The 55,280-nt window shown below is 65.2% G+C and carries 56 protein-coding genes and 1 tRNA gene (1 of these 57 running past the window's edge); 16 read left to right on the top strand and 41 right to left on the bottom strand.

Translation table 11 applies throughout. The features are described from left to right. Positions 1 to 263, bottom strand: partial view of a TetR/AcrR family transcriptional regulator gene (locus Q376_RS0113000; RefSeq protein WP_027350665.1) — the beginning only. 397 nt of this gene lie to the left of the window's left edge; only the first 263 of its 660 coding nucleotides appear in the window; its start codon is at positions 261 to 263; the stop codon falls past the left edge of the window. Continuing rightward, the gene (locus Q376_RS0112995; protein ID WP_027350664.1) at positions 250 to 1,176 is read right to left on the bottom strand and encodes a DUF6963 family protein; all 927 of its coding nucleotides are present in this window, start codon (positions 1,174 to 1,176) and stop codon (positions 250 to 252) included. Before Q376_RS0112995 ends, Q376_RS0113000 begins: the two co-directional genes overlap by 14 nt. 441 nt (positions 1,177 to 1,617) lie before the next feature. On the opposite strand from Q376_RS0112995, the gene Q376_RS22640 reads away from it, so the two are divergent. The 3 genes from Q376_RS22640 (at position 1,618) to Q376_RS0112980 (ending at position 5,595) form a co-directional block, all read left to right on the top strand. Beyond that, positions 1,618 to 3,270, top strand: coding sequence for a methyl-accepting chemotaxis protein (locus Q376_RS22640; protein ID WP_162177907.1), 1,653 nt, complete (start codon positions 1,618 to 1,620; stop codon positions 3,268 to 3,270). Positions 3,271 to 3,448: 178 nt separating this feature from the next. Further along, positions 3,449 to 4,432: an aldo/keto reductase gene (locus Q376_RS0112985; protein WP_027350663.1), complete on the top strand. Its 984-nt coding sequence runs from the start codon at positions 3,449 to 3,451 to the stop codon at positions 4,430 to 4,432. 155 nt (positions 4,433 to 4,587) lie between these two features. Further along, entirely contained in the window at positions 4,588 to 5,595 is a 1,008-nt protein-coding gene (locus Q376_RS0112980; RefSeq protein ID WP_027350662.1) for a zinc-dependent alcohol dehydrogenase family protein, read from the top strand. Between the two features lie 65 nt (positions 5,596 to 5,660). On the opposite strand, the gene Q376_RS0112975 is transcribed toward Q376_RS0112980, so the two are convergent. Continuing rightward, positions 5,661 to 6,269 carry a TetR/AcrR family transcriptional regulator gene (locus Q376_RS0112975; protein ID WP_211266669.1) on the bottom strand — a complete coding sequence of 203 codons (609 nt, stop codon included), beginning with the start codon at positions 6,267 to 6,269 and terminating at the stop codon, positions 5,661 to 5,663. A 255-nt stretch (positions 6,270 to 6,524) separates the two neighbouring features. Here Q376_RS0112975 and Q376_RS22635 point away from each other — a divergent pair, with 255 nt between their 5' ends. From Q376_RS22635 to Q376_RS0112960, 3 genes are all read left to right on the top strand, one after another. Continuing rightward, entirely contained in the window at positions 6,525 to 6,785 is a 261-nt protein-coding gene (locus Q376_RS22635; RefSeq protein WP_052365242.1) for a hypothetical protein, read from the top strand. A gap of 77 nt (positions 6,786 to 6,862) precedes the next feature. Next, positions 6,863 to 7,276: an ester cyclase gene (locus Q376_RS0112965; protein ID WP_027350660.1), complete on the top strand. Its 414-nt coding sequence runs from the start codon at positions 6,863 to 6,865 to the stop codon at positions 7,274 to 7,276. Positions 7,277 to 7,783: 507 nt separating this feature from the next. Beyond that, positions 7,784 to 8,770, top strand: a complete 987-nt coding sequence (locus Q376_RS0112960; RefSeq protein ID WP_027350659.1) for a TIR domain-containing protein — start codon at positions 7,784 to 7,786, stop codon at positions 8,768 to 8,770. A gap of 169 nt (positions 8,771 to 8,939) precedes the next feature. On the opposite strand, the gene Q376_RS24445 is transcribed toward Q376_RS0112960, so the two are convergent. From Q376_RS24445 to guaB, 10 genes are all read right to left on the bottom strand, one after another. Beyond that, the gene (locus Q376_RS24445) at positions 8,940 to 9,176 is read right to left on the bottom strand and encodes a DUF2274 domain-containing protein (RefSeq protein WP_425402435.1); all 237 of its coding nucleotides are present in this window, start codon (positions 9,174 to 9,176) and stop codon (positions 8,940 to 8,942) included. A gap of 31 nt (positions 9,177 to 9,207) precedes the next feature. After that, complete coding sequence (locus Q376_RS0112955; protein ID WP_027350658.1) at positions 9,208 to 9,732, bottom strand: helix-turn-helix transcriptional regulator; 525 nt, start codon at positions 9,730 to 9,732, stop codon at positions 9,208 to 9,210. A 139-nt stretch (positions 9,733 to 9,871) separates the two neighbouring features. After that, on the bottom strand, positions 9,872 to 10,012 hold the full coding sequence (locus Q376_RS25410) for a hypothetical protein (protein WP_245598952.1): 141 nt from the start codon (positions 10,010 to 10,012) through the stop codon (positions 9,872 to 9,874). Between the two features lie 60 nt (positions 10,013 to 10,072). Continuing rightward, positions 10,073 to 10,342: a hypothetical protein gene (locus Q376_RS25200; RefSeq protein ID WP_211266668.1), complete on the bottom strand. Its 270-nt coding sequence runs from the start codon at positions 10,340 to 10,342 to the stop codon at positions 10,073 to 10,075. A 33-nt stretch (positions 10,343 to 10,375) separates the two neighbouring features. Then, positions 10,376 to 10,660: an AbiEi antitoxin N-terminal domain-containing protein gene (locus Q376_RS25650; RefSeq protein ID WP_425402434.1), complete on the bottom strand. Its 285-nt coding sequence runs from the start codon at positions 10,658 to 10,660 to the stop codon at positions 10,376 to 10,378. A 26-nt stretch (positions 10,661 to 10,686) separates the two neighbouring features. Then, a complete protein-coding gene (fic, locus tag Q376_RS0112945; protein ID WP_027350656.1) occupies positions 10,687 to 11,805 on the bottom strand; it encodes a protein adenylyltransferase Fic in 1,119 nt (372 codons plus the stop codon). Positions 11,806 to 11,963: 158 nt separating this feature from the next. After that, positions 11,964 to 12,494, bottom strand: a complete 531-nt coding sequence (locus Q376_RS22630) for a phage integrase central domain-containing protein (protein WP_052365241.1) — start codon at positions 12,492 to 12,494, stop codon at positions 11,964 to 11,966. Then, entirely contained in the window at positions 12,437 to 12,697 is a 261-nt protein-coding gene (locus Q376_RS25645; protein ID WP_245598951.1) for an Arm DNA-binding domain-containing protein, read from the bottom strand. Before Q376_RS25645 ends, Q376_RS22630 begins: the two co-directional genes overlap by 58 nt. A 302-nt stretch (positions 12,698 to 12,999) precedes the next feature. After that, complete coding sequence (gene guaA / locus Q376_RS0112935; RefSeq protein WP_027350655.1) at positions 13,000 to 14,574, bottom strand: glutamine-hydrolyzing GMP synthase; 1,575 nt, start codon at positions 14,572 to 14,574, stop codon at positions 13,000 to 13,002. A 93-nt stretch (positions 14,575 to 14,667) separates the two neighbouring features. Beyond that, entirely contained in the window at positions 14,668 to 16,134 is a 1,467-nt protein-coding gene (guaB, locus tag Q376_RS0112930) for an IMP dehydrogenase (RefSeq protein ID WP_027350654.1), read from the bottom strand. Positions 16,135 to 16,524: 390 nt separating this feature from the next. Between guaB and xseA the strand changes: the two genes are divergently transcribed. Next, on the top strand, positions 16,525 to 17,907 hold the full coding sequence (gene xseA, locus Q376_RS0112925) for an exodeoxyribonuclease VII large subunit (protein WP_081803545.1): 1,383 nt from the start codon (positions 16,525 to 16,527) through the stop codon (positions 17,905 to 17,907). A 78-nt stretch (positions 17,908 to 17,985) separates the two neighbouring features. Here xseA and Q376_RS0112920 read toward each other — a convergent pair whose 3' ends face one another. The 5 genes from Q376_RS0112920 to Q376_RS0112900 form a co-directional block, all read right to left on the bottom strand. Then, positions 17,986 to 18,582 (bottom strand): hypothetical protein, encoded by a 597-nt coding sequence (locus tag Q376_RS0112920; RefSeq protein ID WP_027350652.1) that lies wholly within the window; start codon positions 18,580 to 18,582, stop codon positions 17,986 to 17,988. An 8-nt stretch (positions 18,583 to 18,590) separates the two neighbouring features. Next, entirely contained in the window at positions 18,591 to 20,126 is a 1,536-nt protein-coding gene (locus Q376_RS22625; protein WP_052365240.1) for a sensor histidine kinase, read from the bottom strand. 28 nt (positions 20,127 to 20,154) lie between these two features. Continuing rightward, positions 20,155 to 21,468 carry an amino-acid N-acetyltransferase gene (argA, locus tag Q376_RS0112910; protein WP_027350651.1) on the bottom strand — a complete coding sequence of 438 codons (1,314 nt, stop codon included), beginning with the start codon at positions 21,466 to 21,468 and terminating at the stop codon, positions 20,155 to 20,157. 91 nt (positions 21,469 to 21,559) lie between these two features. Beyond that, positions 21,560 to 22,822, bottom strand: a complete 1,263-nt coding sequence (locus tag Q376_RS0112905; protein ID WP_027350650.1) for an inorganic phosphate transporter — start codon at positions 22,820 to 22,822, stop codon at positions 21,560 to 21,562. Between the two features lie 86 nt (positions 22,823 to 22,908). Continuing rightward, a complete protein-coding gene (locus Q376_RS0112900; RefSeq protein WP_027350649.1) occupies positions 22,909 to 23,589 on the bottom strand; it encodes a TIGR00153 family protein in 681 nt (226 codons plus the stop codon). An 86-nt stretch (positions 23,590 to 23,675) separates the two neighbouring features. On the opposite strand from Q376_RS0112900, the gene Q376_RS0112895 reads away from it, so the two are divergent. Beyond that, positions 23,676 to 24,581, top strand: a complete 906-nt coding sequence (locus tag Q376_RS0112895) for a CYTH domain-containing protein (RefSeq protein ID WP_052365239.1) — start codon at positions 23,676 to 23,678, stop codon at positions 24,579 to 24,581. Positions 24,582 to 24,593: 12 nt separating this feature from the next. On the opposite strand, the gene Q376_RS0112890 is transcribed toward Q376_RS0112895, so the two are convergent. Both Q376_RS0112890 and Q376_RS22620 read right to left on the bottom strand, forming a co-directional pair. Continuing rightward, positions 24,594 to 25,214 carry an L-threonylcarbamoyladenylate synthase gene (locus Q376_RS0112890; RefSeq protein ID WP_027350647.1) on the bottom strand — a complete coding sequence of 207 codons (621 nt, stop codon included), beginning with the start codon at positions 25,212 to 25,214 and terminating at the stop codon, positions 24,594 to 24,596. Next, complete coding sequence (locus Q376_RS22620) at positions 25,211 to 26,176, bottom strand: PHP domain-containing protein (RefSeq protein ID WP_052365236.1); 966 nt, start codon at positions 26,174 to 26,176, stop codon at positions 25,211 to 25,213. Before Q376_RS22620 ends, Q376_RS0112890 begins: the two co-directional genes overlap by 4 nt. A 254-nt stretch (positions 26,177 to 26,430) precedes the next feature. Between Q376_RS22620 and Q376_RS0112880 the strand changes: the two genes are divergently transcribed. The 3 genes from Q376_RS0112880 (at position 26,431) to mnmC (ending at position 29,647) form a co-directional block, all read left to right on the top strand. After that, on the top strand, positions 26,431 to 27,009 hold the full coding sequence (locus tag Q376_RS0112880; RefSeq protein ID WP_027350646.1) for a septation protein A: 579 nt from the start codon (positions 26,431 to 26,433) through the stop codon (positions 27,007 to 27,009). After that, complete coding sequence (locus Q376_RS0112875) at positions 27,009 to 27,308, top strand: YciI family protein (RefSeq protein ID WP_027350645.1); 300 nt, start codon at positions 27,009 to 27,011, stop codon at positions 27,306 to 27,308. The genes Q376_RS0112880 and Q376_RS0112875 overlap by 1 nt, the downstream gene beginning before the upstream one ends. A 326-nt stretch (positions 27,309 to 27,634) precedes the next feature. Next, positions 27,635 to 29,647, top strand: a complete 2,013-nt coding sequence (mnmC, locus tag Q376_RS0112870) for a bifunctional tRNA (5-methylaminomethyl-2-thiouridine)(34)-methyltransferase MnmC2/FAD-dependent 5-carboxymethylaminomethyl-2-thiouridine(34) oxidoreductase MnmC1 (RefSeq protein WP_027350644.1) — start codon at positions 27,635 to 27,637, stop codon at positions 29,645 to 29,647. 296 nt (positions 29,648 to 29,943) lie between these two features. Here the strand turns inward: mnmC and Q376_RS0112865 are convergent, their stop codons facing one another. The 16 genes from Q376_RS0112865 to ccmA form a co-directional block, all read right to left on the bottom strand. After that, a complete protein-coding gene (locus Q376_RS0112865; RefSeq protein WP_027350643.1) occupies positions 29,944 to 30,675 on the bottom strand; it encodes a response regulator in 732 nt (243 codons plus the stop codon). Positions 30,676 to 30,708: 33 nt separating this feature from the next. Then, positions 30,709 to 32,409 (bottom strand): ATP-binding protein, encoded by a 1,701-nt coding sequence (locus Q376_RS0112860; protein ID WP_052365234.1) that lies wholly within the window; start codon positions 32,407 to 32,409, stop codon positions 30,709 to 30,711. Next, a complete protein-coding gene (locus Q376_RS0112855) occupies positions 32,393 to 32,677 on the bottom strand; it encodes a YheU family protein (RefSeq protein ID WP_027350641.1) in 285 nt (94 codons plus the stop codon). Before Q376_RS0112855 ends, Q376_RS0112860 begins: the two co-directional genes overlap by 17 nt. After that, positions 32,674 to 34,689, bottom strand: coding sequence for an NAD-dependent DNA ligase LigA (ligA, locus tag Q376_RS0112850; protein ID WP_245598950.1), 2,016 nt, complete (start codon positions 34,687 to 34,689; stop codon positions 32,674 to 32,676). Before ligA ends, Q376_RS0112855 begins: the two co-directional genes overlap by 4 nt. A 201-nt stretch (positions 34,690 to 34,890) precedes the next feature. Continuing rightward, a complete protein-coding gene (locus tag Q376_RS24060) occupies positions 34,891 to 36,672 on the bottom strand; it encodes a cell division protein ZipA (protein ID WP_027350639.1) in 1,782 nt (593 codons plus the stop codon). Between the two features lie 148 nt (positions 36,673 to 36,820). Continuing rightward, positions 36,821 to 37,261, bottom strand: a complete 441-nt coding sequence (locus Q376_RS24870) for a hypothetical protein (protein ID WP_155834348.1) — start codon at positions 37,259 to 37,261, stop codon at positions 36,821 to 36,823. Then, a complete protein-coding gene (smc, locus tag Q376_RS0112840) occupies positions 37,258 to 40,758 on the bottom strand; it encodes a chromosome segregation protein SMC (protein ID WP_027350638.1) in 3,501 nt (1,166 codons plus the stop codon). Before smc ends, Q376_RS24870 begins: the two co-directional genes overlap by 4 nt. A gap of 67 nt (positions 40,759 to 40,825) precedes the next feature. Next, positions 40,826 to 41,731 carry a c-type cytochrome biogenesis protein CcmI gene (gene ccmI / locus Q376_RS22610; protein ID WP_052365229.1) on the bottom strand — a complete coding sequence of 302 codons (906 nt, stop codon included), beginning with the start codon at positions 41,729 to 41,731 and terminating at the stop codon, positions 40,826 to 40,828. Continuing rightward, positions 41,728 to 42,261: a cytochrome c-type biogenesis protein gene (locus Q376_RS22605; protein WP_155834347.1), complete on the bottom strand. Its 534-nt coding sequence runs from the start codon at positions 42,259 to 42,261 to the stop codon at positions 41,728 to 41,730. The genes ccmI and Q376_RS22605 overlap by 4 nt, the downstream gene beginning before the upstream one ends. Then, the gene (locus tag Q376_RS0112825) at positions 42,258 to 42,788 is read right to left on the bottom strand and encodes a DsbE family thiol:disulfide interchange protein (RefSeq protein ID WP_027350637.1); all 531 of its coding nucleotides are present in this window, start codon (positions 42,786 to 42,788) and stop codon (positions 42,258 to 42,260) included. The genes Q376_RS22605 and Q376_RS0112825 overlap by 4 nt, the downstream gene beginning before the upstream one ends. Further along, positions 42,785 to 44,776, bottom strand: coding sequence for a heme lyase CcmF/NrfE family subunit (locus tag Q376_RS22600; protein ID WP_052365228.1), 1,992 nt, complete (start codon positions 44,774 to 44,776; stop codon positions 42,785 to 42,787). The genes Q376_RS0112825 and Q376_RS22600 overlap by 4 nt, the downstream gene beginning before the upstream one ends. 49 nt (positions 44,777 to 44,825) lie before the next feature. After that, entirely contained in the window at positions 44,826 to 45,353 is a 528-nt protein-coding gene (gene ccmE / locus Q376_RS0112815; RefSeq protein WP_027350636.1) for a cytochrome c maturation protein CcmE, read from the bottom strand. After that, on the bottom strand, positions 45,350 to 45,592 hold the full coding sequence (gene ccmD / locus Q376_RS22595) for a heme exporter protein CcmD (RefSeq protein ID WP_081803544.1): 243 nt from the start codon (positions 45,590 to 45,592) through the stop codon (positions 45,350 to 45,352). Before ccmD ends, ccmE begins: the two co-directional genes overlap by 4 nt. Beyond that, positions 45,589 to 46,344: a heme ABC transporter permease CcmC gene (ccmC, locus tag Q376_RS0112805; protein WP_027350635.1), complete on the bottom strand. Its 756-nt coding sequence runs from the start codon at positions 46,342 to 46,344 to the stop codon at positions 45,589 to 45,591. Before ccmC ends, ccmD begins: the two co-directional genes overlap by 4 nt. Before the next feature lie 89 nt (positions 46,345 to 46,433). Next, on the bottom strand, positions 46,434 to 47,138 hold the full coding sequence (gene ccmB / locus Q376_RS0112800) for a heme exporter protein CcmB (RefSeq protein WP_052365226.1): 705 nt from the start codon (positions 47,136 to 47,138) through the stop codon (positions 46,434 to 46,436). Beyond that, positions 47,122 to 47,778: a cytochrome c biogenesis heme-transporting ATPase CcmA gene (gene ccmA, locus Q376_RS22590; protein WP_043447917.1), complete on the bottom strand. Its 657-nt coding sequence runs from the start codon at positions 47,776 to 47,778 to the stop codon at positions 47,122 to 47,124. Before ccmA ends, ccmB begins: the two co-directional genes overlap by 17 nt. Before the next feature lie 326 nt (positions 47,779 to 48,104). Here ccmA and Q376_RS0112790 point away from each other — a divergent pair, with 326 nt between their 5' ends. Both Q376_RS0112790 and Q376_RS22585 read left to right on the top strand, forming a co-directional pair. Then, positions 48,105 to 48,581 (top strand): LexA family protein, encoded by a 477-nt coding sequence (locus Q376_RS0112790; RefSeq protein WP_027350633.1) that lies wholly within the window; start codon positions 48,105 to 48,107, stop codon positions 48,579 to 48,581. Further along, entirely contained in the window at positions 48,581 to 49,210 is a 630-nt protein-coding gene (locus Q376_RS22585) for an IMPACT family protein (protein WP_052365225.1), read from the top strand. The genes Q376_RS0112790 and Q376_RS22585 overlap by 1 nt, the downstream gene beginning before the upstream one ends. Before the next feature lie 61 nt (positions 49,211 to 49,271). On the opposite strand, the gene Q376_RS0112780 is transcribed toward Q376_RS22585, so the two are convergent. Beyond that, on the bottom strand, positions 49,272 to 49,577 hold the full coding sequence (locus Q376_RS0112780) for a chaperone modulator CbpM (RefSeq protein ID WP_027350632.1): 306 nt from the start codon (positions 49,575 to 49,577) through the stop codon (positions 49,272 to 49,274). Between the two features lie 5 nt (positions 49,578 to 49,582). After that, positions 49,583 to 50,560, bottom strand: coding sequence for a DnaJ C-terminal domain-containing protein (locus tag Q376_RS0112775; RefSeq protein ID WP_027350631.1), 978 nt, complete (start codon positions 50,558 to 50,560; stop codon positions 49,583 to 49,585). A gap of 129 nt (positions 50,561 to 50,689) precedes the next feature. On the opposite strand from Q376_RS0112775, the gene Q376_RS0112770 reads away from it, so the two are divergent. Then, on the top strand, positions 50,690 to 51,712 hold the full coding sequence (locus Q376_RS0112770; RefSeq protein WP_245598949.1) for a tRNA dihydrouridine synthase: 1,023 nt from the start codon (positions 50,690 to 50,692) through the stop codon (positions 51,710 to 51,712). Between the two features lie 256 nt (positions 51,713 to 51,968). Here the strand turns inward: Q376_RS0112770 and Q376_RS0112760 are convergent. Both Q376_RS0112760 and Q376_RS0112755 read right to left on the bottom strand, forming a co-directional pair. Next, positions 51,969 to 52,045, bottom strand: a tRNA-Arg gene (locus Q376_RS0112760). Positions 52,046 to 52,339: 294 nt separating this feature from the next. After that, entirely contained in the window at positions 52,340 to 53,395 is a 1,056-nt protein-coding gene (locus tag Q376_RS0112755) for a 2,3-butanediol dehydrogenase (RefSeq protein ID WP_027350629.1), read from the bottom strand. A 152-nt stretch (positions 53,396 to 53,547) separates the two neighbouring features. Here Q376_RS0112755 and Q376_RS24865 point away from each other — a divergent pair, with 152 nt between their 5' ends. Together Q376_RS24865 and Q376_RS22580 are read left to right on the top strand one after the other, a co-directional pair. Beyond that, positions 53,548 to 53,976: a hypothetical protein gene (locus tag Q376_RS24865; protein ID WP_155834346.1), complete on the top strand. Its 429-nt coding sequence runs from the start codon at positions 53,548 to 53,550 to the stop codon at positions 53,974 to 53,976. A 215-nt stretch (positions 53,977 to 54,191) separates the two neighbouring features. Beyond that, positions 54,192 to 55,043, top strand: a complete 852-nt coding sequence (locus Q376_RS22580) for a Crp/Fnr family transcriptional regulator (protein WP_081803543.1) — start codon at positions 54,192 to 54,194, stop codon at positions 55,041 to 55,043. A 99-nt stretch (positions 55,044 to 55,142) separates the two neighbouring features. On the opposite strand, the gene Q376_RS24430 is transcribed toward Q376_RS22580, so the two are convergent. After that, positions 55,143 to 55,280: 2-oxo acid dehydrogenase subunit E2 (locus Q376_RS24430; protein WP_211266680.1), on the bottom strand; the 138-nt coding region annotated here is incomplete at its 5' end.

Raw genomic sequence — 55,280 nt, 5'->3', positions numbered from 1 at the left:
ATGGAGAGGATCAGCGCTGCCGGCGTTCGCGCACTGGACTCATCGCTGCCGAGCAGGTCGCCACGGCTGGTCCAGAAATCCTGCTCGCGCATCCAGGCCAGGAGCAGCCCCGGCATACCGTCGAAGTAGCGATAGATCAGCTCCTTGCTCACCCCGGCGCGCTTGGCTACCGCATTGATACCGACGCCGTTCATCCCGCAGTCGCGGATCTGCGCCTCGAGCGCCTCGAGGATCTGGCGCTCGGTACGTTCACGTGACGACATCGGCGACACTCATCAACAAGGTGGATGGCACACTGCCCGGCAGCGGCGTCGCGATACCCTCGGCGAGTTCGGCGACCAGCTCGGTCTCGACCCGCCCGATCGGCCGTCCGTGGTACAGCACTTGGCTGCCGAGGTAGATAGCCGTGCCCCGGCGCCGCGCCTGCGAAAGCTCCGGGTTGGCGCTATCGATCAGCTCGACCCGCCCCTGCGAATCGATATGGACCGCATCGCGCGAGCCTAGCCGCACCGGTACCGCAGCGTTCAGACGCAGCGCACGCAGCCGCCCTTCCACGCCGTGGAGCGCAGCCCAGGCAAACTCGCCCAGCGCCTCGGCCAGCGGCTGCGAAGAGAAGATAGAGTTGTGCGCCAGCGCCAGCCGGCACGTCCCGTCGTCGCGTTGAAAGCTTCCCCGGTCGCCGCGCCGCCGCACCCGCGCGCTGTCGCCCCAGCCCAACCGGCCATCAGCGCCGATCGCGATCAGCCCCGCGTCCAGCTCAGCGTTCGCCGCGAGCACTTGGTCCACCGCCGACTGTGGCGCCTCCCCCGAGGCGATAAGCTCGAGTACCGCCTGATTCAACGCCACGCCGTCGTCGCCAAGGCTATTCGGTATCCGATGACCAGTGACCAGGCCCACCCCCGCCGCACCGGCGAGGAACTGGGTCAAAGGCTCCGGTCGGTCCGGACCACTGGATATCACCGCCGCTGTCTGCGCCGTCATCCACGCATCCGGCAGCGCCAGCGCCCCGATGCCCCCGCGCTGGGTGACGCGATAATCCAGCCTCCCCGCCTCATCCAGCACCGCGAACACGGCGAATCCTCCTATCGCACCGCGCCCGAAAAGCTCAGCGCCGAGCACCGCGGCCCGCACAGCGGCACCTGCGCAGGCACCGCGGGCGGCGACTCCGATCGTCATAGCGAGATCTCTGGAAAATAGCGGCAAGACCGACCAGGAAAGGCATGGAAGGCGCCGTGTGACCGGCTGGTCACATGGCAATTACGCCCCTGGGTGGAGGGGTTGTCAATGGTAGCGGGCAGACCGCTCCCCAGGAGTGAGAAAAACGAGCACCTTCTTCCAATGCCCATCCACCAAACAACACGGACTTTAGGGTCTTTTCTTTCGAATCAACGATGCCCTGGATTGGGATAATTGGAAAATAGACGGAATTATAAAAACCGCTTTCCCGCTTCGCACAGCAGCGAGGAGCCGAATCCAACCCGTCACGCCCCAACATTAGGCGATTGCCGCCACCAAGGCCGCTCCCGCGGCCAGCCCCGCCGTCAGGCACCGACGGTGCAAGGTTCGATGGCCGCTACCAGCCGTCATCCAGCCAATCAGTATCTTCAAGAGAAACCGATGAAATTCGAAGGACTCACCGTACGCAGCAAACTCATGGCGGCGTTCGGCCTACTCGTCTTGATCGTCTTCCTGCTCGCGACGGTCTCGCTCGTCGCGCTCAGCTCCAGCAATGATCGCTTCGCCCAGTACGTCGACGGGATAGACGCCAGGGCCAGCCTCGCGGAGCAGGTGCGCGCAGCCGTCTACCGGCGAGCGATCGCCGCACGCAACCTGGTCCTGGTCACCACCGGCGAGGACCTGGAGGAAGAACGAATCGCCGTGGAGCGAGCGCATACCGATGTCCAGGCACTGCTGGCCCAGCTCAAGCAGATGACCGAGCACGCGGTGGATTCGAGCCCCAAAGCGAGGGAGCTGGTGGCGCAAATCGATCAGGTGGAAACCCGCTACGGTCCAGTGGCGATGAACATCGTCGAGACGGCACTCGCCCGCCGCTACGAGGAGGCCATCAGGATGATGAACGAACAGTGCCGCCCTCTGCTCGCCGAGCTGATCTCAGCGACCGATGCCTATGCGCAGTACACCAGTGACCGAGCGCAAACGCTGGTCGCCGAGGCCCGCGAGCGCTATACGAACCAGCGAAACCTGGTCTTCTCCATCTGCTTGGCGGCGCTGGCGGCCGCCCTGGCCATAGCGCTCGTCATCACCCGCAGCCTGACCCGCGCGCTCGGCGCCGAACCCGGGGCACTGGGCCAGGTCGCCCAGCGCATCGCCCAAGGCGATCTCAGCCCGCTGCCGAACGCAGGCCGCGTCGCCAAGGGCAGCGTGCTGTTCCACATGGCCGACATGCAGAACAACCTGATCCGGCTGATCGGCCATATCAGAAGCTCCGCCGACAGCATCGCCGCCAGTTCCAGCCAGATCGCCCAGGGCAACATGGATCTTTCGACACGCACGGAACAGCAGGCCAGCGCCCTGGAGCAAACGGCCTCGGCGATGGAGCAGCTGGCCTCCACGGTCAGCAACACAGCGGAGAACTCCCGCCATGCCGACAACCTAGTCACCGAGGGCGGCGCCATCGTGCGTCAGAACGAAGAGATGATGCAGGCGGTCAGCCGGCAGATGCAGCACATCAGCGACGCATCGAAGAGAATGTCGGACATCACCGGGGTGATCGAGTCGATCGCCTTCCAGACCAACATACTGGCCTTGAATGCCGCCGTCGAAGCGGCCCGCGCGGGAGAACAGGGCCGTGGCTTCGCGGTGGTCGCCGAGGAGGTCCGCACCCTGGCCCAGAAGAGCGCCACCGCCGCCGGGGAGATCAGGGAGCTGATCCTAGACTCGGTGAGCCAGATCGAGGAAGGCCACGCGCTCGCGGGACGCGCTGAGAGCCTGATGCAGAAGATGGTGCACAACACCGGCGGCGTCGCCGAAGTGATCAATCAAATCGCACAGGCCAGCCGGGAACAGAGCGATGGTATCGGCCAGATCAATCAGGCGATCGGGCAGATCGACTCGGCCACCCAGCAAAATGCTGCGCTGGTCGAGGAGTCCGCCTCGGCGGCCGTCGCCCTGCAGGACCAAGCCAGCGAGCAGGCCCGCATGGTCGCTTTCTTCAGGTTCGATCAGCCGGCGAGCACCGAACCACCCGCCCTGCCCCTGCTCGCCGACGCGACCGCGCTGTCGGCCCCTCGCCCCTCGGGCGCCCGATAGGGAGCTCTCCACGCCGCAGCCGACCAGCCTCCTCGGCATCGACGGCGCGGCGTGCAGGCGCTGCACCGGTCGATGACTCCTCTTCGAGTTGTGCCCCCGTGATGGGGGCACTATCTTAATTGCCAATGAACGGACGACGCATCACTCGATGCGTTGGCTGCCGTGTTGAGGAGCTCCGATGCAATACACCAAACTTGGCCGCACCGGCCTGGATGTCTCACGCCTGTGCCTCGGCTGCATGTCGTTCGGCGAGCCCGATGCCGGCGGCCATCCCTGGACGCTGGGCGAGGACGCCAGCCGCCCGATTTTCCGCCGCGCGGTAGAGGCCGGGATCAACTTCTTCGACACCGCCAACGTCTATTCGGCCGGCAGCTCAGAAATCATCGTCGGCAGGCTGCTCAAGGAGTTCACCCGCCGCGATGAAACGGTGGTGGCGACCAAGGTGCGCAATGCGGTCTCCGGCGACGGCCCCAACCGCCAGGGCCTCTCGCGCAAGGCGATCATGACCGAGATCGACGCCAGCCTGACCCGGCTGGGCCTCGACCATGTCGATCTTTACCAGATCCACCGCTGGGACTATGCCACGCCGATCGAGGAGACGATGGAGGCGCTTCATGATGTGGTGAAGGCCGGCAAGGCGCGCTACATCGGTGCCTCCTCGATGTTCGCATGGCAGTTCGCCAAGGCGCAGGAGGTAGCGCGCGCCAATGGCTGGACGGCGTTCGCGACCATGCAGAACTATCTCAACCTGCTCTATCGCGAGGAGGAGCGGGAGATGATTCCGCTGTGCGACGACCAGGGCGTCGGGCTGATCCCCTGGAGCCCGCTGGCGCGCGGCAGGCTGGCGCGCCCCAGGGGCGGAGCAACGGCGCGCAGCGAGAGCGACGTGTTCGGCGCCTCGCTCTACGCCGCGACCGAAGCGGCCGACGGCCGGGTGATCGATGCGGTCGAGACCATCGCAGCGGCGCGAGGGGTCGGCATGGCGCAGGTGGCCCTCGCCTGGGTGCTGGCCCAGCCGGGCGTCTCGGCCCCGATCGTCGGCGCGACCAAGGCCGGGCAGCTGGATGACGCGATAGCGGCGGTCGAGCTCACGCTGACGCCGGACGAGATCGAGCAGCTGGAGTCACACTACGAGCCCCACGCCGTGACCGGGCACGATTAGGAGAATGCGATGCCGGGCACCCGCGGGTGCCCGGCTGGGCGGCGCGCGCATCCGCTGGAGCGCGCAAGGCCCGACACACAACCGCGCGATCCCCGCGAAGGCATCCGTCAGGTCTGGCGCCTTCGCTGCGCAACGAACTGCAAGGACATGAGCATATGAAAGCGATCACACTGAAAGCACCGGGTGGACTGGATCAACTGGCGCTGACGGATCTCGCCGATCCTGGTGAGCCCGGCCCGGGAGAGATTCGGGTTGCGCTGCACGGCAGCTCGCTCAATTTCCACGACTACCTGGTCTGCACTGGCAAGATGCCGGCCGCGGATGGGCGCATACCGATGGCCGACGGCGCCGGTACGGTCGAGGCGGTCGGGCCAGGAGTGAGCGAGTTCGCGCCCGGCGACCAGGTCGTCTCCTGCTTCTTCCCCGACTGGCAGGACGGCAGCGCCACGATCGGCGACTTCTCCCGCGTACCGGGCGACGGCATCGACGGCTTCGCGCAGGATGCAGTGGTACTGCCGGCGACCGCTTTCACCCATGCGCCGCAGGGCTACGACCCCGTGGAGGCGGCAACCATCACCACCGCCGGACTCACCGCCTGGCGTGCGCTGATCACCGAAGGCGGGCTGAAGGCGGGAGATAGCGTGCTGGTGCTGGGCACCGGCGGGGTCTCGATCTGGGCGCTGCAGATCGCCCGCGCCATGGGTGCGACCGTGATCGCCACCTCGTCTTCGGATGCGAAGCTTGAGCGCCTGCGGGAGCTCGGCGCGGCCTGCACCCTCAACTACCGCACCAATCCGGACTGGGGCCGCAGCGTACGGGACTGGACCGGCGGACGCGGCGTCGACCATGTGATCGAAGTCGGCGGCCCCGGCACCCTCGCGCAGTCGCTAGATGCGGTCCGGGTCGGCGGCCACATATCGCTGATCGGCGTGCTGACCGGGCTCGGCGGCGAGGTGCCGACCGGCGTGCTGATGGCCAAGCAGGCCAAGCTCCAGGGCATCATCGTCGGCAGCCGCCGCGAACAGCAGGACTTCATCCGCGCGCTCGACACCACCGGCATTCGCCCGCTGATCGATCGCCGTTTCGCGCTGGAAGCATTGGCCGACGCCTTCCGCCATGAAGAAAGCGGCCGCCACTTCGGCAAGATCGGCGTGCAGTGGTAGCCGCCCCTCCCCGCATCCCGCCGGCAGCAGCTCGATTACGCGGCTTTCGATTCGGGGTGGGAAGCTCAACCCAAGGGGGCGCGCACAGCGCCCTCGATCAACGAAGCGAACGCCTCGGCCGCCTCGGCCTCACTGCAGCTGCCACGCACCATCGCCGCCGATAGCGCCTCACCCGCGCCGACCAAGCCGACGCAGCGCCGCTCCAACTCGGCCAACGACATTGTGCTGTGCGGCTTCAACACTGCGGCGAACAGCACGACATAGCCGTCGAGCAGCTCCTGGTACACCGCGCCCTTCTCCTCGCTGCCCGTCAGCGCGGCGCCCAGCACGTGCCTTTCACCACTGGTGTCGACGGAACAATGGATGTAGGTCGCCGCAAGCACCTCGACGGTTTCTTCGAGGCTGCGTTCGCCGGTGGTCAAGGCACTGCGCAGCGCGTTGACCTGCTCAATGTCCACCGACTTGTAGAGCTCGATCAGCAGTCCCGAGCGGGTACCGAAATGATCATAGGCGACCGGCTTGGAGACGCCGGCACGCGCGGCCAGATGCCCAAGCGTCAGCCGGTCCACGCCCTCCTCACGGACGATCAGCAGCGCCGTATCGAGCAGCTGTCGCCGCCGCTGCGCCCTGGAAAGCCTGCGCGAAACCACCCCGCCATCCGCCGAATCTTTCATCACATTTTTCACTTCATCGCTTCCTGTCGCACAACCTACCATTAGTAAAATAAAACTACCAACAGTAGGCTTCTAGCCTGACACAAGGAGACTCAGCCAAGTCACCCGATCCCATTTTGCTCATCGGCGGCTCCGGCGCCATCGGTCGCTGGACGGCACGCTTGCTGCGCGCCGCCCACCCCAACGTGGCGCTACTGATCGGCGGCCGCGATCTCGCCACCGGGCTGAGCTCGACCCCACCGCCGCGGCGAGCCGATGTCGACCGAGATCATCATCGAGCTCAGCGGAGAGGACCATGCAGGCCGAGCGCTGCGTACCCATCACGCAGTCGTCCATCCCGAAGGCCAAATGCCGCCGACGGGGCTTGGGGTCGCCATGGTGCTGGAACGGCTGATCGGACTCGATGGCGACCCGAAGGTTCCGCCCAGGCTCTACTTCCCGTACCAACTGCTCGACCCCACCGCCTATCTCACCCGCCTCAAGCAGGCAGGCGCAGAGATCATGAAACTTGAGTAGCGCCCGCAGCAGGCGCAGGATGCGCACGACACCAAAGGCCATCCTGAATCTCGAATCAGCCTTTAAGCGAGGAATGCATGTCCACCGAGGAAAACAAGCAAGTGGTACGCCGCTTCAATATCGAAGTCATTCAAGAGGGAAATGCCGACGCGTTCGCCTCGCTGATGGCAGCGGATTTCATCAACCACGCAGCCCCACCCCAGATGCCGAAAGGGCCGGAAGGCATGTGGAACACCTTCCAGAACGTCCTGCGACCCGCCCTCTCGAACTTAAAGGTGACGATCCACGACCAGATCGCCGAAGGGGACAAGGTGACGACACGCAAGACGATCAGCGGCATTCACTCGGGCACGCTATTGGGGATTCCAGCAACGGGTAGAAACGTCGCCATCGACGTCATCGACATCGTTCGCGTACAGGATGGAAAATACGCCGAGCACTGGGGAATCAACACCTTGTCGGAAGTGCTATCCAGCCTGGCGAAGCCGTGAATTTCAGGCTCGCAACATTAATCATACCGACAGGGATCAAGTAAACATCAACTTCAAAACAGTCAAAGACCAACGTTTTATTTTTTGCATCCATAAAACACCAAGCCCGCATAGTGACGGGCTTTCGCGCCCCCCCGTCCCACCACAGGAAGGCCGTCTTCTCCTGCGCACCGGCCAGCGATATCCTCCTCGGACTAGGGTAAGCCCTCAATACGGCCGAAGCCCTCCGAGCGACAGGGCCTCAAACCAGCCCAACCTCGTTCCGTCGTCCGATTAGTCAGCACCATGCTCTAGGGCAAGAGCCACTCCCTGCACTGCCAGCAGTGATCTTGGATTCATCCAGCTTTCGAGATCGCCGCTCAAAGCCTCGAAAGCCTGTTATATCAGTGGCTCATCTGCTTTGATCATTCCCTGTAGGATTAGCCTCATTGATACTCACCTCGTGATAGCCAGGCCAGCGAGACTGTGTCTTGGCAGCACGAGCCGACGGTCCGGTGGATAGAACACATGACAACAGCAGAGAGCGGCGGCTCTATCTTCATCTCGTACGCCTGGGGCGCAGAATTCCAGAAAAAAGAGTGGGTTCGCCAACGCATTATTTCTAGCCTAGATTGGAAGCACGATATTTTCTGGGATCGTGACAACGTGGCATTGGGCGAACTAGTCGAAGGTGCCATCGGTAAAGCTTTGGAAAAACGCCCGCTCCTTGTCCTGTGCTTGTGCGATCAAGACTATCTGGAGGCGGCTCGGCGAATTGGATCGGGCTTGTACGAAGAGCTACGTCTGTTGATGCAGATCGCAGACGAGCCGGGAGTCAGGATTGTTCCACTGATTCTGGAGTCCGGCTGTGCAGAACGTCTCCCTGCCCCCTTAATAGGTCGTCTCTATTTAGATCTGCAGCCATTGCATAGCCGGAACCTCGACCTAGGGATGATCATTTTGGGCGTGGCTGAGGGATCGAGCCAGGCGCAGTTAAAGAGTGAAATTAACAATGTGTTAGCAGACTACCAATTGAGACAGAGAGCCCTGAGCTTTCTGAAGCGACGTCCATTGACGATCTGGGGTAGTGGCCAGAATCATGAGGTGACGGTGTGCTCTGATGCTGCAATGCCCTACCTGCTGAAACCACCTCAATGGATGTGGGAAAGCAGTCACTGGAATTACTTGCTTGAAGACGACCAACCGACATTCTGCCCTATCAAGGGACGCTGGCATTGGGAGTACGTCCAAATCTCGTCGGAGATGCGCCCTCTGGCTGCCGCAGTGCTGTCGACATTCTTCCCACAACTAACTGGCGAAAAGGAACAGAGGTTGCTAACCAAGGCAAGCGCTCTGCTAGTCTGTAGATTCTTTAGGATGGTTAAAATCGACGAGCCGTTCACTTTCGATGCGGATGACCTGGTGAATAACCTGATCATTGACTACGAAGGCTTCGATATTTTGAAGCAACTGTTGGATTCTGCAGAGGCCACTGCCAAAGCAAGCATGACCTAAAAGCACAGCCTCTTTCATGAAAGATCGTTCTGGAAGCATGCTTCGCTGATTCTTCAGGCTTTCCTTTTTGACATACATCAGAGGATGCTCCGGCGGCTTCCAATACTATTGAGTGGCGCACCAGATACTCGATTTGACCAAGCCTTGTACGCTAAGCTTGATATCAAGGCTACCTCGGCAGTCGCTTGAAACTATGCCCCCAGGCTATCAACGCATCCGGCATATGTGGGATCAGCATCACGGCATCGACCGCCTCCCCATCCGTCTGCGCTTGCAGCGCGGCGTAGCGGTTAAGGTCGAATCTCAGGCCAGCTGGGCACGAGGTTGTAACCGTATTGCTGTCAGTCTTGGGCAGAAATTCCGACGAGGTTGACCCTCCCCCTTCTCCCGTGTCCTGACCAGCCAACCAGAGCCAGCCAGCAGGCCGAGAGCGCCGCTCATCCAATCAAGGCTTCCAGCTCCTTGGATACGGGACGTGGCAGCCGCCGGCCCTCCTTCGCCAGGTTGACCTGCAAGGCCACCCGCGCCACCTCTAGAACGTCCTCGGCCAGCGAATAGCTGCCCCTGGCTTGCAACCAAGCCAACACATCCGCCAAATGCCATATCGACGCACTGCCTTCATGCACCGGCGCTGGGAAGCTGCCCGGGTGCGCCAGCATCAGTTTGCGCATGTTCTGCCGGGATACGCCAACGATCTCCGCCACGTCGGTCAACCCAACCAGATCCGGCGCGACCTCGATCAGCCGAGCCGACGGCACGGCACGGCGCACGTCGGCCAGCGCGCTGCGAACCGCTTCATCCGCATCGGCCGCCTCACGGGTGAACTCCAACGCCAAACGGCCCGGCTGCCCGAGACCGATCAGGGCATCGTCGCAGCCGGCCTCGCCCAAGCGTTCGACCAGCGCATCCGAGTCGCGGTCGTCATCGGCAAGCTGGTATTTCAGGGTGAAGGTGTATTCCATTGCGCTACTCCTTGGCATCGTCATCGGCGTCGCGCTGCCTGAGATGCGTGGTGCAGTTGTCCACGACGCGACGCAGGGCTCGGGCGTGGTTGCTCGGGCTTTTCGGCGTGCTCCATACACTGATGATGCAGAATTCGCCTCAACGGCATTGCTCATCATTGTACGGGCAGTAAATCCGCCCCCATGCGTGGCTGCCGCCGACTTCCACGCGCCAGCCCTGCCCTTCCGCGTAATTGAGCGCTTCATCGACTTCTTTCTTCGGATGAGAGGGACGGACCATCAGTGGTCTCCAGTATGGTGACGACCGGAAAGGTTGTCAAATGACAACCCAGGTGCTGTTTCAGACCATCGCGATCGAGGCCGTTTCCATACCATCGGCCGAGTTGGCGACCTCTTTGCCATACGCGATGACTATCGCGCGGATGCCGCCGCGACAGCGCCGCCGCCGGCTTGCCGCCACCAGCTTGCCGGCATAGATGCTACGGCGGTGACGCAGCAGCAGGGCGACCCGCTGCGGCCGCAGGGTGGTCATGGCCTGCAAATGCCAAGCCAGGCTCACCTCCGAAAACGCCTTCTCGGCGACTTCCGCCGTGAAGGACACGGCAGGCAAATCGAACGGCCCCTTGCCCTGGTACTCGAAGCGCTACTCCATGGACAGCTTGTCGACCCCACCCGGCGGCGCCGAAACGCAAGTAGTGCTCGTGCCCTTGCAAGGCCAGCGCGAAGCGTCCCTAGACATGCAGCGCCACGCCCTCCCCGACCTGCAGGCTGCGACCACCCCATCCCATTGCAGCCGCCCGCCGGCGCGCATGTACACGCCACGCACTGGCGACACCAGCCAGCCGCGGCCCACATAGCGCGCGACCAGGCTGTTAAAGATCCCCCTAAGTGATCTTTTATGGATAAATTCAAACCTTCGGCTGCGCACCAAAAGCGATTTCCGTTCCGGCGCTTTCAGGCGTAAGGCTGGAAGTCGTTGTTGTCCCGACTGAGCAATTGCATCAGCTTGGGATGGATGAAGAGCTTTTCCTTACCAAACGGCATTTCGCGCAGCACACCCAGGCTGGTCATGTCGTGCAGGTAGCGCGAGGCGGCTTGGCGTTGGGCAATACCTTTGTCCACCAGGTTTCCGATGCGGCAATAGGGCTGCTCAAAGATGACATCCACCAATTCACGGGTGTAGATCTTGGGCAGGCGTGTGCGCACGTACTCGGTGGTGTGTTCGGCCAGCCCGCGAATGGCCGCGATCTTCCCCGTGGTCCATTTGGACGTGTCGGCTACGGCCTGCAGCATGAAAAGCAGCCAGGGCTCCCAGGCGCCATCTCGCGTAACGCTGAGCAGCAGGCGGTAGTAGTCGGCCTTGTTGGCGATCACATGGCGACTGAGGTACAGAATCGGCAGGTTCAACAGCTCTTCCTCGATGAGGTAGAGGATGTTGAGCACGCGACCGGTGCGGCCGTTGCCGTCAGTGAAGGGATGTATGGCTTCGAACTGGTAGTGGCCCACGGCCATGCGGATCAACGGGTCCAGGTCAGTCTGGTTGTGCAGAAAACGCTCCCAGTTGGCCAGCATGTCACGCAAGCGGGCCTCGCCTTCCGGCGGTGTGTAGACCACCTCGCCCGTGCGGTCGTTGGCAAGCTGAGTGCCCGGGGTGCGGCGGATGTCCATGTCCACCCCCTTGAGGGTGCGACAGACATCCACGGCGGTGGCGGTACACAACGGTCGCGTCTTGAGCGACTGAAAGCCTTGGTGTAGCGCGGTACGGTAACGCAGCGCCTCTTTAGTGGCAGAATCGGCGCTGTCGTGGCCCTGCGCGTACTGGAACAGTTGGTCGGTCGTGGTGACGATGTTCTCGATTTCCGAGCTGTCCTTGGCCTCCAGCAACGGAATGGTATTGATCAGCATCGCCTGGTTGGGAATCAACTCGGCCGCCTGCTTGAGTTCGGCCAACGCAGCACGGGCCTCGATGCAGGCCTTGAGCACGACCCGGGTCTCCAGCTCATGCGCCGGTGGCAACGCTGGCAGCTGGTTGTGGGGCTGCTCTGGATGCCAAACATGCTCAATATCACTCATGATGCAAAAACACCATTTTAACGACACGTCATCAGCTTACGTCGCTGCCATCGACGCGTCAACGACTCATGTTCTTATTTCAAGTAAATAGCGACACGTATGGAACTCATGTCGTTCTTGACGACATGAGCACCTAAACATGTCGCCAAATCAAGCTTTCAAGAACATGATCGATTGAAGCCCAATTCGTGCAGCAGCGTGGGACCAGTCCTGCGCAGGTCGTGAGCGGTGAACGGTTCCAACGGCAGGCCTGCTTCCTTCGCACGAGAGGCGATGAGCTGGGAAATGCGGTTCAGGGTGGCGTACAACATGCAGCGGTGCTCACTCTTGCGTACCAAGGTCAGCAGCACCAGCCGTAAGGCCAGTTTGATCGCGGGATACGCGGCGATGGACTCCAGTCGATGGAAGGCCAGCCGGATCTCCGCCGGCGACAGCGCCCGGTCCTTGAGGACGAAGGTCGCGATCGAAGCAGCCCCCACGACATCGGCCGGATTGTCGACCTTCTCGCCGTGCAGGATGGCGAAGGCGTAGACCTGCTTCACGATGTCTCGAAGATGGACCGCAGTTGCCGGTGCGCCGCGCGCCTTCACCTTGTTGCACAGCGCCCGCAGGTCGTCGGGGGTGATTTCGGTTAGAAGCTGGTTTTCGAAGACCGGCAGGATGTCCCGGTCGATAATGTGCTTGCGCATCGCTCGCGTGCCATGGCCAGCGACATGCCGGCCGGCCCGTACCGTCCGAGCGTGAGCGTCTCGCGGCGCCCGTTGAGACGGTAGTCGTAGCGGAAGGTGATGGTACCGGCGGTCGATACCGCCACGTACATGCCATCGCGGTCAAAAACCTTATAAATCTTGGACTTAGGCTTGAGATTGCGCAGTGCTGTGTCGGTGAGCATCGAGGGTGTTCCTCCTGTTCGTGACGGCTTTTACCGTCAGGGACCTGGAGACCCGTTGATGCTCGGAAAGCCGCATGAAATAAGCTTTCCTCAGGAGTTTTTTACCGTCAAAGACCGGTTCGGTCTCAATAGTAAACAGGAAGGTCTGGATCCGACCTCCGGGAGCTTACCGTCAGTTGTGTCGCCGACCCGTTCTGCTGGCCGGCGATAGCCACCGATAGAAAACGCAACTTATACTTTTTAAATCAACAAGTTAAATCACTTCTACCGATACCTGGCGATAGCCCCCGAAAGACACTCCGTCACTCCCACTCAATCGTCGCCGGCGGTTTGCTCGAGACGTCGTAGGCGACGCGGGATATCCCTTCGATTTCGTTGATGATCCGGTTGGAGACTTTCTCCAGCAGTTCATACGGCAGGTGCGCCCAGCGGGCGGTCATGAAGTCGATGGTTTCGACTGCGCGTAGCGAGACGACCCATTCGTAGCGGCGGCCGTCGCCGACGACGCCGACGGATTTGACCGGTAGGAAGACGACGAAGGCTTGGCTGGTCTTGTCGTACCAGCCGGATTTGCGCAGTTCTTCGATGAAGATCGCGTCGGCTTCGCGGAGGATGTCGGCGTATTCCTTTTTCACTTCGCCGAGGATGCGTACGCCGAGGCCGGGGCCGGGGAAGGGGTGGCGGTAGACCATGTCGTGCGGCAGGCCGAGTTCGAGGCCGATCTTGCGCACTTCGTCCTTGAACAGTTCGCGCAGCGGTTCGACCAGCTGCATCTTCATCGTCTCGGGCAGGCCGCCGACGTTGTGGTGCGATTTGATCACGTGGGCCTTGCCGGTCTTGGTCGCGGCGGATTCGACCACGTCGGGGTAGATGGTGCCTTGGGCGAGGAAGTCGACGTCGGTGAGCTTCTCGGCTTCGCTGTCGAATACGTCGATGAAGGTGTTGCCGATGATCTTGCGCTTGGCTTCTGGGTCGTTGACGCCGGCGAGCTTGTCGAGGAACAGGTCCTCTGCGTCGACGCGGATCACCTTGACCCCCATGTGGGCGGCGAAGGTTTCCATCACCTGGTCGCCTTCGTTCTTGCGCAGGAGCCCGTTGTCGACGAATACGCAGGTGAGCTGGTCGCCGATCGCTTGATGGAGGAGCGCTGCGACCACGGAGGAGTCGACGCCGCCGGAGAGGCCGAGCAGCACCTTGCGATCGCCGACCTGCTCGCGCACGCGTGCGATCTGGTCCTCGATGATCTTGGCCGGGGTCCAGTGCCGCTCGCAGCCGCAGATTTCGAGCACGAAGCGCTCGAGGATCCGCTGGCCCTGCAGCGAATGGGTCACCTCCGGATGGAACTGCACGCCGTAGAAGTTCTTCTCCTCCCAGGCCATCGCCGCGATCGGGCAGCTCGGGGTAGAGGCGGTGACGGTGAACTGGGCGGGCGCTTCGCCGACCTTGTCGCCGTGGCTCATCCATACGTCGAGCAGCGGCTTGCCGTCGTCGCTCAGGTGGTCCTTGATCCCCTTGAGCAGGCGGTCTTCGACGTCGACGCGGATCTGGGCGTAGCCGAATTCACGCACGTTGGAGCCGATGGTGCGCCCGCCCAGCTGCTCGGCCATGGTCTGCAGGCCATAGCAGATGCCGAATACCGGCAGCCCCAGCTCGAATACGCACTCGGGCGCGCGGGGCGAGCCGAGTTCGGAGACCGACTCGGGGCCGCCGGAGAGGATGATGCCGTTGGGATCGAAGGCGCGGATCTCGCTTTCGCTCATGTCGAAGGCGTGGATCTCGCAGTAGACCCCGATCTCGCGCACCCGGCGGGCGATCAGCTGGGTGTACTGCGAGCCGAAGTCGAGGATCAGGATCTTGTGGGCATGGATGTCGGTCATGTCGGGGTCCGGTGCGTCGGCGTGTTCAGGGAATTGGCGCGAATTATAAAGAGAAAAGCGCCCGCTCGGGCGCTCGTTCTCGAGGGCCTTGGCTCAGCCCACTCGGTAGTTGGGCGCTTCCTTGGTGATCTGCACGTCATGGACGTGGGATTCGGCGAAGCCAGCGGCGCTGATCTTGACGAACTGCGGCTTGGTGCGCATCTCTTCGATATCGTGGCTGCCGGTGTAGCCCATCGAGGCGCGCAAGCCCCCCATCAGTTGGTGGACGATCGCGGTCATCGCGCCCTTGTAGGGCACCCGACCTTCGATGCCTTCCGGCACCAGTTTCTCGACCCCTTCGTCCTTGTCCTGGAAGTAGCGGTCCGACGAGCCTTGGCTCTGCGACATCGCGCCCATCGAGCCCATGCCGCGATAGGCCTTGTAGGTACGGCCCTGGAACAGCTCGACCTCGCCCGGCGCTTCCTCGGTGCCGGCGAGCAGCCCGCCGACCATGACGCAGTTGGCACCGGCGACGATCGCCTTGGCGATGTCGCCGGAGAAGCGGATGCCGCCGTCGGCGATCAGCGGGATGCCGTAGCTTTCGAGCGCCTCGGCCACATCGGATACCGCGGTGATCTGCGGCACGCCGACGCCGGCGACGATGCGGGTGGTACAGATCGAGCCCGGGCCGATGCCGACCTTGACCCCATCGGCGCCGGCCTCGGCGAGCGCCTTGGCGGCTTCCGCGGTCGCGATGTTGCCACCGATCACCTGTATCTGCGGAAAGTGCTGCTTGACCCAGCGCACCCGGTCGAGCACGCCCTGGGAGTGGCCATGGGCGGTGTCGACCACCACCACGTCGACGCCGGCCTCGGCGAGCGCGGCGATGCGATCGGCGGTCTCAGGGCCAGTGCCGACCGCAGCGCCGACCAACAGGCGCCCGTCGGCGTCCTTGGCCGCGTGCGGGTAGGTACGCGCCTTCTCGATGTCGCGTACGGTGACCAGGCCGACCAGGCGTTCGCCGTCGACCACCAGGATCTTCTCGATCCGATGGGCCTGGAGCTTGCTCTTGATCACTTCGAGCGACGTCCCCTGAGGAACGGTGACCAGCTTCTCGCGCGGGGTCATGATCGCCGAGACCTCGTCGCCGGCATCCGGCAGGAAGCGCATGTCACGGCCGGTGACGATGCCGACCAAGCGCTCTTCGTCGATCACCGGGAAGCCGGAGAAGCCGTACTCGTCGGCCATCGCCAGCAGCTCCTTGAGCTTGAGCTTGGGACTGACGGTGACCGGATCCTTGACGATCACGCTCTCGTGCTTTTTGACCTTGCGCACTTCCAAGGCCTGCTGGCCGATCCCCATGTTCTTATGGATGATCCCCAGACCGCCCTCCTGCGCCATCGCGATCGCCAGGCGTGCTTCGGTAACGGTATCCATCGCCGAAGAGAGCAGCGGGATGTTGAGCGTGATGTTCTTGGTCACGCGGGTCTTGAGGCTGACGTTCTTCGGCAGCACGTCGGAGTAGCCGGGTACCAGTAATACGTCATCGAACGTAAGAGCTTCTTGGGCTATACGTAGCATCTTGGCGGTCCAGGTTGGGGTTGCGGTGAGGATGTCGAGCTAGGGCTTCGATCGCTGCGTGCGCCATCTTGGCGTACAGCGTCGTCGTGAATGCTTGCGGGGGCCGAAACCAGTGAGCCGGTCGACTCCCAGGACGAATGCGTCCGCGAAAGTGACCGGCTCAATGAAGCCTCGATACTGCCGCCGGGGCGGTGACGCTTGCCGGCCGGCTTCTCCCCTTGCTCCCCTCCCTCCCCGCAGCCACCCGCCCCGAGCCGTGCCGGGCAGTGGAAAGCGGTGGAGGAAGGCCGAGGGATGCATAGGCGTCTTCGGTGTAAAAGTTAATCGCGAATTATATCCAAGCAGGCTTACCGCTACAATCATCCCATCCACTTTCGACCCGGTACGTCCATGCCTTCCTCGTTTCTCGACCGCTTCCGCGATCCCCAAGCCCCGGACGACAAGGCCGATGACGGCATCGAGGCGATCAGCGTCAGCGAGCTCAACCAGCGCGCGCGGCTGATGCTCGAGCGCGGCTTCGGCAGCTGCTGGATCGAGGGCGAGATCTCCTCGCTCTCGCAGCCAAGCTCCGGGCACGCCTACTTCACCTTGAAAGACGAGCAAGCCCAGGTGCGCTGCGCGCTGTTCCGCCAGCGCGCGCGGTTCGTCTCGAGCCCGCTGCGCGAAGGCCAGCAGGTCCAGGTGCGCGCCCAGGTCTCGCTGTTCGAGCCGCGCGGCGACTACCAGCTGATCGTCGAGTCGGTGCGCGATGCGGGCAAAGGCGCCTGGCTCGCCGCGCTGGAGAAACTCAAGACCAGGCTCGCGGAGGAAGGGGTGTTCGCCAACACCCGGGCACTGCCCTACCCGCCCAAGCACCTGGCGGTGATCAGTTCTCCCACCGGTGCGGCGATCCGGGACGTCTTGAGCGTGCTGCGCGCGCGCTGGCCGTGGGTGAAGGTCCACCTGCTGCCGGTGCAGGTCCAGGGCGAGCAGGCCGCCGGGCAGATCGTCGCGGCCCTCGGCCTTGCCAACCGCGACCAGCGCTTCGACGCCATCCTGCTCACCCGCGGCGGCGGCAGCCTGGAGGATCTGTGGTGTTTCAACGACGAGCGGGTGGCGCGGGCGATCTTCGCATCCCGCCTGCCGGTGGTCTCGGCGGTGGGCCACGAGGTCGACACCACGCTCGCCGACTTCGCCGCCGACCTGCGCGCACCGACGCCGTCGGCCGCCGCCGAGCGCCTCGTCCCAGATCAGCGCGACATCCGCCGCCGCCTGGTGCAGCTGGCCAACCAGCTGCTGCGCGCCAACCGCGCGCGGCTGGACACTCTGCACCAGAGGGTCGACTACCTCAGCGCACGGCTGCGCCATCCCGGCGAGCGGCTGCGCGAACAGCGCGGCCGACTGGAAGCGCTCGAGGGGCGCATGCAGCGCGCCCAGAGCCGCCGGCTGGCCGAGGAAAGGAGCAGGCTCGAACGGCTCGCAGCACGCCTGGGCCGCCAGCCGCCGAGCCGCAGGCTGACCGAGCAGCGCCAGCGGCTCGGAATGCTCGAGACCCGGCTCGAGCGTGCCGGAAGCAAGACGCTCGAACGAGTACAGCAGCGCTTCGATACGCTGATCCAGCGCCTCGACGTCGCAAGCCCCCTGGCCACCCTGAGGCGCGGCTATGCGGTACTCGAAGACGACCAGCACCGCGTGATACGCCGGGCAGATGAAGTCGGTCCGGGTCAGCGGCTGACCGCGCGGCTCAGCGAAGGCAGGCTCGCGCTCGAGGTCAAGCGGCGACTGAAGGAGTGAACCACAAGACCAAAGCCCCCCGCCCGGTCTCCCGGGCGGGGGGCTAACGTAGCTTCGATCGCTCGAACGGGCGCCGGTCTACTCGCCGTAGCGGCGATTCATCATCGCCTCGATGTTGGCCAGGGCATCGAGCTTGCGCCTGAGCTCGGCGTTCTCCTGCTCGAGCGCTGCGATGCGCGCCGCGGCCTGGTCCACTCCCGGGCCAGTGGCACTGGCGGCGGGCGAGGCCGGTGCCGGCGCGCGACCGCTGTCGGATGCATTGGCCGCCGCCAGGCGCTCGCCCAGGTCGTCCTGCCACAGCTGCAGCAGCGGGCGCAGCGACTGCGGCGCCTGCTCCAGCGCTTCGGCATAGAGCCTGCGCGCCTCGGTGAGCCGCGAGGGATCGCTCGACCAGGTGAAGGCGACTGCGCGCACCAGGCGGTCACGGCTGGTGGAGCTCGCCAGCCGCTGGGCGATCGTCGAGCGCCAGGCTTCGCTGGCTTCCTGCGACTGGTCGGCGAAGGCTATCCAGTGGTGCACCAGGCACTGGTCCTCGACCAGTGTCGGCACGCTCGACAGCGCGCAGTGGGAGAGATTGGACGGCCCCGAGAGCGTCTGACACCCGCCGAGCAGCAATCCGCCCCCAAGCAGGCCAGCCACGATCAACGGTGCGCGGAGGATACGGCGGAAGGACATGGGAGAATTCATCCCGAACTGTTGGTGGTCTGGGCGATGCCTTCATCGGCGGCGCGCGCGGCGGGTTCGATCGGCTGGGTATGCTGGCCCGCATCGGCCATCGGCAGGGTCAGGCGAAAGCAGACATCCTCCTCGGCGTCGTCGACCAGCACCAGGCTGCCGTGCTGGATGGCGGCGCTTTCCGCCGCGACCGAGAGGCCGATCCCCGACCCCTTGAGCGGTCCCTTGCGCCTTATCCGCCCCTGGTAGAAGGGCTCGAACAGGTGGTCGCGGTCCTGTTCGCTGATCCGCTCGCCGCTGTTGGCGACCTCGACGTAGAGCATGCGCTCGTCGTTCCAGGCGCGAACCCAGAGAGACCCATTGTCGGCCCCATAGGCGATCACGTTGGAGATCAGGTTGTCGATGATCCGACCGGTGCGGACCCTGTCCGCTTGCCAATATACCGGCTTGCGGGGGACATCGAGGCTCAGGCCTTTGCTTTCAAACGCGAGGCGGTGCTTGCCGATGACCTCGTGAATCAATGTTACTACGTCAAAACGTGTCACCGTAAGTGTACGATTGTGCTGTACCAGATTGTAATCGAGCAGCTGCTCGATCAGCGTCTGCAGTTCGGCGCTGCTGTCATCGATCAGCAGCACGATCTCGCGCTGGCGCTTGCCCAGCGAGCCGACTATGCCGTCCGCGAGCAGTCCCGTCCCTTCACGGATCGCCGCCAGCGGCGTCTTCAACTCGTGGGACATATGGCGCAGGAAGGTGCGCTTTTGCGCTTCGAGCTCGTCGAGCCGCTCGCCGAGCCAGTCGAGCCGGCGACCGAGGACGACCAGTTCAGCGGGCCCTTTAATCTCCTCGACGCTTTCACGCCGCTGACTGCCGAGCGAAAGGATCCGCCGCTCGAGCTGGCGGATCGGGCGGATGATCCTCCAGGTGAAGAACAAAATCGCCGCCAAGGTCAGCGCCAGGGTGACCGCGAGCTTGAGCCACAGGTCGGAATAGATCCTGCCCGCGCGCTCACGCATCGCCTCGAGGCGGGTATCGACGAGGTTGTTGGTGACGATGCCGAGCTCATCGACACCGGCGGCGAAGGCCGGGAAGCGAGCGAGCAGCGCCTGCTGCTGATCGCGCTCGAGTTCGGGAAAATCCCGCAGTTCAGCGAGCATGCCGCGCAGCGGGCTCTCGAGGCCGAGGCTTCCGAGCCGCTCCACTTGAAGATCGAACAGCTGTTCGAAGCGCGCCATACGGTCGCGATAGACGTCGAGCAGCTGGGACTCCTCGAGTACTTCGTACTGGCGCGCGGCGCGCTCCATTTCCGAGGTCAGGTTGATCAACGCCCTCGCCCGACGAGTATCGTCCACCGCCTGGCGGGCGCTCGAGTCGGCCAGCGCCGAGAGCTCCGAGATCGCCTGCCCCGCCTGATAGATCAGCACCATCACCGGCAGCATCGCCACCGCGAAGCCGAGCAGCACCAGGCGCAACAGCGAACGGCCGCGATGGCGCGGCGGAGTCGAAGACTGCTTGGCTGAATCGGCACTCTGGGCGACTTTCATCATCGACCTCCCTGTGGCCCCGAGGGGTTCAATCCAGGGCTTTGATCAGCACCTTGGAGTTTCGCGCCACGTTATAGACCACACGTCGCGTCTCGGGCAGCTCCTCCGGCGCGCCGAGGCGAAAACCGCGCTCGAGGAACCAGTGGCTGGTATGGGTAGTGAGCGCGAACAGCGCCTGGTAGCCGCGCCGGCGCGCCTCCTCCTCGACCGCGCGCAGCAGCAGGTCGCCTCGCTCGCCACCGCGATAGTCCTGGTGCACCACCGCGCAGGCGAGCTCGCCCATCCGCGCCTCGTCGAAGCGATGCAGCGCGATGCAGCCGATCACCATGCCGTCGCGGACGATCACCCGGTAGTCGTCGATCTGCTGTTCGAGCCGCTCGCGCGAGCGCGGGATCAGCACGCCCTTCTCCTCCAGCGGAAGCATCAATTCCAGCATTCCGCCGATGTCCTCGAGACGCGCCGGGCGCAGCTGTTCGTAGCGCTCATGCGTAATCATGGTGCCCACCCCATCACGGGTGAACAGCTCACCGAGCAGCGCATCGCGATCATGCCAGGAGAGCAGGTGAGTGCGGGCAACCCCTTGGCGCGCGGCGGCGCAGGCAGCGTCGAGCTGGCGGGCGAGCTCCGGCTGGGCGAGGCGGTCGAAGCTCACCGCCTCGGCCTCCTGCGGGGTCAGCTGGCGCTTGAGTTCACCTTGGGCATCGCTCAACCCATGGGCCTGGCCGAGCAGGATCAGCTTGTCGGCCCGGAGTTCCACCGCCACGCAGCGGGCGACGTCGGCGGCATCGAGATCGAACACCTCGCCGGTGCTGGAATGACCGAGCGGCGGCACGATCACCAGCGCGCGCTGGTCGAGCAGCCTGCGGATGGCGTCGGCGCGCACCCGGCGCACCTCGCCACTGCGTGAGAAATCGACCCCCTCGCGTACCCCCAGCGGCTTCGCCATCACCAGGTTGCCGCTCACCGCGGTGATCTCGAGCCCATGCATCGGGCTGTTCGGCAATCCCACCGAGAAGCGCGCCTCCAGCGCCAGCCGCAGCCGGTTGGCCTCGGCCTCGATCACCGTCATCGCATCGTCGTCGAGCACCTCTCGGCCCTGGAGCCGGCGCGGGTCGATACCCGCCTCGGCCAGCGCCGCATGGGCCTGGGCACGCACGCCGAACACCATCACCACGCGCACGCCGAGGGTATGCAGCAGGGCGAGATCCTGGATCAACGGCTCGCGGTGATCCTCTCGCAGCGCCTCGCCTTCGACCAGGACCACGAAGGTACGACCGCGATGGGCGTCGATGTACGGCGCGCTACCGCGAAACCACTCGGCGAACTTGAAGGTGTCGTCCACTGCGAACTCCATGGCGATTGGGAGGACCGAGCCAATGCACGATCATCGAGTAACAGCCACGCGGCGCGCAAGCAGCGCGCCGCGACGGCGCTCAGGTGAAAATGCCCTTGAAGGTGAAGAAGAACACGATGGACATCGCCGCGCCCGCCGGCAGGGTGATCAACCATGAGATCGCGATCGACCCGAGCACGCCGAGATTGAGCGCGGCCATGCCGCGGGCGAGCCCGACGCCGAGGATCGCGCCGATCAGCGTCTGGGTGGTCGAGAGCGGCAGCCCGCTGACCGAGCCGAGCACCACGGTGCCGGCGGTGGCCAGGGTCGCGGCGAAGCCGCGGCTGGGGGTGAGCTCGGTGATCCCCGAGCCGACCGTGGCGATCACCTTGTGGCCGTAGGTGACGAGGCCGAGCACGATCCCTACCCCGCCGAGCACCAGCACCCAGTCGGGCACCTCGGAGGTGGCGGCGATATCGCCGCCGGTGGCGACCATATCGATGATCGCGACCATCGGTCCCACCGCGTTGGAGACGTCGTTGGAGCCGTGGGCGAAGGCCATCGCGCAGGCGGTGAACATCATCAGCACGCCGAAGATCCGCTCGACGCTCGAGAAATCGAAGCGGTCCTCGGAGCTCTTGCGGAACACCATGCGATACAGCACCAGCTTGCCGATCAGCGCCACCAGCACGCCGAGCACCAGCGAAACCACGAGTCCGGAAAGCGCGTCCAGCGCAAGCACGCTCTTCAGCGCCTTGAACACCACCACCATCGCGATCATGAACCCGACCAGGAACATGTAGATCGGCACGTAGCGCTGCGCCGACTCGAGCGGGCGGTCGCGCTCGAGGATCAGGAACTGCACCGACCTGAACAACAAGAAGGCGCTCACCCCGGCGATCGCCGGAGCGCCGATCCAGCTCAGGAAGATACCGCTGAGCAGGCCCCAATTGACCGAATGGATCCCGACGCCGACCACGCCGAAGCCCATGATCGCGCCGACCAGCGTATGGGTGGTGGAGACCGGCCAGCCGCGGGTCGAGGCGATCACCAGCCAGATCCCGGTGGAGAGCAGCGCGCCGAGCATGCCGATCACGTAGAGGTCGGTGTCGCCATTGAGCAGCGCCGGATCGACGATGCCACTGCGGATGGTCTCGGTGACCTGTCCACCGGCAAGCCAGGCGCCGAGGAATTCGAAGATCACGGCGATCACGATCGCCTGGCGCAGGGTGATCGACTTGGAACCCACCGAGGTACCCATCGCGTTGGCGACATCGTTGGCGCCAACGCCCCAGGCGACGAACAGCCCCAGTACACAGGCGAGGATCACGAGGATCGAGCCGTATTCGGCAATCATGGTCATGAGCAAGAAGGTCTACGGGCGTACCGAGGCACGCGTGGAACGGAGCGCTTCGTGGCGAAGTGGCTGGAAGCGGCGAGAAGGGATGCTTAGCGCGCCATCAGGATCTGCAATCGACCACCGACACGCTCGGCGCAGTCGGAGAGCTTTCCGATGCTTTCGATGATCTGGTAGAAGAACATCACATCGACCGGCGGCAGCTCGGCTTCGAGCCCGAACAGCTGGCGTCGCAGCGCGATCTGCTGCTGGTCGGCCCGATGCTCGTAATCGTGCAGTTCGCGAAGGTGGCCGTCGAGCACGCTGGAAACGTTGCGCCCGAAGCCGGACTCGAGCAGCGAATCGAGCTCGGAGAGCGCCTTGCGCGCCTGGTGAACGGTAGCCACCGCGGTCTCGAGATACTCCTGCATGCCGACGACCATCGGTTCGGGCGTGACCATCTGGCGTCCGAACATGATCCCGGCGATATCGCGCACCTTGTTGGCGACCTTGTCCTGGACGCTGACCAGCTCGAGCAGATCGGAGCGCGATACCGGCAGGAACAGGGTATTCGGCAGGTTGAGGCGCACCTGGGTCTTGAGCTCGTCGGCTGCGTTCTCGAGCTCGCTGATCCGCTCGCGCAGCTTGGCGGCGGCGCTCCAGTCGCCAGCGAGGGTCGCGGCATAGAACGGCAGCAACAGGTCAGCGCAGGCGGAGGTCTGCTTGATGTGTTCGAGCAGCGCGGTGAAGGGCGAGCGGCCGAACAGAGAAGAGAAAGGGTTGGACGTGACCATTGGCGGCACTATCGATTGGGAATGGCGGCGCCAGTATATAAACTCGGCCCCTTCCACGTCACCGAAAATCACCCAGGAGCCCGAACATGGCAGGCAAGGACGACACCCGCGGCGCCGATGAGGAGATCGAGCTCAAGCTCGTTTTCGCCCCCGGCGGACGCGAGGCGCTGCTGTTGGATCCGCTGCTCGCCGCGCTCGTGCCGCGGCCGATGAGGCTCGGCAACCGCTACTACGACACCGCCGAGCGTGACCTGGAGCGAGCGCGGGTCGCCCTGCGACTGCGACAAGGCGAAGGCGACGCGGTGATCCAGACCCTGAAGAGCGCAGGCCAAGGCGAAGGAGGCCTGAGCCGGCGCGGCGAATGGCAGTGGCGGCTCGGCGAGATGCGCCTGGATCTAGACGTGCTCGAAGCGCTCGCAGGCCAGGTTCCCAGCCTCGCCGCGCTGGCCGATCGCGCGCTGCTCGAGCGGCTGCGCCCGGTATTCATCACCGACTTCGAGCGCATCGCCTTCGATATCGAGCACCACGGCGCGCTGATCGAACTGGCGCTGGATCATGGCACGATCGAGGTCGGCGAACAGCGAAGGTCGATCGACGAGTTGGAACTCGAGCTCAAACGAGGAACGCCCGACGCCCTCTGGCGCCTGGCCGGGCGGCTCGCCGAGCGGGTGGCGCTGCGTCCATCCAATGCCAGCAAGGCCAGCCGCGCCGCGGCGCTCGCCCATCCGCCGAGGGATGCCGGCGCACTGCCCGAGCACGCCCCGGCGCTGTTCGAAGCGGCGATCGACGCCCTCGACCGCGCCGCCGATGCCCAGGCACCGCAAGACGATCTCGCCTTCGCGATCAGCGCGCTGCGGCGGCTGGCGGATACCGCCACCGAGCATGCCGAACGCGCCAACCGCTTGGCCGAGCGCCTGCAGCGCCACGCAGGCGTCCTCGACCCCGCCGGCGGCCGCGATGCCCTGGCACTGGCCCGGGCGCTGGCCGCCTAGCGCGCCTCAGCCTCATTCGAACGGCGTGGGATCCCCTTTGCCCCGGCGCAGCACGACCGGCGGCAGCTCGCGCAGGTCGACCACCGTGGTCGGCTCCAGCGAACAGGCGCCACCGTCGATCACCAGGGCGAGCTGGTGACCGAAGCGCTCACGGATCTCCTCGGGATCGGTCATCGCCAGCTCCTCTCCCGGCGGAATCAGGGTCACGCTCATCAGCGGCATGCCCAACTCATCGATCAGCGCGCGGGCGATCGGATGCGACGGCACGCGTACGCCGATCGAGCGGCGCTTGGGATGAAGCAAGAGGCGCGGGACCTCGTTGGTGGCATTGAGGATGAAGGTGTAGGGGCCAGGAGTGTGGGCCTTGAGCAGGCGGAACACCGTGTTGTCGACCTTGGCGTAGGTGCCGATCTCGGACAAATCGGCGCAGACCAGGGTGAAGTTGTGCTTGTCATCGAGCTCGCGCAGCCGCTTGATGCTCTCCACCGCACGCTTCTCGCCCAGCGAGCAGCCGAGCGCATAGCCCGAATCGGTGGGATAGGCGATCACCCCGCCTTGGCGAATGACGTCCACCGCCTGGCTGATCAGCCGCTTCTGCGGCGTCTCCGGGTGAATCTGGAGGAACTGGTTCATGCACTCGTCTCCTGGATTGAGCCTCGCGGGCGCCGCTCGTCGAACCATTCGACCAGCCGCGGGTGGCGCCAGACCGGCACCACCGCGCTGCTCGGCGGCGGGCTGTAGCGCCCCGGGACCAAAGGCCCGCCCGGTGCGTGGAAGTCGCTGCCGAGCGATGCATACATGCTCCGCTCGCCGAGCAGCCGCGCAAGGTCGCGCCCGCGGTCGGGATTCTGATAGCCGCTGACCAGCTCGGCGGCCTCGCCCCCCGCCGCGCCAAAGGCGTCGAGCAGCAGACCAAGGCGACGGCGGGTCAGCCCATAGCGTAGCGGATGCGCGAGCACGGCGACGCCTGCGGCCTGGCGAATCCACCCCACCACCTGCTCGAGCTCCGGCCACAGCGTCTTGATGTCGCCAATTTTACCGGCGCCGAGGAAGCGCTTGAACGCCTGGGCCTGGTCGGCGACCAGCCCGGCTTCGACCATCGCACGGGCGAAATGCGGGCGCCCCACCGCCGCGCGGCCGCCGGCATGGCGCTGGGCCCGCGCCAAAGCGTCTTCGAGGCCGAGCTTCTCGAGCTTGGCGGCGATGCGCTCGGCGCGCTCGCAGCGCGCGCGCTCGAGCAGCCGGAGCGCCTCGGCCATCGGCGAGCCCTCGGCGAGCGCCTGCGCTTCACCGCCCGGCAGCAGGGCGACCACGTGGATACCGACGCCGGACCACTGGGTCGAGAGCTCCACCCCGCAAAGCAGCGCGATGCCGTGGGCTTCGGCTGCTTGTCGCGCCTCGGCAACGCCGTCGAGGGTGTCGTGATCGGTGAGCGCGACCCAGCCCACCGCCTTGTCGGCGCAGAGCTTCATCAGTTGGGCAGGTGCAAGCGCCCCATCGGAGGCGATGGAGTGCATGTGCAGATCGATGCCGCTGAGTTCGGGCTGGAAACGTTCCGGCAGCGCCGCGAGGGGTAACGACTGGGTAGGGGTCATCTGCGATCGATTGGAAAGGGAACACCCGCCAACGGCAGGCACCCAAGTCTTGGCGCCGCACCTGATCCGCCTCTCGGGCCCGGCGATCAAAAGCCAGGCGAGCGAGTTCGACGGGAGTTTTGCCCGATACGGGTCCGAAGGTGCGGCTCGAAAGGGTATAGTGACGGTCCGATCGATGCGCGGTCAAACCGCTTCGCAAACAACGACACCCGCACGGCAGCCGAGCGCCCCGTGCCCGTGGAGAAATGCACGCAATGAAAATGCTGGTCGATTTCCTGCCGATCCTGGTGTTCTTCGTGGTCTACCACCTGACCAAGGATCTGGTCCTCGCCACGGCGGTACTGATCCCCGCAACGCTTTTGCAAGTGCTCTACACCTGGTGGCGCCACCGCAAGGTCGAGAAGATGCACCTGGTGACGCTGGCGCTGGTCGTGGTGCTGGGCGGTGCCACCGTGATGCTCCAGGCCGGCGAGTTCATCAAGTGGAAGCCTACGGTGGTCAACTGGCTGTTCGCCGTGGCCTTCCTGCTCTCGCCGCTGTGGGGCCGGGGCAACGGCGCCGGCAAGACCCTGGTCCAGCGAATGATGGAGAAGAGCGTGAGCCTGCCGGCCCAGGTCTGGTCGCGGCTCAATCTCGCTTGGGTCGGCTTCTTCGTCGCCCTCGGCGCGCTGAATGTGTTCGTCTTCACCTATTACAGCGAGGAGACCTGGGTCAACTTCAAGCTCTTCGGCATGCTTGGCCTGACCTTCTTGTTCGTCATCGGCCAAGGCCTCTACATGGCACGCCATGCCGCGCATGGCGATGATCACCCACCGACGAAAGGAAACCCGTGATGCTCTACGCGATCATCAGTCAGGACGTCGAGGAAAGCCTCGAGAAACGCCGCGCCGCTCGCCCCGCCCACCTCGCCCGGCTCGAGCAGCTGCGCGATGAAGGCCGCCTGGTCCTCGCAGGTCCCCACCCCGCGGTCGACAGCCCCGACCCCGGCGCCGCCGGCTTCACCGGTAGCCTGGTGGTCGCCGAGTTCGCATCATTGGCGCAGGCACAGCAGTGGGCGGCCGAGGATCCCTACATGGATGCCGGTGTCTACGCCCGGGTGACGGTGAAGCCGTTCAACCGCACCCTGCCCTGAAGCCCTGCCTTGCTCCCGCCTGGAGCGAGGCAGGCCGTGAACGAGCGCCGCCATCGCGGTGCTTTTTTTATCCACGTGTCAGTGCGAGTTAATGCACAGCTTCTGTGGATAACCTTGTGAAACCCGACCGGGATAACCTTCGCCGCCTCATAGCGCACGGCGCGGCGAAAAAACTGTCCATTTTTTGAGCACTTAGACTCGGACCCTGATCGCAGGCCCGATCATGCAGAAGATATCCCGCGCAGCGCCGGCACACGCCGCCTTCAAATCGATCGGCCGGGCATCGCATAATGGCGCCCCTTCGCGCCCGCCAAGAATGCCTCGACATGTCTACGCACCACACCGCTCCAATCGCCCCCCTTACCGGACTCGAGCAAGCCCGGCTGCGCTGGCGCAACGACGCCCCCGAAGCGCTCGAGTTCGACGACGTCTACTTCTCTCGCGAGGATGGCCGGCGCGAGACCGAGCACGTGTTCATCGACAACAACCTGCTGCCCCAGCGTTTCGCCGCCTGGGACCAGTTCCGTCCGTTCGTGATCGCGGAGACCGGCTTCGGCTCGGGCCTCAACCTGCTGTGCGCCTGGGCCGCGTTCGAGCGCCACGCACCGGCCTCGGCGCGGCTGCACTTCGTCTCGGTGGAGCGCTACCCCTTCTCGGCTGCGGATCTCGCTCGCGCGCTCGGCGCCTGGCCGGAGTTCGCCGACAAGGCGAGACGATTGATCGAGCAGTGGCCCCAAGCGCTGCTCGGCGTCCACCGCCTCGAACTCGACGAGCGTTGCACCCTCGATCTTCATTTCGGCGAAGCAGAAGAGCGGCTGGGCCAGCTCGATGGCCGGGTCGATGCCTGGTTCCTCGATGGATTCGCCCCGTCGAAGAACCCGCGAATGTGGAGCGAGGCGCTGTTCGCCGCGATCTCACGGCTCAGCCATCCCGGCGCCAGCTTCGCGACCTTCACCTGCGCGGGCGTGGTCAAGCGCGGACTGGCCGGCGTCGGGTTCAGCTGCGAGAAGGTGCCGGGTTTCGGGCGCAAGCGCGAAATGCTGCGCGGGCGGCTGGTCGCAGCACTCCCCGACCGGCGCCGCGTGGCGACGCCCTGGTACGCAGCGCCAAGCGAGCCCGCGCGGGCCGCGCAGCGCATCGCGGTGGTCGGCGCCGGTATCGCCGGTGCCAGCGTCGCCCATTCGCTGGCCCGCCGCGGCCATCGGGTCAGCCTGATCGACCCACTCGGGGTCGCGCACGCCGCCTCGGGCAATCGCCAGGCAGCGCTCTACGTCAAGCTGGCGGTGGCGACCAACCTGCAAAGCCGGTTCTATCTCGCCGCCCTCCTCCACCTGCATCGGCTGCTGGCGCGGCTCGACCCCGCGCGCTCGGCTTGGTCCGACTGCGGTACGCTCGATCTGGCGCTGACGCCCAAGGCGGCCGAGCGCCAGCGACGCTTCCTCGATACCCATTCACTGCCCACCACCGTGGTAGAAGGCGTCGATGCCGCCCGCGCCGGGCAGCTCGCCAACACCGATCTCAGCCATGCATTGCATGCGCTTTACTATCCGCAGGGAGGCTGGCTCGACCCGCACGCTCTGTGCCAGCGGCTGACCAGCCATCCACAGATCACCCTAAGCCTGCGCGAAGTGACAGCGCTGAGCCGAATCGACCACGGCTGGCGCCTTGCCCTCGATGACCAGGCCACGCTGGAAGTCGATCAGGTAGTCATTTGCTGCGCCCGCAATGCCAAGCGCTTCGCCCAGCTCGCGCACCTGCCGCTCACTCCGGTGCGGGGCCAGGTCAGCGAGCTCGAGGTAGGGGAACATGCGCCAAGGCTCGGCTGCGTGGTCTGCGCCGGCGGCTATGCGCCGCCAGCGTATCGGGGAGTGCAGCTGTTCGGTGCCAGCTTCAAGGTCGGTGATACCGAGCTCGCCCCGCGTGAAGAGGAGACCCGCAGCAATCTGCTCGAATTCTCCCGCGCGCTGCCCGCGCTGGTCGCCTCGCTCGAGGCGCAGGGAGTCGAGCCGCTCAGCGCCGGCGCCCGGGTCGGTATTCGCACCGCGAGCCCGGACAAGTCTCCGTTCGTCGGGGCGGCACCGGCGCTCGAGCAGTGGCTCGGCGCCTATGCCGCGCTGGGCAAGGACGCACGGCGCGTGCCCGGCGTGGAAGGAAGACGCCACCCGGGCCTCTGGGTCAGCACCGCCCACGGCTCGCGCGGTATGGTCAGCGCCCCGCTCGCCGCCGAGCTGATCGCCTCCAGGATCAGCGGCGAACCCGCGCCGATGGAGCTCGCCCTGGCCGATCACCTCGACCCGGGGCGGCGGATCATCGCCGGGCTGATCCGCTCCCAGGGCTAGCTCGACGGAGCCTCGCCTGACTAAAACCCGCAGCGACGGATATCGGTTCGAGGCGATGTGAAGGAATCTAGGACGAAAAAAAAGCAGGCCCAGGGGGCCTTACGCACATACACCTTGAAGCACTCGATCAACAGGGTTCACCTGGAAGACTCTCTCGCAGCCTTCGATCCAATGCCCAATCGGGCTAACCGATTGGATGAATGGAATTATAGTTCGCTCATTAAGAATTAATACAGGATATTCGGAATCTCAGTGTTTCCATTTGGACACCAATACGTCGGCGTCGAGCGGCGGGCTCAACGCCCGGCGCAGCGCTCCAAGAGCCTGCGATCGAGCGACTGGTAGGTGAACGAAGGCCGGCCGATCTGGCCATAGGCGAAAGATTCGCTGATCGCCTGCAGTTCGATCAGATACTTGAGGTACTTGCGCACCGAGACCCGGGACATCCCGGTTCCTTCGGCGAGCGCTTCGGTGGTGAAGGGAGCATCGGCGAACTGCAGTACCGCTTCCGCGACCTGGGCCAGGCTGTGGCTGGTCAATCCCTTGGGCAGGTCGCCGTGGCGCCCGCTGCCGCTGGGCTGGAGACGAAACAGGCCGTCGAGGGTGCGTTGATCGACCTGGTCATCGACCCGCGCCAGCACCGCGCGCTGTCGGATGCAATCGCTCAGCGCCTGGCGAAAACGCTCGAACTCGAACGGCTTGACCAGATAGTCGCTCACCCGCAGGCGCCGTGCGCTGCGTACCGCTTCGGCCTCGGAGGCGGCGGTGATCAGGATCACATCGACGTCGCGCTGGCGCTGGCCGAGCCAGCGGGCCAGGGTCAGGCCGCTCTGGCCGCCGAGGTAGACGTCGAGCAGCACGATATCTATCTCTTCGTTCTCCTCGAGCAGTCGCTGGGCACTGGCGACATCGACTGCCTGGGCGGCGAGCGCCGCCCCTTCGATACGGGCGAGATACTCGACATTGAGCTTCATCACCATGGGATCGTCCTCGACGATCATCACTTGCGCGGGCTGGCTGGCAAACATCGAAAGCTCCAGGCTGATAGCGCTCAAAAGGCACTAGGGCGCGCTGACGTCCCTAGTCGCAGCGTAGGGATAGGTGACTTCTATCAGGGTCCCGCGTTCGGGCTCGGAGTAGAGCGAGAGCGTGCCTTCGGCGAGTTCGACGTACTCACGCACCAGGTAGAGCCCCACGCCGCGCCCCTCACCCTTGCTGGAGAAGCCGTGATCGAAGATCCGCTCGCGCAGGGCCGGCGCAATACCGGGTCCGTTGTCCTGCACGTGCAGCGAAAGCGACTGGGTGACCTCATCGTATTCGAGCAACAGTAGCACTTCGGGTTGGGAACGCTGCGCCACTGCCTCGAGGGCATTTTCGACCAGATTACCGATGATGGTCACCAGCGAATGGGCCTGGTCGTGCTCGAGCGCGGGGGGAATCTCGTTCTCCACGCTGATGTTCAGGGCCACGCCTCGCTCGGTCGCCTCGCTGCGCTTGCCGAGCAAAAAGGCAGCGAGGATCGGTTCGCGCAGGCGTTCAAAGGTAGCGCCGGGGGTGATCGCGCCATGCTCGATCAGCTCGCGTAGATAAAGGCGCAGCCGGGAGATGTCGCCAAGCTGGACCAGGCCCTGGATCACGTGGAGACGGTTCTTGAACTCGTGGGTATTGGCACGCAGCGCTTCGGCGTAGCGGCGCACGCCGGTGAGCTCCTCGGCATGACGCTGCACTTCGCCACGCTCGCGGAAGGTCATGATCGCCCCGATCACCCGCCCCTTGAGCCGAATCGGCCGGTAGCTGGCGATGAACACGCCGTCACCGCAGCGCACGCCGAGATCGACCACCTCCTCGCCCTGGGCCAGCACGCGCTGGGCGACCTCGGTGCCGAACAAAGGGGTCGCACTGTGCCCGGGTTCCATCGCAAGGAGGCCTGCGTCGAGCAGCATCCGCCGCCCCGAAGGGTTGATCAAGACGACCCGGCTGGCATCGTCGGTGGCGATCACGCCTTCGCGCAGCGAATCGAGCATCGCGTGGCGTTCGTTGACCAGCCGTGCGATCTGCTCGGGCTCCATCCCCATCAGCCGCCGCCGGATCGACCAGGCCAAGGTGAACGCGCCAAGCGAGCCGAGCGCTACGATGAACGCCAGGCCGAACAGCACCGTACTGCGGCTGGCGCTGTCGAGCAGCGCAATGCGGCTGAGCGTGATCCCGACCGCGACCGCACCGAGCTGCACGCCATCGCTGTCGCGCACCGGGGCATAGCCACGTATCGCCTCGCCGATGCTGCCCGCCGCGCGCGAGACATAGTGCTCGCCGCGCAGCGCAGGCCCTTCGTCACCGCCATCGTAGCGCCCACCGATCCGTGAAGGATCGGGATGCGAAAGGCGCAGCCCCTGGAGATCCATCACCACGATGTAGTCGACGCCGAGCCGCTCGCGCCAGCGCTGGATCTGGGTGGCGAACGCGGCGCGCTCGGGACTTCCGGGAGAGGCTTCGAGCGCCCCGCGGGAGGATTCACGATCGGCGATCAGCTCAGCGAGGTTGAGCAGCCGGTGCTCCTGGAGGATACGGGCGCTGACCTCCATCTGCCGATCGAACAGCACATAGGCGAGCCCCAGGGCGGCGGCGATCATGCTCAGCACCAGCAGCCAGACCTGCAGCGCCAGAGAGATGCGCGGGCGCCGCCTCGGCGCCACCAGCACCCCGCCGCGCCCGCTGCGACTCAGCCTGGTGGCGCGTCTTTCCCGTTCAGCCTGGCTGGTCATCGTCCAGCTCGTCGAAGCGGCGGATGAAACGCCTACGCTGCTCGGGGGTCATCACTTCGGTGGTCTCGGTGAGCAGATCGTGGATGATCAAAAGCTCTCCCCTCGACAGCTGCGCTTCCAGCTCGTCGACCCATCCGCGCTCGCCCTCGCCGGTGTCCGCGCTGTCGTAACCCTGGCGCGTGGCGAACTCGCCGAGCAGCGCGCGACGCAGCTCTTCCGGCAGCATCGTCGCCGGTACGGTGATGAAGCGATCCTCGAAGCCGTTCATGCGTCACCCCCTGCGCCGCTTTCGAACTCGACCAGACGAGCGAGGAAGGCCTGCTCATCGATCACCTCGACGCCGAGCTCCTCGGCCTTGGCGAGCTTGCTACCCGCGCCGGGTCCGGCGACCACGCAGCGGGTCTTCTTCGATACGCTGCCGCTGACCTTGGCGCCCAGCTCGATCAGCCGGTCGCGCGCCTGGTCACGGCTCATCTCCTCGAGCGACCCGGTGAGTACCCAGGTCTGGCCTTCGAGCGGACGAGGACGCGCCTCGATCTCGACCTCCTCCCACGTCACTCCGGCGGAGATCAAGGCATCGATGGTCTCGCGGTTATGGGCCTGGGCGAAGAAGGTCTCCACGTGCTCGGCGACCACCGGGCCAACGTCCGGCGCCAGCACCAGCGTCTCGGCGTCCGCCGCCATCAGCGCCTTGAGCGTGCCGAAATGGCGAGCCAGGGTCGCGGCGGTGGTTTCGCCGACCTCGCGGATCCCGAGCGCATAGATGAAACGGGCAAGGGTGGTGTGCCGGGCGCGCTCGAGCGCCTGGATAAGATTGGCGGCGGACTTCTCGGCCATGCGGGGCAGCTCGGCGAGGGTCGGGGCTTCGAGCCTGAACAGGTCCGCCGGGGTCTCGACCAGGCCGCGCTCGACCAGCTGGTCGATCAGCTTCTCGCCGAGACCATCGATATCCATCGCCCTACGGCTGGCGAAATGCTTCAACGCCTCCTTGCGCTGGGCGGGACAGAACAGCCCACCGGAGCAGCGCGCGGCGACCTCGCCTTCGAGTCTCTCGACCTCGGCACCGCATATCGGGCAGTGCTCAGGCATCAGGATCTCTTCGGTCCGCGCCGGGCGCCGATCGATCACTACTTGGACGACCTGGGGAATCACATCGCCCGCTCGGCGAACGATCACATAGTCGCCGACCCGCACGCCGAGACGCTCGACCTCGTCCATGTTGTGCAGCGTCGCATTGGAGACGGTGACCCCGGCGACCTGCACCGGCTCGAGCTTGGCCACCGGCGTGAGCGTGCCGACCCGCCCGACCTGGAACTCCACCGCCTTGAGCTGGGTGATTTGCTCCTGGGCGGGATACTTGAAAGCGATCGCCCAGCGCGGCGCGCGGGAGACGAAACCAAGCTCGCGCTGGTCGCGCAGCGAATCGATCTTGAGCACTGCGCCGTCGATGTCGTAGTCGAGCCGCTCGCGCCGCTCACCGAGGCCTCGGCAGAATGCGACGATGCCCTCGGCCCCCTCGACCACGGCGAGCTCGGGGCTGGTGCGAAAACCCCACTCGCGCAGCCGCGCCATCATCTGCGAGTGGGTCTCCTCCCATTCGACCCCCTCGAGCTGGGCGACCTGATAGGCGCAGAACTCAAGCGGCCGCGCCGCGGCGATCTGGGGATCGAGCTGGCGCAGGCTGCCGGCGGCGGCGTTGCGCGGATTGGCGAATACCTTGCCGCCCTCTTCGCGTGCGCTTTCGTTGAACCGCTCGAAGCCCGAGCGGCTCATGTAGACCTCGCCGCGCACCTCGAGCAGCGATGGATGGTCGCTTCCGCGCAGGCGCAATGGAATCGAGCGCAGCGTGCGCAGGTTGCTGGTGATCCCCTCGCCGACCCGCCCATCGCCTCGGGTCGCGCCCTGGACCAGCCGGCCATCGCGATAGACCAGTGAGACAGCGAGGCCATCGAGCTTGGGCTCGCAGCAGAAGGACAATCCCTCGGCATCGCGCTCGAGGCGCTCGGCGGCACGCTTGACGAAGGCGCGCAGCTCATCGTCGTCGAAAGCGTTGTCCAACGAGAGCATCGGTACGCTGTGCTCGACCGGGGGGAAGCCTTCGGCGATCTTGGCGCCGACCCGCTGGGTCGGTGAATCGGCGCTGGCGCATTCGGGATGCTCCCGCTCGAGGGTTTGCAGCCGGCGCATCATCCGGTCGTACTCGACATCGGGAATCGCGGCTTGGTTCTCTACGTAGTAACGGTGGTTGGCGTCTTCGATCTGTTGGCGAAGCGCATTCACTTCAGCCACCACCTCGGAGGAAGTCTCGGCACGGCTCACAGGGTTACCCAGTCAGGCAGGAGGACGATCGGCGCTCGAAGGCGCCTCGGTCTGGTCACCCAGATTCTAGCAGTTGGAGGCAAGCCCGAGACACTTGGCGCGACCGAAGCGAAACGGCGCAGCCCCATTCGAGGGGCTGCGCCGTTGGTAGGGCGTGCGTGATCAGCGCGACTGGCGATAGAGCCGCATCCGCCGTTCGAACTCGTGCACCCGCTGGCGGGTGAACTCGACCGTCTGGGCGGTCATCACGCTCTGCTGCTCGTCGCGCAGCTCGCCGTGGAGATTCCTGACCAGCACCTTGGCGGTCTCGAACATCGCAGCGAAGGCACCGCTCGAATCGTCGGCGGAGGGCAGCGGCATCAGGAAGGTCACCCCGCGGGTGGAGAACGTCTCCATCTCCTCGATCGGAAAGCTCCCGGGCTTGAGCGCATTGACCACCGAGAACTGCAGCGGACTCTGCTCGGACTCGGTCTCGAAGCGGTGGAAGAGCCCGCCCTCCGGGCCGTAGCGCAACCCGCAGGCGAGCAGCAGTTGGAGCAGATCGATACCGTGGAAGCGCTCGCCATCGCGCGCGACCACATTGATCACCAGCACCTCCTCGGCATCGCCGAGCACGTGCAGCGCGTCACTGCCCGCCACCCGGTGACGCAGTGCGCGCTCGATCACCGGATGCAGCTCCGGCGCAGGCGCACGCCCCCGTTCGGCTCGGTCGTAATCGCGCGGCTCGCCGGCGAAACGGCGATCATCGTCCCGCTGGGACTCAGCGGAACGGCCGCCGCGGTATGCATCGTCCTGACCAGCGTCCTGGTACTCGTCCTGATCACGGCCCCGGCGATACTCTCGCCGGTCTCGATCATCGCGCGGTTCGAACTCCGGCTCGAAGCCCGCATCACCGGCGCGCTGGTACTCCTCTTCGGCACGGCGGCGCGGGGCGAACAGCGGATCGTCGTCATCGTCGAACTCCTGCCCGGCGCCGAAGCGATCCAGGTCAGGCAATCCGCGGCCATCCTCGCCACGCGCAGGCGCGGCGTGCGCCTGCTGCTGCGCGAGGCGCTCGCGCTCTTCGCGCTCCTGCGCCTCGCGCTTCTTGCGCTCCTCCTCGCGCCTCAGCCGCAGCTCCTCGGCCTGGCGCTCCTTCTCTTCCCTGCGTCGAGCCTTCTCCTCGGCGCGCCGGGCGCGCTCCTCGAGCCGGCGAACCCGCGCCTCCTCGCGCTTGATCGCGCGCTGCTCGCGACGCTCGGCCGCGGCTTCCTGCAGCCGCGCGACGCCGTCCATCGGACGACGGAAGAGTATCTCGGAAAGCCCTTCATAGCGGGGATCATCGACGTGCTCGTCTTCGCCTTCGAAGCGCTGGAAGCCTTCGCGCGCGCTTGTCTCGCGCTGTTCCTCGCGCTCGGCGCCATGGTGCTCAGGCCGATGCTCTTCGTCCTCGAACTCGCGCTCCTCCCACTCGAGCGCTTCGCGCTGCTCGGGGGGCGTTGCGGCCTCTACCCGCGACGCCTCCTGCGCGCTGGTCTCGAATCGCTCGCCAACCTCTTCTTCGCCATGTTCGGGCGGGCGGTAATCGGCCATCGCCAGCGGTGAGGCGGAGGTGCTCAGATAGGCCTCCTCCTCACCCTCCGCCAGCGCGAGCTTGGGTTCGTGGCGCGATGCCTCGACCGCGCGCTCGGTACGCGCGAACGGCAGCTTGGTCTTCATCCCGCGGCGCTCGAACAGCGACACATTGGATTCGGGGGGCGCCACCCGCGCCGACTCGACCACCCGCGCGCCGCCGTTGGGCAGCTCCCAATCGAGCGCCTTGCCGCGTTTTTCCGGTTCGTTCGTATCCCCCCCCTCATCGAGCCGGGGGATCTGCTTCTGCCTGCGATAGCGACGCGCCCCATCGATCACGATGACGACGACCAGCACCAATCCCAGAATGATGAGCCACTCGCGTAATTCCATGGAGTCTCGACCTGTTCAATGGATCGCGCGTGATGAACGCGGCACGATCGATGAAAAAATGCGTACCCGAACGTAAAGAGGATCGCGACTTTCAGGTTCCGCCGGAAAACGCTCGGTTCGATGCGCCTTCGGAGGGGGCCCTGTCCTGCTAATGCTGCAATGACCAGTGGTCGCCCATGCCAACGGCGGCATGGCTCGCCGCCCGCCAAGCTTTCCACACGCCACTTCGCGCTGACAGTAACGGTTTTTTATAGCTTAGAAAAAAATTCATAAAAGAGTAGGTCGAACGTTGCATAGGTTGCGCTGCGGTGCGAATCACAGCGTCAAAGGTATTCGACTTCCGTTCCATCGCTCGCTCATGTCGCGTTTCGCGCTGCGGGTCGAGGAGATGGGAGCAGAGGAATTTCATCGATTGAACGCCCGAGGATGATCTTCGCTCGATTATCGTCATCTCGCCGGACGAAGCCAAGTTCACAACGCGCAAGATAAGCGAAATACACGCAAAAAAATGCCGCCAACCCTCCTTTTTCAGTCCTTCTTCACCCTTCGCTCCTGCGACACCATCCCGGTGCGCGAGATCCAAGTTCAAGCCTCAGCCAAGGCAGCGGCCGCCTCGACGTCGACCGATACCAGTCGGGATACCCCGGGCTCCTGCATGGTCACCCCCATCAATCGGTTGGCCGCTTCCATCGCGATCTTGTTATGGGTGATATAGATGAACTGGACGGTGGAGGACATGTCCTTGACCAGCCGTGCATAGCGCCCGACGTTGGCATCGTCGAGCGGTGCATCGACTTCGTCGAGCATGCAAAAGGGTGCGGGATTGAGGCGGAATATCGCGAACACCAGTGACAACGCCGTCATCGTCTTCTCGCCCCCGGAAAGCAGGTGGATGGTGCTGTTCTTCTTGCCCGGCGGGCGCGCCATGATCGCAACGCCAGTCTCGAGCAGATCGTCACCGGTCAGCGTAAGCCAAGCCGCGCCGCCGCCGAAGACCTTGGGAAAGAGCTCTCCGAGGCCCGTATTGACCTGCTCGAAAGTGGCCTTGAAACGGGCACGGGTTTCCTGGTCGATCTTGCGGATCGCACGCGCGAGCGTGTCGAGCGCCTCCGACAGCTCCTGGTGCTGTCCCTCGAGATAGTCGCGCCGCTCCGACTGCTGATCGAACTCCTCGATCGCCGCCAGGTTGATCGCGCCGAGCCGCTTGATCCGCTCCCCGGTGTCGTCCAGCGCCTGCTGCCAACGCGACTCGCTGGCATCCGGGGCGAGCCCTGCGGCCAGCGCTTCGGCATCGTGCTCGAGCTCGGCGAGCTGCGCTTCGTGGGTCGCAGCCTTGAGCGAAAGCTCCTGGACCTGCATGCGCATCTCCTCGAGCCGGCCACGCAGCTGGTCGAGATCACGCTCATGCCCTTGGCGGCGAAGCTCGAGATCACGCATCCGCTCGCCGAGCTCGCGCGAGCGCTCGCGCAGCTCGGAAAGCGCGAGTTCTTCGACACCGCGGCGGTCGAGGAGTTCATCGAGCAGCGCGCGCTGCTCCTCCTCGGGCTCTCGCAGCGCCTCGCGCTGCTCGAGGAGCTGCGCGCGACGCTCCTCCAGACGTTCGCGCTGGCCATCGCCACGGCCACGCGAGCGCTGCATGCCCTCGAGCTCGGTGGTCAGGCGCTGGCGCTCGATTTCAAGCTGGCCGGCATGCTCACGCGCGGGGCCGAGCTCGCTGCGCGCGGCGCCGAGCGACTCGACCGCCTCCCTGCGCCCGCGATCGAGCGCTTCGCGCCGCTGCGCGCCCTGCTCCAGCGCCTCGATCGCAAGGCTTGAGCCTTCGCGACTCTCCTCGATCAGCAGCGCACGCTCCTCGCGACGCTCGAGGAGCCCGGCCAGCTCCTCGTCGAGCTCCTCAACCCGTCCGCTTAGATGCTCGAGCCGGGCCACCAGGTTGGCATGCGCGAGGCTGAGCCGCTGACGCTCGGTCCCCTGGGAGCGCTCCTGCTCGCGCAGGTTCTCGAGCTCCGCATCGGCGCGCCCGATCGTCTCGCGGCAGCGCTCGAGCTCGCCGTCGATCGTCTCCAGCCGCTGGTCGAGTTCCGCAAGCTCGAGCTCGACCTCTTCGCGCCTGCGCCGCTGATTGATCACGCCCTCCTCACGGGCCTCCTGGCCGAGCTGGCGGCGCCAGCCGCGCCCCAGCCAGAGCCCGTCCGGGGTGAGCAGGCTGGCGCCGGGGGCGAGCGTCTCGCAGCGCGCAAGCGCCTGGGCTTCATCGGTCGCGGTCTCGATCCGTGCCAGCCATTCGCCGAGCGCGCCCGCGCCAGAGACCTTGGCCGCGAGGCTGCCGGCAGGTGCTGCACGCTCGGCGGCATCGATCAAGCCGAGCTCACCGCTCGCCGGAGCTTCCAACCCTGCCGCGAGCTGGTCGACCATCCTCGCTTCGAGCCAGGGTGCGAGCACCCAGGCCACCGCGCTCTCCCAGCCACGCTCGACCACCAGGGTCTCTGCGAGCTGCGCGGCCTGGTCGAGCCCTTGGCGGGTGAGATAGTCGGTAAACGCCTGGTCACCGCTCGCCAAGGCGGCGTCTATCAGCGCGGTGAGCGAGGCGTGTTCGCCGCGCAGCCGGTGCTGGCGTTCGATGATGCTCTCGCGCGTGGCGGTGCGATCGCGCAGCGATTCGCCGGCACGCTCACGCGACTCGAGCAGCGCTTCGCGCTGGGCGTCGAGCGATTCGAGCTCGAGATCGAGCGCGGCGATGCGCTCCTCGAGCATGTCACGCTCCTCTTCGAGCCCGGAGAGCTCGGGCAGCTCGCGGCGCTGGGCCTGGCGGCGCTCGAGCTGGCGACCCAGCTCCTCGAACTCACGCTCGAATCCGCGCAGCTCGCTCTGGGCCCGCTCGGCGGCGCGGGCGCGTTCGGCGTCCTCGGCGAGAAAGTCGTCCCACTCGCGCTGACAAGCCTGCTGCCGGGACTCAGCCTCCTGAACCCGAGCTTCGAGCAGCGCCATGCGCTCCTCGGCCTGCTCTTGTTCCGGCCCGAGCGCTTCGAGCCGCGCCTGGACCTCGACGAAGCGGCCCTGATCCTGCTCCTCGAGCCGCGCAAGCTCGGCCTGCTCGCGGGCGATGCCATCGAGGTCGCTGGCCAGCTGGCGCTCACGGGCCTGGGCGTTCTCCAGCCACTGCTCGAGGCGGGCGATCGCCGCGCTGGTCTCGGAGAAACGGCTCTGTTGCTGATCGAGCTTGCCGGTCAGCCCGTCGTACTCGAGCCGCGCCTCCTCGAGCAGGCGCTCGCATTCGCGCACGCCGTAGACGTTGCGCTCGCGCTCGATCTCGATATCGCGGACCTGGGCTTCGGTATCCTGCTGGCGGGCGCGCAGCGCGCGGGAGCGGATCAGCGCCAGCTCTCCCTTGAGCCGGTGCTCCTGCTGCTTGAGCGATTGATAGCGCTTGGCCGCCTCGGCCTGGCGCTTGAGCCGTTCGAGCTGCTTGTCGAGCTCCTCGCGCAGGTCGTTGAGCCGTTCGAGGTTCTCCTCGGTGCGACGCATGCGGTTCTCGGTCTCGCGACGCCGCTCCTTGTACTTGGAGATCCCCGCCGCCTCCTCGAGCGTGGCGCGCAGCTCGTCGGGGCGCGCCTCGACCAGCCGCGAGATCATGCCCTGGCCGATGATCGCATAGGAGCGCGGGCCGAGCCCGGTACCGAGGAATAGGTCACTGATGTCGCGGCGACGGCACTTCTCGCCATTGAAGTAGTAGAGCGACTGGCCGTCGCGGGTGACCAGGCGCTTGACCGAGAGCTCGGCATACTGGGCATAGACGCCGCCGAGCTTGCGCTCGGGATCGTCCGGGTCATTGTCGAAGATGAGCTCGATCGATGCCTGGCCGACCGGCTTGCGCCCGGTGGAGCCGTTGAAGATGACGTCCGCCATCGACTCGCCGCGCAGCATCTTCGCCGACGACTCCCCCATCACCCAGCGCACCGCATCGATGACGTTGGATTTGCCGCAGCCGTTGGGCCCGACGATCGCGGTCATGTTGCTCTCGAACGGTACCGTGACCGGATCGACGAAGGATTTGAAACCCACCAGTTTGATCGATTTGAGTCGCATGTTCGCGCCTGTCAGCTCCATCCCAGGGCGCGAATGCGCCACATCGCATGCGGGAAGCGGCGATTGGCTACTGCCGCGTGGAAGGCAGACTATCACCGGTGCCGCCCGCGGGCGAGGCGGCGAGTCGCTGATTAGCGATCTCGATGCCCTCGCGCAGGGCGCGGGTGCTGGCAGGATCCTGCTGGCCGGCGAGTGCCAGGCGCCAGTGATCGATCGCCTGCTGGAACTCGCCACGGGTGAAGGCATCGAAACCCAGCATCCCATGCAGGGTCGGCTGGCGCGGGTCGAGCCGTTCGACCCGCTCGGCAAGCCCCTGGACCTCCGGCGTCATCAGCCTGCCGGCGGAAAAGTACTTGGCCTGGGCGAGCTCGGCGAGCAGTGCCGGGGTCTCGCCTTCGAGCTCGATCACCCGCTCGAGCACCCGGGTGGCGTCATCGAAACGACCGGCATCGCGGTAGAGCGGGTAGAGCAGCCCCCAGGCGTTGGGATTGCCGGGCTGGCGCTCGGCCTCCTGCTCGAAGCGGGCGATGTAGTGCGCGCTGGACGGGTCAGCGCTGGCGGCGACCTCCTGGCGAGCAGCGTAGAGGGCGATATCCCCCGCGCTGCCCGCGAAATGATAGGCCGCGAGACTCACCCCAGCCGCCGCGAGCAAGCCGACCAGCACCAGCCAGCGACCTTTCTCTGTCGGGGCGAGCACCGCTAGCTGGACGGAGCCACTCTCCTCGAGCAGCTTGCGCTCGAGCTCGAGACGCGCACTGACGTAATCCGCCTGATCGATGCCGCCTTCACCGCGAAGCGCGTCGAGCGCCGCCAGGCGGCTCCTGAACACCCGCACGTTGGCCGCGCCGAGACCATCCTCGCGTTCGAACCGCCCCTGGCTCGCCGCCAGTCTGGGGGCGAGAAGAAGCGGCGCGCAGACGAACAGGGCGAACAGCGCCAGCAAAGCGGCGATGCCGATCCATAGCGGCGTCATGACCGCGGCTCCTGGCGATCGTCTTCGTCCAGCGCCTCGGGGGCATGCTTCTCCAAAAGCTCAGCGAGCCGGGCGCGCTCGCGCTCGTCGAGCTCGCTGACCCGTTCACGGCGCGCCCGGATGATCAACAGCCCGAGAATCACCAGCCCCAGCAGCACGGCCAGCCCCGGCAGCCCCCAAAGCAGCCAGGTGCGGCTTTCGATCCTCGGCTTGTAGAGCACGTACTCGCCGAAGCGATCGACCAGCGCCTGGCGAATCTGCTCGTCGCTGCGCCCCTGGTTCAGCCATTCGCTGATCCGGTCGCGCATGTCGGCTGCGATCGGCGCGTTGGAACTGGCGAGGTTCTGGTTCTCGCACTTCGGGCAGCGCAGCTCCTCGGTGAGCGCCTGATAGCGACCGGCGAGCGAGGGATCGTCGAAGCGGTGCGGCTCACCCGCCGCCAAAGCGAGCGAAAAGAAGACCAGCGCGCCGAGCGCGCAGGCGATGAGCAGCGCGCGGCGCAGCGAACGGGCGAATGAGAAGCTGCTCATGGACCAAGACTCTCGATCGTCGGCATGATCACCCGGTCGACGTCCGCCGGGGTGATGTAACCGGTGTGATGGTAGCGGATCACGCCGTTGGCATCGACGATGAACGACTCAGGCGCGCCATAGACGCCGAGATCGAAACCCAGCGAGCCATCGGGGTCGAAGACGTTGAAGGTGAAGGGGTCGCCGAACTGCTCGAGGAAGGCGTGAGCGTTGTCGCGGGTATCCTTGTAGTCGACCCCGATGATCCTCACCCCACGCTCGGCCAAGTCGAGCAGCTGCGGCATCTCCTGCTTGCAGGTCGGGCACCACTCGCCCCAGACGTTGACCAGGCTCACCTGCCCATCGAGCAGCGACTGGTCGTGGAGCACTGCCGGATCGTCGAGATCCTCGAGCGTGAAGGAGGGAAACGGCGTCGACAGCAGCGCCGAAGTGCGTGCGGCGGGATCACGTCCGATGCCGTGCCAGAGGAATACCGCGAGGGCGACGAACAGGATCAGTGGAATGAACAGCAGCAGGCGCGATCTCATCGGCCGACCTCCTCGAGCGGCGCAGTGCCGACGACATCGATACGATTCCTACGGCGCAGCCGGTAGCGCTTGTCACTGGCGGCGAGCAACCCGCCAATCGCCATCGACAGCGCCCCCGCCCATAGCCAGCGTACGAATGGCTTGACCTGGATACGCACCGCCCAGGCGCCGCCGTCGAGCGGCTCGCCCAGTGCGACGTAGAGATCACGAAGCGGCCCCGCGGCCAGCGCGGTCTCGGTCATCGCCTGGCGGCTGGCGAGGAACACCCGCTTCTCGGGATGCATCAGCCGCACCAGCCTCCCGTCGCGCTCGACCCGGATGGTCGCACGGTCGGCGATGAAGTTGCTCCCCCGACGCTCATCGAGCGAGACCATGGTGAAACGATAGCCGCTCACCTCCACGCTGGTGCCGGGCGCCATGCGCGCATTGAGCTCGACGCCGTAGTGGGAGACCAGGGTCACCCCGGTGATCGACACCGCAAGCCCCAGGTGACCGAGCACCATGCCGTAGTGGCTGCGTGACAGCCGTTTGAGCCCGCGCGGGCCGTCGCGCCGCAGCTGGATCAAAAGGTCGCGCCCGAGCGGCAGCGCGATCCACAGCGCCATCGCCAGGCCCAACGAAACGCCCAGGCTCCACTCGCCGCGATAGAGCAGCGGAGCGGCAATGCCGATCACCAGCGCAGCCAGCGCGCCCAGCCGTGCACGCCGGCGAAGCTCGGCGCCCTTCATCGACTTCCACTGGCTGATCGGGCCGAGCCCCATGAAGACCGAAAGCACGGCGGAAAGCGGCACGAACACCAGGTTGAAGTACGGCGGCCCCACCGATATCTGGCCAAGGCCGAGCGCGTCGAGCACCAACGGATAGAGCGTACCGAGCAGCACGGTGAGCATCATCACCAGCAGCAGCAGGTTGTTGGCCAGGAGCATGGCGTCGCGCGAAATCCACGAGAACGCCCCGCGAGTGGTGACCCGCGGCGCCCGCAGAGCGAAGAGCAGCAGCGAGGCGCCGACGGTGATCCCGAGCAGCACCAGGATGAAGGTGCCTCTCGAAGGGTCGTTGGCGAACGCATGCACCGAGGTGAGCACCCCGGAGCGAACCAGGAAGGTGCCGAGCAGCGACAGCGAAAAGGTGAGGATCGCCAGCAGCACGGTCCAGCTCTTGAACGTACCGCGCTTCTCGGTGACGGCGAGGGAGTGGATCAGCGCGGTGCCGGCGAGCCAGGGCATCAGCGAGGCGTTCTCGACCGGGTCCCAGAACCACCAGCCGCCCCAGCCCAGCTCGTAGTAGGCCCACCAGCTGCCGAGCGCGATCCCCACGCTCAGAAACGCCCAGGCGATATTGCTCCAGGGCCGGACCCAGCGAGTCCAGGCGGCATCGAGCCTGCCACCGAGCAGTGCGGCGATGGCGAATGAAAAGGCCACCGAGAAACCGACGTAGCCCATGTAGAGCATCGGTGGATGGACGATCAGCCCCGGGTCCTGGAGCAGCGGATTGAGATCGGCGCCGTCACCCGGCGGCAGCGGCAGCAATCGAGCGAAGGGGTTGGAGGTCTTGATCACGAAGGCGAGAAAGCCCACCGCGATCATCCCCATCACCGCCAGCACCCGGGCGAGCAGGTCACGCGGCAGCCGCCCGGAGAACACCGCTACCGCAAGCCCCCAGGCCGAGAGCAGCAGCGACCACAGCAGCACGGAGCCTTCATGCCCGCCCCACACCGCACTGAGCTTGTAGTACCACGGCAGCAGCGAGTTGGAGTTCTGCGCCACGTAGGCGACGCTGAACAGGTCGTTGTAGAAGCTCAACGTCAGCGCGAGATAGGCAAGGCCGACGAAGCAGAACTGCGCCGCGGCCATCGGCTGGGCGAAGCTCATCCATAGCGGATTGCGCCGCCAGGCACCGAGCAGTGGCACCACTGCCTGCAGCACGCTTGCAGCCAGCGCTAGCAGCAGAGCGAAAAAGCCGAGTTCGGGAAGCCACTCGATTGACATGGACGGATCCGTTGCTGATTCATGGCCGCCGGCGACGCCGGCGAGGAATTCAATCGCCGAGGCTGGTGTCGAGGCCGCTGAGCTGCGCGGCACTCTGTATCGCCTGGGGCGCGAGGCCCGCGTCGAGCTGCAGGCGGTATTCGACCGACATCCTGCCGCCGGCCTCCAGCGCCTTGATCACCTCGGGCGGGGTGTAGTTCTCATCGTGCTTGGCCAGCACCTGACTTGCCTCGATCACACCGTGGCGATCGAGGGTGCCGACCACCACCACGCCCTGCCCTTCGCGAAACAGATCCGGCAGGATGCCCTGGTAGCGAACCTCTACGTCGTCGACGAAATCGGTGACCACGAAGCTCACCGCGACCCGCTCTGGATCGCGCCTCACACTGTCGAAGCGTACCACCCCGCCGGCGCGCAGCGAGCGGCCCTCGGGCGCCTCGCCGGCGGCGATCTGCTGCGGGGTGAAGAACAAATCGATGTTGGCGCGCAGGGCGTAGAGGGTCAGCCCGATCGCAATGGCGGCCAGGGCCACCAGGCCGACCACCACCGCGAGCCGCTGGCGGCGTTTCGGATTCATCGCTCCACCCTCTCCTCGCCGAACACAGCGTGGGCCGGCGGCTCATCGCCGCGCATCGACTGGGCCCGCTCGCGGCGCATCCTGCGGCGCAGCTCGCCGAGCGCCCGCGCGCGCTCGGCGCGCACCGAGAAGGCCTGGGTCGCCAGCAGCCCGAGCACCAGCGCCCAGGCCGGCCAAACGTAGGCGGCATAGCCATTCATCCCCAGGAACGCCGCGAAATCGGTGAAGTAGATCGTCATTCCCGCTTGCCCCCTGCATCGCCTTCGACCAGCGCACGCACCCAGCGGGAGCGTGATTCGCGCCGCAGCAGCTCGGTGCGCACGCGCGCGATCACCAGCGCAGTGAAGAAGAGGAAAAAGCCCAGCACCATCACCAGCAGCGGCAGCCACATCGAGGCAGGCATCGCCGGCGCCTTGGTCAGCGAGAAGGTCGCCGGCTGGTGAAGCGTGTTCCACCACACCACCGAATACTTGATCACCGGCAGGTTGATCACCCCGACCAGGGTCAGGATCGCCGCCGCTCGTGACCCGCTGTCGCGGCTGGCGAAAGCCGAGCGCAGTGCGATGATGCCGAAGTAGATGAACAGCAGGATCAGCATCGAGGTCAGCCGTGCATCCCACACCCACCAGGTCCCCCAGGTGGGAATGCCCCAGACCGCACCGGAGAACAGCGCAGCGAAGGTCATCGAGGCACCGAACGGCGCGATCGCCGCGGCCGCCATGTCGGCGATCTTGATCTTCCACACCAGGAAGATCGCCGAGGCCAGCGCCATCGCGGCGAAACAGGCCTGGGCGAGGATCGCCGAGGGCACGTGGACGTAGAGGATGCGCGCGGCATCATGCTGGAAACGATCGGGCGGGGCGATCGCCAGCCCCCAGACGCTGCCGGCGAGGATCAGGATCGCGGCCGCCGCCCAGAGCCAAGGCAGCCAAGGCCCAGTCGTGGTGTAGAACCACTTGGGCGAGCCCCATTTATGTATGAATCTCCACATGCAGTCAGGTCACGGTATGGTTGTATGGGTTCTTTCACGGTTCATTCAGGCCTGCGTCGACCGGCCTTCGCACACGCCGCGACACGCTTTCAGCCAGCCACGCTCAAGCGCAGCGCAGCGGCGGTAGCCCAGGGCGCCAACCCCAGGGCAGCGGCGAGCATCGCGCCCAGCAGTGCCAGCTGCGGCCCGATCGCCACGCCTTCGAGCGCCAGCTGCGCGGCGCCCGCGCCGAAGATCAGCACCGGCGTGTAGAGCGGCAGCACCAGCAGCGACAGCAGCACACCGCCGCGTTTCAGCCCGACGGTGAGCGCCGCGCCGATCGCGCCGATCAGGCTCAGCGTCGCGCTCCCCAGTGCCAGGGTCGCCGCCAGCGCCCACCAATGCTGCGCGGGCAGCGCCAGCATCGCACCGAACAGCGGGGCGAACAGCGAGAGCACGAGCCCGGTCACCGCCCAGTGGGCGATCACCTTGGCCAGCACCAGCAGCGCGACCGGCTGGGCGGAGAGCAGCAGCTGCTCCAAGGTGCCGTCGTCGTAATCGGCGCGGAACAGTCCGTCGAGGGACAAAAGCACCGCCAACAGCGCCGCCACCCACAAAAGCCCCGGCGCGAGCGCGCCGAGCACGGCGGGGTCGGGACCGAGCCCGAGCGGAAACAGCGTCACCGTCAGGGCGAAGAACAGCATCGGGCCGGCCAGGTCCTGCCTGCGGCGAAAACGCAGCGACAGTTCACGCTTCAGCACGGCGGCAAAAGCGCGGCGCAGGCTCACCCGGCTCGATTCAAGCGGCGATGACATGATGCCCTCCACGCCCGTCCAGGCATATCCGGGCCATGGCACCGTCGAGCGCGAGCGGGTGATGGGAGGTGACCAGCACCGTGCCCCCGGCATCGCGATGCTCCGCGATCCAGCCTTCGAGCTGCGCCACGCCCGCGGCATCGATCGCCGTGAACGGCTCATCGAGAATCCACAGCGCGCGGCGCTCCAGGTGCAGCCGCGCCAGCGCGACGCGGCGCTGCTGCCCGGCCGAGAGTCGCTCAACCGGCAGCTCCTCGAAGCCGGCCAGGCCGACCCGCTCGAGCGCGCGCCAGCGGGCGGCCTCGGCATCGTCGCAGCGATACTCGCCGAGCGCCTGATACCAGGCCAGGTTCTCGAGCGCGCTGAGCCCACCCTTGACGCCCGGGCGGTGGCCCAGGTAGAGCAGCTCGCCGCGCAGCGCCTTGGCATGGCGATCGAGTCGCTCGCCGCACCAGCGCAGCTCGCCGCTGTAGTCGCCGAGCTGGCCGCTGAGGATCCTGAGCAGCGTAGTCTTGCCGCTGCCGTTGGGGCCCTCGACCCGGCACAGCTCGCCCGCCGCGAGCGAGAACGTCAGGTCGGCGAAGAGCCAGCGGTCGTCACGCTCGCAGCCGAGCCCTCGGGCGGAAAGGTGGACCGTCAAATAGCGCGCTCCGCTGGCCGGCGCACAGGGCGCCGCCTAAGTTTTGAATAAGCTTCAATCATACGCCGATCGACGATTTCGCTCCACCTGCTCACTCGACGCTCGACAACCTGTTCGAACATACAGTATTTTGCTTTCCACGGGGAAGTCGTCCTGCGGGGCTTCCTCCCCTCGCGAAGGCGCGATAGTGTTACCAATCGGCACCACCGTCCCGCTGGCGACTTTCCAGCGACGCGACGACCGGCCCGGGGCGACACCGTCGACGCTCTTCTCTGATCGCGACGCAAGGCGCGCCGGCTCCACGGCGTCGCCACAAGGAGAACGAGATGAGCCCCTCTGCCGAGTCCCTCTATCTGCATCGCCTGCCCAACCTGCCGCTGAACGCCGACGCCTGGGAAGCCGTACCCGCCGAGACGATGGTCGAGATCCCCCTGCTCGGCGTCGTCTCCGCCGGCCTGCCGATGGAGGCCTGCCGCGAGGACGAGTCGGTGGTGGTGCCCTCGTCCATGGTACGCCGCAATACCTATGCGCTGCGCGTGCGCGGCGACTCGATGATCGACTGCAACATCTTCGATGGGGACATCATCATCATCGAGCGCTTCGAATCCGCCGAGAATGGCGAAACCGCGGTAGTGCTGATCAATAACCAGGAAGTCACGCTGAAAAAGCTCTACATCGAGAAGAACGGCGTGCGCCTTCAACCAGCCAACCAGTCGATGCCGCCCATCTACCTGAAGAACGGCGATATCCAGGTACTCGGCCTGGTGATGGGCGTCGCCCGCCGCCCTGCACAGGCGGCCTGATGTCCAAGCCCGATCGATTCGAAGTGCCGAGCGCCACCCTCGAGGCGCCCCACCGCGCCGAGTTCGAAGTACATAAGAGCCGCTTCATCGCCTGGATCAGCCGCTGCGCCGCCCCCGACGAGGCGCAGCGGCTGCTGCAGCAAGCGAGGCGCGCCCATCCTGATGCACGCCATCACTGCCTCGCCTTCGTCGCCGGCCCACCGGGTGAACAGGTGGCGATCGGTTTTTCCGACGACGGCGAGCCCGGCGGCACCGCTGGCCGGCCGATGTACCAGGTGCTCGAGGGCAGTGGTCTGGGCCAGATAGGATGCGTGGTGATTCGCTACTTCGGCGGTATCAAGCTTGGTACCGGCGGTTTGGCCCGCGCATACTCGCGCGCCGTACAGCTCGGGCTGGAGGCGCTGCCGACCGCTACCTTCGTCACCCGCGAGCCGCTGCGCCTGCTGGTCGACTTCGGCGACGAGCACGCCGCCCGCCAATGGTGCGAGGCCCGGGGCGCGCTGGTGGCGGCTGTCGAGTACCGCGCCGATGGCGCACTGCTGCAGCTCGACTGGCCAAGCAGCGAGCCCACCGATCTCGATGCTCTCAGCCTGCTGCTTCGCGTACCGCCGCAGCGCATTCCCGCCTAGTACATTCCACACCAACACACACCAACACCGGCGGCCGGCCGAGCCAGCCCCTCCGCCGGGGTCAGACGTCGATGAATCGCTCGAGGCGACGGCGCAGGTAGGCGTTTTCCGCTCGCAGTCGCTGATTCTCGTCGAACAGCTCCAGCGCCAGCGCCGCGCCCTGCCAGTCCAGGTCGAGATCGCGGCGCAAACGCACGACACGCTTCACCACCAGCACCGCGTTGACATCGAAGCGCCATTGGCGCGGCTCGTGCCCGCTCGGGGCGAGGATGCCGTGCTCGACGATGGTGACCACGATGTCGCCGGTCACGCCGGCGTGGCTGCAGAGCTCATCGAAGTCGAAAGTGTTCACGGTAATCGCGGACATACGATTCAGCTCCATTGCGAACGAGGATGGAAGCCGGCGTGATGCTCGGCGAGTCCACGCCACAGCGCCTCGTCACCCTCGGCGGGCCGAGGCGGCATCACCACCTTGAGCAGCGCATAAAGGTCGCCGTCGGCGCTCCTCCCCGGCAGCCCCTTGCCCTTGATTCGCAGGCGAGCGCCGGTCTGGCTATTGGGAGGAATGGTCAATTGCAGGCGCCCGGTCAGAGTCGGCACCTCCACCCGCGCACCGAGTGCCGCCTCCCATGGCGCGAGAGGCACGGTGAGGATCAAATCGAGTCCGTCGACGTCGAAACGCGGATGGGGCGCGAAACGCACCTTCAAATAGAGATCACCACTCTCGGCACCGTCGACGCCGGCCCCACCCTGCCCCTTTAGCCTGATCCGCTCTCCGTCGACCACCCCTTTGGGAATCCGCACGTTGAGACTCTTCTCGGTCTCCTCGCGGCGGCCCAGGGCATCGTGCTGGGCGATGGTGAAACGCACCTGCTTGGGCTGGCCGCTGACCACTTCTTCGAGAAACAGCGGCAGCTCAAGCTCGACATCCTGCCCACGACGAGCACGCCGCTCGAAGCCGTGTCCGCCGCCGGCGAAGCCGTGCGAACCGCCCCGGCGCTGGCCACGGCCACCGAACAGCGACTCGAAGAAATCGGAAAAATCACCCTCGAAATGGGTCTCGCCAGCCTGGAACCCTCCATCGCCGGCCCCGTGCCAGCCAGGCGGCGGCTCGAACTGCTCGCCGGCCCGGTTGCCGTAGCGCCTCAGCTGGTCGTACTCGGCGCGCTTCTCGGCATCGCCCAGTACCTCATAGGCCTCGCCGACCTCCTTGAACTTGGCCTCGGCATCGTCTTCACGGCTGACATCGGGGTGGTACTTGCGTGCGAGCTTACGATAGGCAGATTTGATCGCCTTGGCATCGGCGTCCTCGGGTACCCCGAGAGTCGCGTAGTAATCCTTGAATTCCATACGCATCCATCCTTGCCTGGCCCCATGGTGGACCTTTCGATTTCAGTTTAGCAGCCATCTCGGCGAGACATGCATAGTCACCGCTACCCCTTCTATAATGCCCGCCACCCTCACTGCCAGCGCCTGCCCATGCCGACCATCCCCCCCGCTCGACGATCCACCCCGCGCATCGGACTCGCACCGATGGAGGGCGTGATCGATGCGACTACCCGGATGATTCTCAGCGCGCACGGGGGATTCGACTGGATCGTCACCGAGTTCGTCCGTGTCGTCGACCAGCGCCTGCCACCGCGCGTCTTCACGCGTATCTGCCCGGAACTCAACGAGGGGGCCCGCACATCGAGCGGGGTGCCGGTCCACCTGCAGCTGCTCGGCGCCGACCCCTACGCGCTGGGCGAGAACGCGCGCCAAGCCGTGCAATGCGGTGCCCGGGCGATAGATTTGAACTTCGGCTGTCCGGCCAAATTGGTCAATCGCCACGGCGGCGGCGCTTCTCTGCTGCGCGATCCACGCCAGGTCTTCGCCGCGGTTTCCGGCGTGGTGCGAGCGCTCGAGGGGGACGGCATACCGGTGAGCGCCAAGCTGCGCCTGGGTTTCGACGACAAACGCCTGGCGCTCGAATGCGCCAGAGCGGCCGAAGAGGCCGGCGCCCATCGACTGACGGTGCATGCAAGAACCAAGCGCGAGGCCTATCGCCCGCCGGCGCACTGGGAGTGGGTCGCCCGGATTCGCCAGGCGGCACGCGTACCGGTAGTGGTCAACGGAGACATCTGGACGCTCGAGGATTACTGGAAGGCGCGCAGCCTCTCCGGCTGCGAGGATGCGATGATCGGCCGCGGCGCGCTCGCAGACCCCTGGCTCGCCGCGCGCATCCGGCACTGGCACTGCAGCGGCACGCGCCTGCCGGCGACCACTTGGCCGATGCGCGCAAGCACGCTGGTACGTTTCGCCGAGCGCCTCGAAACCCAGCTTGCCGGCAAGGTCGTAGTGTCGCTGCTCAAGCAGTGGATGGCGATCATGCGCCAGCACGATGAAGAGTCGGCCCTGCGCTTCGCGCAGCTGCGCCGGATCACCGAGCGCCAGACGCTCATCGATGCGCTACGCGCCGATATGGATGCAGCCGCGCCTCAGGAGCTCCTGCCGATCGCCTAGCGCACGGCCTCACGCATGGCGCACCGACCGGCCAATAACCCAGGTCGAATGTATTCTCAAGGACGGCCTGGAGGAATCGACGTTGCCCGGCACAGATACCGCAGCGGGCATATCGCTATAGAAGTCGCAAATGGCGGGGGCTTGCATCGCGGGATCGAGCCGGAACGACTGCCAACTCTGGATCCGTCTCGAGCTCAGGATCGGTGGAGTTCAGTGTTCCATGCGGAAATGCCTGGTGGAGTTCACCATACTGAAATGGCGCGCCCGAGAGGATTCGAACCTCTGACCCCTTGATTCGTAGTCAAGTACTCTATCCAGCTGAGCTACGGGCGCGTTGAACGGTAACAATCGACATCTGGGTTACTAAGGCTTTAGCGACTCAAGTCGCGTACTTTCAAGCCGGCACCAGGTGATTGCGTGGCGCATAGTACACACATCCCTCTTACTTGGGAAGCGTTTTTTCCTTCCCCGGCTTGGCCGTGAACCGAGGCTTCGAACGGCCCGACCGTTGGGACGTGGCCGGGCAGCCGATCCGCCGCACCGCTTGGCGGTCTCGACCACCCGGTCGAGGCCGCCTCTCGAACATCCGCTCGAAGCGGATATCCAATAAGCGGAGCCCATTCAGCGCTAGCTCATCTCGGGCGAAACCAGAATCTTCACCTGATCCTTCTCTTCGATCAGCGCGGTGAACCCCTGTTCGATCACGTTCTCCAGGGCGATCTTACGGGTCACGAAATCCTCGGGCTTGAAGTACCCCTGCTCCATCAGAGCGAGGGTAGCTGGGAACACATTGCGATAGCCGAGGACGCCGGTGAGATGACGCTCCTTGAACAGGATCTGGTTGGGCTGGATCGGTGCGGGCTTCTCCCATACGCTGACGATCATCGTTTCACCCTGGATGCGCACGCAGTCGATGCTCTGCTGCAGGACCGCAGGAACGCCTGTCACCTCGTAGGCCACATCGACGCCGCCGTCGGTGGCTGCGACAATCTCGGCCACCGCATCGACCTCGGTGGGATCGATCACTCGCGCACCGAGCGCCGCAGCCCTTGCGCGACGCTGCGCCGAAAGCTCGACGACGTAGATCTCATGGGCGCCGGCAGCCTTGAGCGCTTCGACCACCAAAAGACCGATGGGCCCCGCACCGAATACCGCCGCTTTGTCTCCGACTTCGAAGCGACTTTCGCGTACCGCGTGCACCGCTACCGAGGCCGGCTCGGTGAGCGCTCCCTGTTCGTAGCTGACCGAATCGGGCAGACGATGGACGATGGAAGCGGGCACCGAAGCATATTCGGAAAAACCGCCGCCCATCCCGGCCAAGCCGTAGAAGCCCAACTTGTCGCAGAGGTTGTACAGCCCTCGGCGGCTCGCCTTGGAGTTGGGGTCGAAAAGGACCGGTTCGACCGTGACCCGATCGCCCACCGCATGACCGGTGACGCCCTCGCCCACTTCGACGATCTCGCCGCAGAACTCATGACCCAGCGTGATCGGCGCCTTTTCACCGGTAATGGGATGAGGTTCATCGACGGGGATGAAGATCGGCCCGGCGAGATACTCATGCAGATCGGTACCGCATATGCCACACCATTTCACCTTTATTTTTACACGGCCTTCCTCCGCCTTGGGCTCATCCAAATCCTCGATACGAATGTCCTTGGCCGCATACCACCTAAGTGCTTTCATCGAAAATTCTCCTCATCATCATTCAAAAAATGGTTTCTTTCTTTCGCCGTTGCCTGTCAGACCATCGGCGAATGGCATTCACAGATCTTCACCGCCCTGCTCAGCGAAAGTGGTAACACTGGGGAGATCGATGATAGCCAGAATCAGACCTGATGGGGACCAGCATTGGGCATCCATCAGTCGACAACAAGACGCCCAAGTCCGTTAACATAGCTTCGACATTAGAGGAGAGATTCGAACACATTCTGGTGGCCTTCAATATCGACGAACGCACACCCAGGATCAGAAAACAGGCGAACTTCAATCCACAATGTGAGAACGAATACTCTCTTTGCGCGGTGATCATGCTTCACCCCCTCATGGATTCAGTATTTTTTCTTACCTTGGAAAACCCTGAGATCTACTTAGCAGTGAAGCACCGAATCGAGGATACGGCGATGTGGCAAAACATCACACGGACAGGCATCACCCATCTTCGGCGAAGAAAAAAACCAACCGGAGAACGGAAACTTCAAACGGAAGAATTCCGTCTGGAAAGTAGTTTTTTTACTAAAACTCCAACTTTTACGCACGAGCGCTGACGACTCCCAGGACCGCCTGCGGAAGGCTAGCCTAGAAGAACTCACACTTCTTTGATTTTGATCAATTTTTCTCTCTTGCGCAGAAAATTCAAATGCGCGCCGCCGATGCATCTTGCGAAAAGTCGGTATTGATACTCAGGTGATCAATGAATAGACTACCGGACTCTCGTTCCATCTAAGAATCCATCATTTCCCTCATCCTGACAGATTCGCCGATGGCGTTCGTATCCGCCGAAGATTGTCCCCTGCAGCCAAAGGATGGACGACAGGAAGCCGGGCCAATCGGCTGGCATCGTGCCCGCAGGATCGCAAGAAAAATGAATAGCAGTCTCGACTACGCGAATGAATTCATGCCTTCCATTTACGCGGCGCCAGTTTTCAAGACACTGTTATGCGCGCGTAAGGAACTACTTTCTCCACGGCAGAAAGCGGAGATAAAGAAGTATTCTAAACTCATCAGGATCGATCAAGGCGTTGTGGTGTATGAGGAAGGAGAGGAAGCCTCGTATGTATGGAACATCGCGCGAGGCTTGATCGAGACTTATCATCTTCTTCCCCAAGGCACTCGACGCATCACCTCTTTCCTCTTCCCTGGCGACCTGCTCGGGCTGATGGAAAATGGCTTCTACGTTTCCACCGCAAGGACCGTGCAGCCAGTCATCGCTTTTCAGATCCCCATACAGGTACTCAGTGAATTGGCGCTCAGCGACTCTCAGTTGAGTGCCGCCTTGCTGACCAAGCTATGCCAGGACTTAAGAGAAGCGCAGCGGCATATCATTTGTATTTCGCAGAAGGACGCCGCACCGCGGCTGGCTACGTTCATCCTGTGGCTGTGCACGATCTATGGGAACGATGTCGAACCGCCCAAGGAGCTCAGCCTGCCGCTGGCTCGCCATCAGATCGCCGAATACCTTGGCCTGACCACCGAATCGGTGAGTCGCGCGTTCCATCTGCTCGAATCGAGCAAGGCCATCATGCGCAGGACGCCGCGCTTGATCAGCATCCTCGATATGGAAAAGCTGCGTAGCTTCTCGACCCTCGAGGTCGGCGCTGGGATTTTGAGCTAGCACGCCCTCCCTCGCTTTCACAGCCATGCTCGATGCCGAACCATCGATGGATATCGCCCCCGGCCGCGAGGCGGACGGGGGCGAATCTCGATTCGCCGCTCAAACCTCGAGCAAAAAGCGTGCCGGATCCTCGAGCAGCTCCTTGACCGCGACCAGGAACTGGACCGCGTCCTTGCCGTCGATCATCCGGTGGTCGTAGGAGAGCGCCAGGTACATCATCGGCCGGATCACCACCTG

Origin of the sequence: Halotalea alkalilenta DSM 17697 (assembly GCF_000621205.1) — a bacterium.
Classification (GTDB): domain Bacteria; phylum Pseudomonadota; class Gammaproteobacteria; order Pseudomonadales; family Halomonadaceae; genus Halotalea; species Halotalea alkalilenta.
This window is presented reverse-complemented; position numbering and strand designations above follow the sequence as displayed.

What these genes read in the sequence shown, in the direction of transcription:
- Q376_RS0112995 (WP_027350664.1), bottom strand. Translation starts at nt 1,176, where the DNA reads ATGACGATCGGAGTCGCCGCCCGCGGTGCCTGCGCAGGTGCCGCTGTG.
- Q376_RS22640 (WP_162177907.1), top strand. Translation starts at nt 1,618, where the DNA reads ATGAAATTCGAAGGACTCACCGTACGCAGCAAACTCATGGCGGCGTTC.
- Q376_RS0112985 (WP_027350663.1), top strand. Translation starts at nt 3,449, where the DNA reads ATGCAATACACCAAACTTGGCCGCACCGGCCTGGATGTCTCACGCCTG.
- Q376_RS0112980 (WP_027350662.1), top strand. Translation starts at nt 4,588, where the DNA reads ATGAAAGCGATCACACTGAAAGCACCGGGTGGACTGGATCAACTGGCG.
- Q376_RS0112975 (WP_211266669.1), bottom strand. Translation starts at nt 6,269, where the DNA reads ATGAAAGATTCGGCGGATGGCGGGGTGGTTTCGCGCAGGCTTTCCAGG.
- Q376_RS22635 (WP_052365242.1), top strand. Translation starts at nt 6,525, where the DNA reads ATGTCGACCGAGATCATCATCGAGCTCAGCGGAGAGGACCATGCAGGC.
- Q376_RS0112965 (WP_027350660.1), top strand. Translation starts at nt 6,863, where the DNA reads ATGTCCACCGAGGAAAACAAGCAAGTGGTACGCCGCTTCAATATCGAA.
- Q376_RS0112960 (WP_027350659.1), top strand. Translation starts at nt 7,784, where the DNA reads ATGACAACAGCAGAGAGCGGCGGCTCTATCTTCATCTCGTACGCCTGG.
- Q376_RS0112955 (WP_027350658.1), bottom strand. Translation starts at nt 9,732, where the DNA reads ATGGAATACACCTTCACCCTGAAATACCAGCTTGCCGATGACGACCGC.
- Q376_RS25410 (WP_245598952.1), bottom strand. Translation starts at nt 10,012, where the DNA reads ATGGTCCGTCCCTCTCATCCGAAGAAAGAAGTCGATGAAGCGCTCAAT.
- fic (WP_027350656.1), bottom strand. Translation starts at nt 11,805, where the DNA reads ATGAGTGATATTGAGCATGTTTGGCATCCAGAGCAGCCCCACAACCAG.
- Q376_RS22630 (WP_052365241.1), bottom strand. Translation starts at nt 12,494, where the DNA reads ATGCGCAAGCACATTATCGACCGGGACATCCTGCCGGTCTTCGAAAAC.
- Q376_RS25645 (WP_245598951.1), bottom strand. Translation starts at nt 12,697, where the DNA reads ATGCTCACCGACACAGCACTGCGCAATCTCAAGCCTAAGTCCAAGATT.
- guaA (WP_027350655.1), bottom strand. Translation starts at nt 14,574, where the DNA reads ATGACCGACATCCATGCCCACAAGATCCTGATCCTCGACTTCGGCTCG.
- guaB (WP_027350654.1), bottom strand. Translation starts at nt 16,134, where the DNA reads ATGCTACGTATAGCCCAAGAAGCTCTTACGTTCGATGACGTATTACTG.
- xseA (WP_081803545.1), top strand. Translation starts at nt 16,525, where the DNA reads ATGCCTTCCTCGTTTCTCGACCGCTTCCGCGATCCCCAAGCCCCGGAC.
- Q376_RS0112920 (WP_027350652.1), bottom strand. Translation starts at nt 18,582, where the DNA reads ATGTCCTTCCGCCGTATCCTCCGCGCACCGTTGATCGTGGCTGGCCTG.
- Q376_RS22625 (WP_052365240.1), bottom strand. Translation starts at nt 20,126, where the DNA reads ATGAAAGTCGCCCAGAGTGCCGATTCAGCCAAGCAGTCTTCGACTCCG.
- Q376_RS0112905 (WP_027350650.1), bottom strand. Translation starts at nt 22,822, where the DNA reads ATGACCATGATTGCCGAATACGGCTCGATCCTCGTGATCCTCGCCTGT.
- Q376_RS0112900 (WP_027350649.1), bottom strand. Translation starts at nt 23,589, where the DNA reads ATGGTCACGTCCAACCCTTTCTCTTCTCTGTTCGGCCGCTCGCCCTTC.
- Q376_RS0112895 (WP_052365239.1), top strand. Translation starts at nt 23,676, where the DNA reads ATGGCAGGCAAGGACGACACCCGCGGCGCCGATGAGGAGATCGAGCTC.
- Q376_RS0112890 (WP_027350647.1), bottom strand. Translation starts at nt 25,214, where the DNA reads ATGAACCAGTTCCTCCAGATTCACCCGGAGACGCCGCAGAAGCGGCTG.
- Q376_RS22620 (WP_052365236.1), bottom strand. Translation starts at nt 26,176, where the DNA reads ATGACCCCTACCCAGTCGTTACCCCTCGCGGCGCTGCCGGAACGTTTC.
- Q376_RS0112880 (WP_027350646.1), top strand. Translation starts at nt 26,431, where the DNA reads ATGAAAATGCTGGTCGATTTCCTGCCGATCCTGGTGTTCTTCGTGGTC.
- Q376_RS0112875 (WP_027350645.1), top strand. Translation starts at nt 27,009, where the DNA reads ATGCTCTACGCGATCATCAGTCAGGACGTCGAGGAAAGCCTCGAGAAA.
- mnmC (WP_027350644.1), top strand. Translation starts at nt 27,635, where the DNA reads ATGTCTACGCACCACACCGCTCCAATCGCCCCCCTTACCGGACTCGAG.
- Q376_RS0112865 (WP_027350643.1), bottom strand. Translation starts at nt 30,675, where the DNA reads ATGTTTGCCAGCCAGCCCGCGCAAGTGATGATCGTCGAGGACGATCCC.
- Q376_RS0112860 (WP_052365234.1), bottom strand. Translation starts at nt 32,409, where the DNA reads ATGACCAGCCAGGCTGAACGGGAAAGACGCGCCACCAGGCTGAGTCGC.
- Q376_RS0112855 (WP_027350641.1), bottom strand. Translation starts at nt 32,677, where the DNA reads ATGAACGGCTTCGAGGATCGCTTCATCACCGTACCGGCGACGATGCTG.
- Q376_RS24060 (WP_027350639.1), bottom strand. Translation starts at nt 36,672, where the DNA reads ATGGAATTACGCGAGTGGCTCATCATTCTGGGATTGGTGCTGGTCGTC.
- smc (WP_027350638.1), bottom strand. Translation starts at nt 40,758, where the DNA reads ATGCGACTCAAATCGATCAAACTGGTGGGTTTCAAATCCTTCGTCGAT.
- ccmI (WP_052365229.1), bottom strand. Translation starts at nt 41,731, where the DNA reads ATGACGCCGCTATGGATCGGCATCGCCGCTTTGCTGGCGCTGTTCGCC.
- Q376_RS22605 (WP_155834347.1), bottom strand. Translation starts at nt 42,261, where the DNA reads ATGAGCAGCTTCTCATTCGCCCGTTCGCTGCGCCGCGCGCTGCTCATC.
- Q376_RS0112825 (WP_027350637.1), bottom strand. Translation starts at nt 42,788, where the DNA reads ATGAGATCGCGCCTGCTGCTGTTCATTCCACTGATCCTGTTCGTCGCC.
- Q376_RS22600 (WP_052365228.1), bottom strand. Translation starts at nt 44,776, where the DNA reads ATGTCAATCGAGTGGCTTCCCGAACTCGGCTTTTTCGCTCTGCTGCTA.
- ccmE (WP_027350636.1), bottom strand. Translation starts at nt 45,353, where the DNA reads ATGAATCCGAAACGCCGCCAGCGGCTCGCGGTGGTGGTCGGCCTGGTG.
- ccmD (WP_081803544.1), bottom strand. Translation starts at nt 45,592, where the DNA reads ATGACGATCTACTTCACCGATTTCGCGGCGTTCCTGGGGATGAATGGC.
- ccmC (WP_027350635.1), bottom strand. Translation starts at nt 46,344, where the DNA reads ATGTGGAGATTCATACATAAATGGGGCTCGCCCAAGTGGTTCTACACC.
- ccmB (WP_052365226.1), bottom strand. Translation starts at nt 47,138, where the DNA reads ATGTCATCGCCGCTTGAATCGAGCCGGGTGAGCCTGCGCCGCGCTTTT.
- Q376_RS0112790 (WP_027350633.1), top strand. Translation starts at nt 48,105, where the DNA reads ATGAGCCCCTCTGCCGAGTCCCTCTATCTGCATCGCCTGCCCAACCTG.
- Q376_RS22585 (WP_052365225.1), top strand. Translation starts at nt 48,581, where the DNA reads ATGTCCAAGCCCGATCGATTCGAAGTGCCGAGCGCCACCCTCGAGGCG.
- Q376_RS0112780 (WP_027350632.1), bottom strand. Translation starts at nt 49,577, where the DNA reads ATGTCCGCGATTACCGTGAACACTTTCGACTTCGATGAGCTCTGCAGC.
- Q376_RS0112775 (WP_027350631.1), bottom strand. Translation starts at nt 50,560, where the DNA reads ATGGAATTCAAGGATTACTACGCGACTCTCGGGGTACCCGAGGACGCC.
- Q376_RS0112770 (WP_245598949.1), top strand. Translation starts at nt 50,690, where the DNA reads ATGCCGACCATCCCCCCCGCTCGACGATCCACCCCGCGCATCGGACTC.
- Q376_RS0112755 (WP_027350629.1), bottom strand. Translation starts at nt 53,395, where the DNA reads ATGAAAGCACTTAGGTGGTATGCGGCCAAGGACATTCGTATCGAGGAT.
- Q376_RS24865 (WP_155834346.1), top strand. Translation starts at nt 53,548, where the DNA reads ATGGGGACCAGCATTGGGCATCCATCAGTCGACAACAAGACGCCCAAG.
- Q376_RS22580 (WP_081803543.1), top strand. Translation starts at nt 54,192, where the DNA reads ATGGCGTTCGTATCCGCCGAAGATTGTCCCCTGCAGCCAAAGGATGGA.